General features: G+C 68.0%; 41 protein-coding genes and 1 pseudogene (1 of these 42 running past the window's edge). 23 read left to right on the top strand and 19 right to left on the bottom strand.

The features are described 5' to 3' along the window. Window positions 1-128 precede the first annotated feature (128 nt). The 5 genes from AB0E07_RS27540 (at window position 129) to AB0E07_RS27560 (ending at window position 7252) form a co-directional block, all read left to right on the top strand. The gene (locus tag AB0E07_RS27540; protein ID WP_362257672.1) at window positions 129-2168 is read left to right on the top strand and encodes a lantibiotic dehydratase family protein; all 2040 of its coding nucleotides are present in this window, start codon (window positions 129-131) and stop codon (window positions 2166-2168) included. 11 nt (window positions 2169-2179) lie between these two features. Next, the gene (locus AB0E07_RS27545; protein WP_362257675.1) at window positions 2180-3235 is read left to right on the top strand and encodes a lanthionine synthetase C family protein; all 1056 of its coding nucleotides are present in this window, start codon (window positions 2180-2182) and stop codon (window positions 3233-3235) included. 35 nt (window positions 3236-3270) lie between these two features. After that, window positions 3271-5313 (top strand): methyltransferase, FxLD system, encoded by a 2043-nt coding sequence (gene fxlM / locus AB0E07_RS27550; RefSeq protein WP_362257678.1) that lies wholly within the window; start codon window positions 3271-3273, stop codon window positions 5311-5313. Window positions 5314-5317: 4 nt separating this feature from the next. Continuing rightward, the gene (locus AB0E07_RS27555) at window positions 5318-6430 is read left to right on the top strand and encodes a hypothetical protein (RefSeq protein WP_362257680.1); all 1113 of its coding nucleotides are present in this window, start codon (window positions 5318-5320) and stop codon (window positions 6428-6430) included. A 498-nt stretch (window positions 6431-6928) separates the two neighbouring features. Then, window positions 6929-7252: a hypothetical protein gene (locus AB0E07_RS27560; RefSeq protein WP_362257683.1), complete on the top strand. Its 324-nt coding sequence runs from the start codon at window positions 6929-6931 to the stop codon at window positions 7250-7252. Here AB0E07_RS27560 and AB0E07_RS27565 read toward each other — a convergent pair. After that, window positions 7244-8443: an IS110 family transposase gene (locus tag AB0E07_RS27565; protein WP_362257891.1), complete on the bottom strand. Its 1200-nt coding sequence runs from the start codon at window positions 8441-8443 to the stop codon at window positions 7244-7246. The two genes, AB0E07_RS27560 and AB0E07_RS27565, sit on opposite strands and share 9 nt — an antisense overlap. 253 nt (window positions 8444-8696) lie before the next feature. Here AB0E07_RS27565 and AB0E07_RS27570 point away from each other — a divergent pair, with 253 nt between their 5' ends. The 3 genes and pseudogenes from AB0E07_RS27570 to AB0E07_RS27580 all read left to right on the top strand — a co-directional run bounded on the left by AB0E07_RS27570 (window position 8697) and on the right by AB0E07_RS27580 (window position 12663). Beyond that, on the top strand, window positions 8697-9881 hold the full coding sequence (locus AB0E07_RS27570; RefSeq protein ID WP_362257686.1) for an IS4 family transposase: 1185 nt from the start codon (window positions 8697-8699) through the stop codon (window positions 9879-9881). 220 nt (window positions 9882-10101) lie between these two features. Further along, window positions 10102-11814, top strand: a pseudogene (locus AB0E07_RS27575) (ABC transporter ATP-binding protein); the annotation flags it as partial. 243 nt (window positions 11815-12057) lie between these two features. Then, a complete protein-coding gene (locus AB0E07_RS27580; RefSeq protein ID WP_362257690.1) occupies window positions 12058-12663 on the top strand; it encodes an SMI1/KNR4 family protein in 606 nt (201 codons plus the stop codon). A gap of 66 nt (window positions 12664-12729) precedes the next feature. Here the strand turns inward: AB0E07_RS27580 and AB0E07_RS27585 are convergent, their stop codons facing one another. From AB0E07_RS27585 to AB0E07_RS27610, 6 genes are all read right to left on the bottom strand, one after another. Beyond that, entirely contained in the window at window positions 12730-17130 is a 4401-nt protein-coding gene (locus AB0E07_RS27585; RefSeq protein ID WP_362257693.1) for a hypothetical protein, read from the bottom strand. A 46-nt stretch (window positions 17131-17176) separates the two neighbouring features. Further along, a complete protein-coding gene (locus AB0E07_RS27590; protein ID WP_362257696.1) occupies window positions 17177-17533 on the bottom strand; it encodes a hypothetical protein in 357 nt (118 codons plus the stop codon). 137 nt (window positions 17534-17670) lie between these two features. Then, window positions 17671-18684 (bottom strand): hypothetical protein, encoded by a 1014-nt coding sequence (locus AB0E07_RS27595; RefSeq protein ID WP_362257699.1) that lies wholly within the window; start codon window positions 18682-18684, stop codon window positions 17671-17673. Between the two features lie 12 nt (window positions 18685-18696). Beyond that, window positions 18697-19209: a hypothetical protein gene (locus tag AB0E07_RS27600; RefSeq protein WP_362257702.1), complete on the bottom strand. Its 513-nt coding sequence runs from the start codon at window positions 19207-19209 to the stop codon at window positions 18697-18699. A 717-nt stretch (window positions 19210-19926) separates the two neighbouring features. Continuing rightward, window positions 19927-20649: a transposase gene (locus AB0E07_RS27605; protein WP_362257705.1), complete on the bottom strand. Its 723-nt coding sequence runs from the start codon at window positions 20647-20649 to the stop codon at window positions 19927-19929. A 412-nt stretch (window positions 20650-21061) separates the two neighbouring features. Next, the gene (locus AB0E07_RS27610) at window positions 21062-22030 is read right to left on the bottom strand and encodes a hypothetical protein (RefSeq protein WP_362257708.1); all 969 of its coding nucleotides are present in this window, start codon (window positions 22028-22030) and stop codon (window positions 21062-21064) included. A 1391-nt stretch (window positions 22031-23421) separates the two neighbouring features. Here AB0E07_RS27610 and AB0E07_RS27615 point away from each other — a divergent pair. The 9 genes from AB0E07_RS27615 (at window position 23422) to AB0E07_RS27655 (ending at window position 30542) form a co-directional block, all read left to right on the top strand. Beyond that, window positions 23422-24318: a helix-turn-helix domain-containing protein gene (locus AB0E07_RS27615; protein ID WP_362257711.1), complete on the top strand. Its 897-nt coding sequence runs from the start codon at window positions 23422-23424 to the stop codon at window positions 24316-24318. A 2-nt stretch (window positions 24319-24320) separates the two neighbouring features. Further along, on the top strand, window positions 24321-25031 hold the full coding sequence (locus AB0E07_RS27620) for a hypothetical protein (RefSeq protein WP_362257714.1): 711 nt from the start codon (window positions 24321-24323) through the stop codon (window positions 25029-25031). Between the two features lie 152 nt (window positions 25032-25183). Continuing rightward, entirely contained in the window at window positions 25184-25822 is a 639-nt protein-coding gene (locus AB0E07_RS27625; protein WP_362257717.1) for a WhiB family transcriptional regulator, read from the top strand. Then, a complete protein-coding gene (locus tag AB0E07_RS27630; RefSeq protein ID WP_362257720.1) occupies window positions 25819-27159 on the top strand; it encodes a DUF2637 domain-containing protein in 1341 nt (446 codons plus the stop codon). Before AB0E07_RS27625 ends, AB0E07_RS27630 begins: the two co-directional genes overlap by 4 nt. Continuing rightward, window positions 27159-27350, top strand: a complete 192-nt coding sequence (locus AB0E07_RS27635; protein ID WP_362257723.1) for a hypothetical protein — start codon at window positions 27159-27161, stop codon at window positions 27348-27350. The genes AB0E07_RS27630 and AB0E07_RS27635 overlap by 1 nt, the downstream gene beginning before the upstream one ends. Window positions 27351-27438: 88 nt before the next feature. Further along, complete coding sequence (locus tag AB0E07_RS27640; RefSeq protein WP_362257726.1) at window positions 27439-27675, top strand: hypothetical protein; 237 nt, start codon at window positions 27439-27441, stop codon at window positions 27673-27675. Continuing rightward, window positions 27672-28298, top strand: coding sequence for a hypothetical protein (locus AB0E07_RS27645; RefSeq protein WP_362257729.1), 627 nt, complete (start codon window positions 27672-27674; stop codon window positions 28296-28298). The genes AB0E07_RS27640 and AB0E07_RS27645 overlap by 4 nt, the downstream gene beginning before the upstream one ends. Continuing rightward, window positions 28295-30013 carry a relaxase/mobilization nuclease domain-containing protein gene (locus AB0E07_RS27650; protein WP_362257732.1) on the top strand — a complete coding sequence of 573 codons (1719 nt, stop codon included), beginning with the start codon at window positions 28295-28297 and terminating at the stop codon, window positions 30011-30013. Before AB0E07_RS27645 ends, AB0E07_RS27650 begins: the two co-directional genes overlap by 4 nt. Window positions 30014-30059: 46 nt before the next feature. Further along, window positions 30060-30542, top strand: a complete 483-nt coding sequence (locus AB0E07_RS27655) for a hypothetical protein (RefSeq protein WP_362257735.1) — start codon at window positions 30060-30062, stop codon at window positions 30540-30542. 548 nt (window positions 30543-31090) lie between these two features. On the opposite strand, the gene istB is transcribed toward AB0E07_RS27655, so the two are convergent. Both istB and AB0E07_RS27665 read right to left on the bottom strand, forming a co-directional pair. Further along, window positions 31091-31900, bottom strand: coding sequence for an IS21-like element helper ATPase IstB (istB, locus tag AB0E07_RS27660; protein WP_362257738.1), 810 nt, complete (start codon window positions 31898-31900; stop codon window positions 31091-31093). Beyond that, on the bottom strand, window positions 31897-33234 hold the full coding sequence (locus tag AB0E07_RS27665; protein WP_362257741.1) for an IS21 family transposase: 1338 nt from the start codon (window positions 33232-33234) through the stop codon (window positions 31897-31899). The genes istB and AB0E07_RS27665 overlap by 4 nt, the downstream gene beginning before the upstream one ends. A 13-nt stretch (window positions 33235-33247) precedes the next feature. Here AB0E07_RS27665 and AB0E07_RS27670 point away from each other — a divergent pair, with 13 nt between their 5' ends. Beyond that, complete coding sequence (locus tag AB0E07_RS27670) at window positions 33248-33799, top strand: NUDIX domain-containing protein (RefSeq protein ID WP_362257744.1); 552 nt, start codon at window positions 33248-33250, stop codon at window positions 33797-33799. Between the two features lie 165 nt (window positions 33800-33964). Continuing rightward, a complete protein-coding gene (locus AB0E07_RS27675) occupies window positions 33965-34270 on the top strand; it encodes a hypothetical protein (RefSeq protein WP_362257747.1) in 306 nt (101 codons plus the stop codon). On the opposite strand, the gene AB0E07_RS27680 is transcribed toward AB0E07_RS27675, so the two are convergent. Then, a protein-coding gene (locus AB0E07_RS27680) for an IS5 family transposase (RefSeq protein ID WP_362257749.1) occupies window positions 34267-35072 on the bottom strand; the annotation gives its coding sequence in 2 pieces (ribosomal slippage) (window positions 34267-34721 and window positions 34721-35072; 807 coding nt in all). The genes AB0E07_RS27675 and AB0E07_RS27680 overlap by 4 nt on opposite strands. A gap of 185 nt (window positions 35073-35257) precedes the next feature. Here AB0E07_RS27680 and AB0E07_RS27685 point away from each other — a divergent pair. Next, window positions 35258-36325: a TIGR02391 family protein gene (locus AB0E07_RS27685; protein WP_362257752.1), complete on the top strand. Its 1068-nt coding sequence runs from the start codon at window positions 35258-35260 to the stop codon at window positions 36323-36325. Between the two features lie 164 nt (window positions 36326-36489). Here the strand turns inward: AB0E07_RS27685 and AB0E07_RS27690 are convergent, their stop codons facing one another. From AB0E07_RS27690 to AB0E07_RS27700, 3 genes are all read right to left on the bottom strand, one after another. Then, window positions 36490-36903, bottom strand: a complete 414-nt coding sequence (locus AB0E07_RS27690) for a hypothetical protein (RefSeq protein ID WP_362257755.1) — start codon at window positions 36901-36903, stop codon at window positions 36490-36492. After that, on the bottom strand, window positions 36900-38114 hold the full coding sequence (locus AB0E07_RS27695) for a recombinase family protein (RefSeq protein ID WP_362257758.1): 1215 nt from the start codon (window positions 38112-38114) through the stop codon (window positions 36900-36902). Before AB0E07_RS27695 ends, AB0E07_RS27690 begins: the two co-directional genes overlap by 4 nt. A gap of 106 nt (window positions 38115-38220) precedes the next feature. Then, a complete protein-coding gene (locus AB0E07_RS27700; RefSeq protein WP_362257761.1) occupies window positions 38221-38694 on the bottom strand; it encodes a DUF6884 domain-containing protein in 474 nt (157 codons plus the stop codon). 188 nt (window positions 38695-38882) lie between these two features. On the opposite strand from AB0E07_RS27700, the gene AB0E07_RS27705 reads away from it, so the two are divergent. From AB0E07_RS27705 to AB0E07_RS27715, 3 genes are all read left to right on the top strand, one after another. Then, window positions 38883-40046 carry a hypothetical protein gene (locus AB0E07_RS27705; RefSeq protein ID WP_362257764.1) on the top strand — a complete coding sequence of 388 codons (1164 nt, stop codon included), beginning with the start codon at window positions 38883-38885 and terminating at the stop codon, window positions 40044-40046. After that, window positions 40043-42337: a caspase family protein gene (locus tag AB0E07_RS27710; protein ID WP_362257767.1), complete on the top strand. Its 2295-nt coding sequence runs from the start codon at window positions 40043-40045 to the stop codon at window positions 42335-42337. Before AB0E07_RS27705 ends, AB0E07_RS27710 begins: the two co-directional genes overlap by 4 nt. Before the next feature lie 135 nt (window positions 42338-42472). After that, window positions 42473-51955, top strand: a complete 9483-nt coding sequence (locus AB0E07_RS27715) for a hypothetical protein (protein WP_362257770.1) — start codon at window positions 42473-42475, stop codon at window positions 51953-51955. Between the two features lie 108 nt (window positions 51956-52063). Here AB0E07_RS27715 and AB0E07_RS27720 read toward each other — a convergent pair whose 3' ends face one another. From AB0E07_RS27720 to AB0E07_RS27745, 6 genes are all read right to left on the bottom strand, one after another. Beyond that, the gene (locus tag AB0E07_RS27720; protein ID WP_362257773.1) at window positions 52064-54157 is read right to left on the bottom strand and encodes a hypothetical protein; all 2094 of its coding nucleotides are present in this window, start codon (window positions 54155-54157) and stop codon (window positions 52064-52066) included. A gap of 255 nt (window positions 54158-54412) precedes the next feature. Continuing rightward, window positions 54413-54751 carry a helix-turn-helix transcriptional regulator gene (locus tag AB0E07_RS27725; protein WP_362257776.1) on the bottom strand — a complete coding sequence of 113 codons (339 nt, stop codon included), beginning with the start codon at window positions 54749-54751 and terminating at the stop codon, window positions 54413-54415. Then, window positions 54748-55800 carry a site-specific integrase gene (locus AB0E07_RS27730; RefSeq protein WP_362257894.1) on the bottom strand — a complete coding sequence of 351 codons (1053 nt, stop codon included), beginning with the start codon at window positions 55798-55800 and terminating at the stop codon, window positions 54748-54750. Before AB0E07_RS27730 ends, AB0E07_RS27725 begins: the two co-directional genes overlap by 4 nt. Window positions 55801-56069: 269 nt before the next feature. After that, window positions 56070-56600 (bottom strand): hypothetical protein, encoded by a 531-nt coding sequence (locus AB0E07_RS27735; protein ID WP_362257779.1) that lies wholly within the window; start codon window positions 56598-56600, stop codon window positions 56070-56072. Window positions 56601-56605: 5 nt separating this feature from the next. Next, window positions 56606-57427 (bottom strand): DUF317 domain-containing protein, encoded by an 822-nt coding sequence (locus AB0E07_RS27740; protein ID WP_362257782.1) that lies wholly within the window; start codon window positions 57425-57427, stop codon window positions 56606-56608. A gap of 15 nt (window positions 57428-57442) precedes the next feature. Then, window positions 57443-57671, bottom strand: the 3' portion of a protein-coding gene (locus tag AB0E07_RS27745; protein WP_362257785.1) for a hypothetical protein. The gene runs 62 nt beyond the window's last position; only the last 229 of its 291 coding nucleotides appear in the window; the start codon falls outside the window, past its right edge; its stop codon occupies window positions 57443-57445.

Consider the following 57671-nt stretch of genomic DNA (forward strand, 5'->3'; position numbering starts at 1 on the left):
ATGGCCGACAACGTCGGCAACGAGAAGATGATCGAGCAGGCGGAGAAGTTCGGCTACAACAACCCCGAGCTGGACACCCCGGTCCGCGCCGCAGAGCCCGCCACGCCCAGAAGATAAGGAAAGCGCTGATGACACGGCAACGGCGAAGCCTGTACGAGGCCGCGGGGCAAGCCATGCTGCGCGCCGCGGTCCACACGACCGAGCCCACGATGCGGCCTTGGCCGACGCGCACCGCGCCCACGGAGGAATGGCGCGCGTGGCTGACCACGGTGTGGTCCGACACCGCCTTCCGACGTGCCGTGTCGCAGGCCAGCCCCCATCTGGCGGACCAGGTGCAGGCCATCATCAACGGCCGAACGCCGAAGGCACGCCGGATGCGCCGGGCGGCTCTGGCTACCGCCCGCTACGCGATCCGCTACGCCCGCCGCTCCACCCCCTACGGCCTCTTCGCCGGCGTCGCCCCGCTCGACTTCGCCGAGACCACGTCCGTCCGCGTCGGCGACGAGCACCAGGTGGTGGCCCGGCCCGAGCCGACGGGACTAGAGGAGATGCTCAGCGACTGGGAGAGCGACGCGGCGCGCATGGCCGACGTCAAGGTTTGCGTCAACAACCTGTTCCAACAGCGTGACCAGCACATCCACGTGCCCTCCGAGGGCGACGCGGTGTTCCGCCTCGCCCTGAGCCCTGCACTGCGCCTCGTCCTCGATCTGGCGCGATCGCCGATCGTGTACGGCCAGTTGTCCGCGAAGCTGGCTGCGGAGTTCCCCACCGTGAGTGACACGGCGCGAGAGCGGCTGCTCGGTGAACTGCTGCGGGTCCGGCTGCTGCGCTCGTCGCTGCGCGCGCCTTCCACCATCGCCGACCCCACCGACGTCCTGCCACCTGCCGCGCGCGCTCGGGCAGCGGGCCTGCGGACCGCGTGCGACCTGCGGCTGGACGCCGACGTACGACTGCCCGAACCGGTGCTGACCGAAGTGGAGACCGCGGCGAGCGTCTTGACCCGCGCGGCCACCCACCCGACCGGAACACCGACCTGGCAGCAGTGGATCGAGCGGTTCAGCGAGCGCTACGGCGAGAACCACCTGGTGCCGGTGGACGTGGCCACGGATCCCGAACGGGGTGTGGGCTTCCCGGACGGATTCCTCACGCCGAGCGAACCGCCCCGGCCGATGTCCCGACGCGACCGGATGCTGCTGGACCTGGCCGGAACCGCCGCCGCCGAAGGCATCCGAACCGTCTCACTGACCGGGGCAATGATCGAGGAACTGGAAACAGCGGCTGGCGGCAAGGGCCATGGCCTGGCTCCCCACCTCGAACTTGCCACGCAGGTCCACGCCTCCTCCGTCCCGGCGCTCGACCGGGGCGACTTCCGGTTGCGCGTGCTGGCCGTCTCCCGCTCGGCCGGATCGATGACCGGCCGGTTCTGGCACCTGATGCCGGGTTCGGAGACTGCGTACGCGAACCTGCCCACCGTCGATCCGGGAGCGGAGCTCGTCCAGCTTTCCTTCCACGCCGGGCGGGCACCAGCGGACCTGCTCACCCGCGCGCCTCAGGCCCTGCCCTGCGTCGTCAGCGTCGGCGAGTTCCGGCACCCCGCCCCGCACGTCCTCTTCCCACGCGACCTGTCGGTCACCGTCGCCGACGGCCGCCCTCATCTGGTCGAGGCCGCGACGGGCAAGCCGCTGGAGCTGCTCGCCCCCACCGCCATCAACTTCCTGTGGAACAACTACACCCCGCCGATGGCGCGCTTCCTCGGCGAGATCAGCCGCGCCGTGTCCCCGCAGGTGACCTGGTTCGACTGGGGGGCTGCCTGGGCTCTGCCCTTCACTCCGGCCCTCACCTACCGGCGCACCATCCTCACCGCCGCCCGCTGGAAGATTCGCCGCAGCATCCTGCCTGACCGCACCGCGCCACTGGAGCAGTGGGCTGACCAACTCCACGCGTGGCGGGCTCGGTTGGGGGTGCCGGAACAAGTCCTGCTCGCGGAGGACGACCAGCAGCTTCCCCTTGATCTCACCCGCGACGTCGAACTGGACCTGCTGCGCGCGCACTTGGATGCCAGCCGCATCGGCGTCGCAACCCTGCACGACGCGCCCCCGCCGGACGCCGACGGGTGGATCGGCGGTCGGTCCCACAGCATCGTGATTCCTCTGGCCAGGCGCTCATGAGGACGCCGACCGTGCCCCGTACGCAGGACCTGTCCGAGGGCGCCCTGGGCATGGCCCTGCTCGGCATCGAGCGCCGAGACCTGATCACAGCGCGCCGCCACCTCGCCCGGGCCACCGTTCAAGGGGTGAGCACCGGCAGCAACGCCAGCCTCTTTCACGGCGCGCCCGCCCTGGAGTTCGTCCTGGCCCGTGCCCATGGGGCCGGAGACGACGTCCGCGCGGCCGTCGACCGCGTCGTGGACGCCCGGCTCGCCGCCGCCCACAGCCGTCAGGCCGCTGGCATGCTGCCGAACCTCGCCGAATGGGACCTCATCCGCGGCCTGACCGGGCTCGCAGCGCTGCTGCTCACCCGGCGCCCCGTCGCGCCCCGACTGCCCGATGTGCTCGCCTGCCTGGTCGTGCTCGCCCGCCCCGCCCGCGGCGGGGACCGGATGCTTCCGGGGTGGTGGTCGGCGGTCGGCCCGGACGGCAAGGAGATGGCCGGCGGGCACGGCAACAACGGCATGGCCCACGGCATCGCCGGGCCGCTGGCCGTTCTCTCCCTCGCCCTACGCGAAGACGTCCGCGTCCCTGGCCAGGAAGAGGCTGTCGACGCGTTCACAACCTGGCTGGAGCAGCACGGCGCCCACTACTGGTCCACCGCAGCCCACCTGAACGCCGACCAGCCACCCGAAGCGGAACCCGCCCGCCAGTCCTGGTGCTACGGCCAGCCCGGCATCGCCCGCGCGCAACAGCTCGCCGCGCTCGCCCTCGGCAACTCCGCCCGCCGCCGAGCGGCCGAGAACAGCGTCGAGACCATCCTCACCGACCCCCAGCAGCTCGCCCGGATCACCGACTCGACGCTCTGCCACGGCTGGGCCGGCCTGCTGACACTCACCCGCGCGGTCGCCGCCGACAGCTCCGAACCCGCACGCTTCACCCCCATCATCCAGGACCTGCACAAACGGCTGACCGCCGACTGGGAGCACCTGACCAAACCAGGCTTCCTGGAAGGCCGGGCCGGCGCCCAACTCGCCTTGCACGACCCGGGCATCGCCGACTGGAGCCGTGCCCTCCTGCTCACCTGACCCCGTCTTGCAGTCCCTCAAGGAGTTCCCTGCCCATGGCCTTCGACGACGAGAACCTGCCCCTCCCACCGGACACCCGCTGGTGGCACGCCTCCGTAGCCTTTCCCGAACCGCCCCACAACGCCGCAAGGGCCTTGGCCACCGCGCTGTCCGGACGCCGATTCCACTTCCTGCGCAAGGACGCCGGCCTGCGCCTGCGCACCGAACCGCCCGCCACCAGCCTGCTGGACCAGCTCGTCTCCGACGGTGTGATCAGCGGCTGGACGGGCGGGATCTACGAGCCGGAGACCCACGCGTTCGGCGGCCCCGAGGGCATGAAGATCGCGCACGACGTGTTCTGCGCCGACAGCCCGGCCGCGCTCGCCGAGACCGGTGCCCCTCGCGCCCGCGAGCGCGCTGTGATGCTGCTGTCCGCCATGATCCGCGCAGCGGGACTGGACCCGTTCGAAGCCGGAGACGTCTACGACCAGTGGGCCGCCCTGCGCCACCCCGTCACCCCTCCCCGAGGGCCCGCCCTGGACAAGGCCGTCTCCGCGATGCGGCGGCTGATGCACGCGGACGCCGCATCACGTCCCGATGCGGAAGCGGGCTGGGCCGAGCGCGTCGCCGCGTTCGAGGACGCCGGCTCCCAGCTGCGCCGGCTCGCCGCCGACGGCCGGCTGATACGTGGAATCAGGGGCGTCCTCGCCCACCACGCGATCTTCGCGTTCAACCGCGCGGGCGTGCCTGTCGAAGCGCAGGCCGCGACCGCGTGGCTCGGCCGTCTCGTCTCCTTCTCCAGCGGAGAAGGAGACGTGTCCACCCGCAAGTCCGCCCCGGCGGACCCTAGCCTCCCTCGAATGGAGACCACCGTGACACCCGTAACCGACCCCCACCAGCTCCGCGAAAGCCTCGCCCAACGGCTCATCGACAGCGGCCACCTGCGCAGCCAGGCCGCCGTCGATGCCTTCCGCTCCACCGACCGGCACGCGTTCCTGCCCGGCGTCGAACTGGAGCGCGCCTACAAGGAGGACGCCGTACCGATCAAGCACGACGAGTACGGGGAGATGATCTCCTGTATCTCCGCACCGTCCGTCGTCGCCACTCAGCTCGAACAGCTCGGCGCCCAGCCCGGCCACAAAGTCCTGGAGGCCGGAGCCGCCACCGGTTACAACGCCGCTCTCCTCAGCAAGATCGTCTCCCCCGGCGGGCAGGTGTGGACCCTAGACGTCGACAAGGACCTCGTCGACGGCGCGAACAAGAACCTCGCCGAGGCCGGCATCGACAACGCCACCGCGGTCATGGCCGACGGTGCGGCCGGGCTGCCCGAGCACGCCCCGTACGACCGAATCCAGTTCACGGTCGGCGCGGGAGACGTCCCGGTCAAGATCCTCGACCAGCTCGCCCCCGGCGGGCGCCTGGTCCTGCCGATGCGGATCCGCGGCAGCATCTCCCGCTCCTTCGCCTTCGAACGCGACGCGGACACGTGGAAGACCGTCTCCTGCGAGATGGCCACCTTCGTCCCGCTGCGCAAGGGCGTCTGCGACGACGTGTACACCCTCGTGCCGATGGCCGGCGAGGGCAACGTGCGCCTGGAGACGTTCAGCGAGCAGGACGTCGACCGCGAGGCGCTGCGTACCGTCCTCGACGAGCAGCAGACCAAGCTGTACACCGGGGTGAAGTTCCGGCAGGGCTCGGCGTGGGAGTGGCTGTACCTGTACCTGGCCTGCGTGCTGCCCAACGGTCTGTCACGCCTGCCGGGCCAGCGTCCGGGATTTACTCCGCACTTCGGCTGGGGCTCCATGGCCGCCGTCGACGGAGGCTCGCTCGCGTACCTGACTGTCCGCGAGGGCGAGGACGAGGAGGGCCGGTATTGGGAGGTCGGGGCTATCGGCCACGGGGAGCGCGGAGGCGACCTCGCCGAGCGCGTCGTAAGCGAGATCCGCGCCTGGGACGCCAGCGGCGGCAACGACGCCCCCGAACCGGGCTTCCGGATGGCCACCGCCGACTCCCGCGACCGGCTGACGGCCAGCGACCCGCGCTTCGTCGTCGACAAGCCCTACAGCCGACTGGTCATCGACTGGGCGGGCAAGGGCTGAGCCGATGATCCCCGCGATAGCCAGCCGCATCCCCCTGGTCCGCCGCACCAAGGCGCCCGCGCTCCCGCTTTCGGAGCGCATCAACCACCTCACCGGGCTGACCGTCGCGCCCGCAGGTGCGGGCCACCACGACCTGGTGGCCCGCACCTGCGGGATCCTCAACTACGCCGCCCTGATCGCCTCCGACGTCGGGTTACCCGGACTGGCCGAGGATCTGTGCTGGCGCCAGCACCAGGTCTTCGCCGACGCAGGGCGCCTCAGCGGCCGGATCGCCGTCATGTCGCTGATGCCGCTGGTCAACCTCTCCCGACTGCAGACCCGCGCCGGCCACGGCGAGTCCGCCTACAGGTTGTTGCACTGCCTCAACGACGCGGCCCGACAACGGACCAAGACCGACATCGACGGCCGCACCGTCGACCTCTCGGCCCTGACCGGCACCGACGAGGACCACCGCACGGTGTGCCATGAGCTCTACATCGCCCTGCTCGTGGACGGCGCCCGCGCCCTCGCCCAGACCGGGCGATGGACCGAGGCCACCGACGCCATGGCCCAGCACCGCGGCATCGGCAACCGACTCCTCGACGGCCGCCAGATCCAGACCATGGCCCTTATGGAGCAGGACCGGGACCAGCAGGCACGCGACCTGATCGACGCCACCCAGCCCACCGAGCCCTGGGAGAACGCCGTCGCCGACCTCCTGCGCGCCCACTGCCGCACCGGCGCGACACCGCTTCCGCCCGCCGACCTCGACCGGGCCCAGCGTGCAGCCGCCTCGCTGCTGGCCGACCCCGAACCCTCGTACACCGCTTTCCAGACCCGGGCGGGCCTCGCCGCCCTGGACCTCGGCGGCAGCGGGCCGCACGCGGACTCGCTCGCCCCCGCTCTTGCCGCTGCGGCACGCCTCGACGCCTACGCCGCACGAGAGGTCCTGCGCCACCCCGTTGCCGCCACGGTCTTGGACGATGAGGCGAAAGACGTGCTGTACGCCGTGACCGCGGCAGCCGGACTGGGATCCGGTGAACTGTCCGCCGACCACCGTGATGCTCTGACGTGCGCGGTCCGTGACGCGGAAACCCAGCTGGAACGGCTGCTACAGCCAGAACCGGCACTCGGATAGGGGGCGAAGTCGCGGCTGACCCGCTGGCCGAGACCTGCGATCTGGCGGTGTCGGCGTCTCGGCCACTTCCTGCCCGCAGCTGCTCCGAGCCAGACCAGGGATCTCACGCCTGCAGGGCCAGCCGACGCAGGAAACAGCAGGCTTCCCAGCACGACCGAATGACGTGTGTTCGATAGCCCGATCGCGTCGTTAGACCTCACGACTCAGCCGCAGCGACCGTCCTAAGGCAAACGATGACCTCTACCGATACGCAGGACCAGCCGCCGCAACCGGAATAGGCGACCGCGCCGGACGACGAAGTCCAGCGGGCCGGTGTTCGAGAGGAGTGCCTCTATCGTGACGAATCGCGGCTCCAGGCCGGCTCCCCGCTGACCTCCCGCACCATGGCGCGACGTCACCCCTCGCTCGCGCGGCGCTCGGTCCAGATGGCGTGGCGCGTGGATCGCGGGGGGGGGTGCCCCTATCTCTTTGGTCAAGGTCCTGGGCCAGGATGGCGGCATGACGATGTGGTTCCGCATCTACTACGAGGACGAAGATCTGTGGCTGTATTTCGAGGCCAGTGACGAAGGCTGGGCAGCACGACAGGTCGAGGTCCGCAGGCAGGACTCGCGCCCGGTGACGGCGGCCTCTCTGGAAGAGGTACTGCACTTGCGTGATCATGCCGATCTCGCCGCCATGTTCCGCTATGAACGGCAGTTCGGGGTCCTTGCCGAGGGTCCGATGGATGGCTGGCGGGACGAGCCCGAGGCAGTCGAGATCTCCGCGGATGAGTTCGAGCGGGTGTGGACTGGGGCCCGCCGGGTTCTCGGCGATTCAGGCTGACCTGGCGGGTTTGGGTTCGTAGAAGGTTCCGTCGCGGAGCATCGCGAACCGGACGTCGGCCCGGCGTCTGGCGAGGCAGAGCAGGGCCTGCGTGTGGTGCTTTCCCTGGGCGATCTTCTTGTCGTAGTAGGCCCGCGACGCCGGGTCGCCGAGCGCGGCGAACGCGGAGAGGAAGAAGGCCCGTTTGAGCTGCTTGTTCCCCCTCCGGGACGGCTGTTCACCGCGGATCGAGGACCCCGAACTGCGGGTCGCCGGGGCGAGCCCTGCGTATGCGGCGAGGTGGCCGGCGGTCGGGAAGGTGCTGCCGTCGCCGACCTCGATCAGGATGCGGGCTCCGGTCCTGACGCCGACTCCCGGCATCGAGGTCAGGACCTTGGAAAGAGGGTGGTCCTCCAGGAGTTCTTCGATCCGCCCGGCCAGCAGTTTCCGCTGGTCAAGGACAGCGGTCAGGGATCCAGCCAGGCTCGGGACGATCAACGCGGCTGCCTCGGTGCCAGGAACGGTAACGGTCTGCTCGTCCAGGGCGGCGAAGATCTCCCCGACCAGCCGCCCGGCCATCCTGGGCGCCTTCGGCCGCAGCAGGGTGACCAGGCGTCGTCGTCCGGCCTTGCGGATCTGGGCCGGTGATCCGAACCGTTCCAGCAGGGCGAGGACTGCCGGGTGCTGCAATCGCGGCCCCAGCACCCGTTCCAGCGAGGGGTGGATCTGCGTCAGCAGGCCGTGCAGTCGGTTGGCGACTCTGGTGGCCTCGCCGGCGAGGTCGTCGTCGAAGCCGACGATCATCTCCAGCTCGGCGATCGTCTCGTCCTGGCCGTCGATGGCCCGCAGCGTGTGGGGCATCGCGCGGGCGGCGTCGGCGATGATGAACGCGTCCTTCGCGTCGGTCTTGGCCTCGCCGGGGTAGAGGTCGGCGATCCGCCGCATCGTCAGTCCGGGCAGGTAGGCGACGAGGCAGCCCATGTCCCGGGCGACCGCCAGCGGCAGGGCTCCGATCGAGGCCGGCTGATCGACCACGACGAGCACCGTTCCGTGCTTGGCCTTCAGCTTGGCGAAAAGTTCGCGGAGCTTGGGTTCGGTGTTGGGCAGCCGCTTGTCGAAGGCCTTTTTGCCGGCCGGGGTGACGGCGGTGGCGTGGTGTTCGCCCTTGCCGACGTCCAGGCCGAGGAAGACGTCGATGTCGCCGGTGTCGATCACGTGCAGGCCCCTCCATCACGCTTTCGTCCGGCCTTGCCAGGGCACCGAGCTGCCACATCCACGTTACGGAGAGCTCTTCCGGCCTTGGGTGAAGCCGGTGCTCAAGCCCCTCATCAGCGGTCCGTCGATGCCTCCGGGCCCGGTGACACCACCCCCCGGATCATGAACAACAATGCCGTTGCTTTTGAGGCTGTCGGCCGGTTGAGTCGGTGTGCTGATATCCCGTCTGGAACGGCTGGGGCTGGGAGTCTTGACCCGGTCGTGCCCGCCGGAGCTGGTGGACCGGGTGGTCGGTGAGGCCGGTCGTTCGGAGAAGCGCCGGCGTCTGTTGTCCGCCCGGTTCACGGTGTACTTCGTGCTGGCGATGTGCCTGTTCCCGCAGGCCGACTACCTGGAGGTTCTGCGCCTGGTGAAGGCCGGAGACCCAGGACTGCGGTCCTGGACCGGGGTCAACAAGTCCTCGCTGACCAGGGCACGGCAACGGCCGGGATGGACCGTGATGCGGGAACTGTTCCGGGCCGTGGCCCGGCCACTGGGCAGGGAAGACGATCTCTTTCACGGGCTGCGGGTGCTGGCCCTGGACGGGACACTGCTGGCCGTGCCGGACTCCGCGGTGAACAACGACGCCTTCGGCAAGTCGGGATCAGCGCGTAGTCCGATGGGATATCCGCAGGCCCGGGTGGTCGCGGTGGCCGAGTGTTCCTCCCATGCCGTGCTCGACGCCGTGGTCGGCGGGTTCAAGGAGTCCGAGCGGATCGTCTCCGACGCCCTGGACGCCCATGGCGGGACCGGCACGCTGTTACTGGCCGACCGCGGTCTGTGGGGTCTGGCCCGTTGGCACAGGCTGCGGGACCAGGGCACGCACCTGCTGTGGCGGATCGAGAGACGCAAGGCCCGCCGGGTGATGGACGTGCTGCCCGACGGCAGCTACCTCGCCCGGATCGAGGCGAACAAGCACAGCAAGGCGGCCGGAACCGTCAAGGCCCCACCGGCCCTGGTCCGTGTGATCAAGTACCGCGTCGACGGCCAGGCCGACATCGTCCGGCTGATCACCAGTCTCACGGACCACGGAAAGTACCCGGCCGCCGAGCTGGCCGCGCTCTACGCCCGGCGCTGGGAGATCGAGCTGGTCTTCGACGAGATCAAGACCCACCAGCGCGGCAGACCGGTCTTGAGGTCGCAGACGCCGGACGGGGTGCGGCAGGAGATCTACGCGCACCTGATCGTTCACCATGCCACCCGGGACCTGCTGAACGAGGCCGCCAGGGTTCACCGGAGCACCGCCGAGCGAACCTCGTTCACTCGGGCCCTGCACGTCGTCCGCCGCATGGTGACCTCACCGAGCGGCTTTTCCCCCCTCAGCCCGCAGACGGGACCGGCACCTTGGGCTCGCCGAGATCGGCCGGAGTCTGTTACCCCGCCGTCGGTCCCGTGACTGCCCCCGCAAGATCCGCTCCTGCATCACCCCGTACGGCAGCAAGGCCCCTGGAGAGCCCGCAAGCCACCGCCGCTCCCCGGTCGTCATCACCCTGAACCACAGGTGGCACGACCACTAAAGCAACGGCATTGTCATGAACTACAAGGGGGGGGGAAGTCATGCCGGACCCGAAGGCCGGTAGCCCCATTGCGGAGCCACGAAGAAGGTAACGGGGGGGACCACCGGCCTGCTGGTGTACCAGACCGCGACCGGCGTCCTCGCGCCCCTCGACCTCCTGGCCGTCACGGGCACGATCAACCCGCTGATCTCGTCGGGCGACATCACCGAGCGGTTATGTGAGGCCGCCCCGCAGCTGACTGTGATCGCCGTCGCCACCGGCCTGCGCGCCCTGCTAGACATCACCATAGTCTGGCTCACCGGCCGGCCGCGCCAGGCGCTCGGGCGGGCAACGGAGCTGACGATGATCGAGCCTGCGCTCGGCGCCGAACTGGCCGCCGGCAACAAGCACGGCTACAACGACGCCTACGACATCGCCGACCGCGGAGCCCAGGTCACCCCGACCTCGTCGAAGAAGCACAGGACGTCCTCGCGGCGACCGCCACATCGCCGCAGGCACAACTGTCCTGACCGTCCTGCACCCCCTGCTCCTGCCCATTCTCACACTCGTCTGCCTGCCGCAGGCCGCCGGGTACGTGCGTTCCGCCCGCGTGATCTACCTCTCGGAGACCTCCGGACGGCGCAGGATGCTGGGCAAGCTGCGCTGGCACATGGCCTATCAGGAGTCCAGCGAGGAGAGGCGCGCCTGTCTGGCCGGCCCCTTCCTGATCGGCCAGCACCGTGGCTCGCCGCCTCGGCCAACGCCGCCGAACACACCGCCGCCAACAACGGTGCCTGGATGGGACTGGCCGGAGCCGTCGCCGGTGGGATCGCCTCGACCGCGGTGTGGGCGGCCCTGCTGTGGCTCCTGGCCTCCGGGCGGATGACCCTCGCGGCCGGAGACAGCGCCGTCTTCGCCCTCCAGACCGCCACCGGCTCTGTACACGGCATCATCGACAGAGGAGCCCGCATGGTGGGCACCGGCTGGTACATACAGGATTGGCAGAACTTCCTCGACAACGCGCGCGGCCAGGCCATGACCCCACGCGGCACCACATGCGTGACCGAAGCCCCCGAACGCTTCGAAGTATGAGACGTCACCTACCGCTACAACGGCGCCCCCAAGAACAGCCTGAGCAACGTGTCCCGCATGCGGCGAGGCGAGATCGTGGCGCTGGTCGGGGAAAACGGCTCCGGCGAGACGCCCCTCTCGCGACTGCTGTGCGGGCTGCTCCTGCCCACCGAGGGCAAGGTGGCTGGCCTGGGACCACACCTCCGCCGCTGACCTGGACCCATGGGCGTCGCGGGACCACGTCGCCTTGGTGCCGCAGCCATTCACGTAGCTGCTGTTGACGATGCGCGACAACATCACCTTCGGGCAGGGTGACACCATCGACGCGGCCCTTCTCGCCGCTTGCGAGGCGCCGGCACCGGCGCCGCGGAGATACTTCCCGGTCTCCGCTCCGGCCTCAGCACCCTCCTGACCAGCGAGTGGTTCGGCGGACAGCAGTGTCCGGCGGGCAGTGGCAGCGTCTCGTCCGCTCACCCGCGCGTTCGACAGGCATGCGGCGCTGCTGGTATTCGACGAATCTACGCTGCCCTCGATGCCCGCGCCGAGCACCGGATTTTCGCCTGCCTGCGCGAGCTGGCCAAGGACCGCGCCATCCTGCTGATCACGCACCGCCTCACCAACGTGGCCGTCGTCGACCGGATCGTGGTGTTGAACGAAGGGCGGATCGTCGCGGAAGGCATCTACGCCCAGCTCACCCAGCAGCCATGGCTGTTCCGGACCCTGTGGGAGCTGCAACTCTGGATAGGCTGCGACACCCTATGATCACCCCGTCCGCGCGAGGCCGCCTTCTGCCAGTCAGCGACACCAGTCCTCCGATGCTCCCTCCCGCAGTCCTGTAAGCCACCTGCTAGGGAGAATCCGGGAGTTGGGTTACACCGGCAGCGTCAACCTGCTGGTCCGCCGAGAAGCCGCATCGCACGTTCGTGACGGTGGTGTTCGAAGGCCACGGCGGTAGGAGTGTCGGGACTGCGATAGCGTGCCGATCTGAGCCGAGAGGGAGATCCCATGTCTCATGCGGATGCTGTCAGGTTGTCGTGGGCCAGGATTGTCCGGTGGTTGGAGGAGAACACCCCCGCCAGTGCGCAGGCCCTCAATCCCCCGGCCACCGAGTCCGATATCCGAGAACTGCGCGGTTCACTAGGATGCCCGCTCCCCGAGGTTCTGGAAACGTGGCTGCGGCTCAACAACGGCAGCACCGCGAAGGATTCCAGAATTTCGACTCCCGGAGGGTTCCGAGTCACCCCCCACCTTGATTCCAAGATCTTCCCTGGCGGTGAGGTGTTTCTCGACTGTCGGCGCATCGTCGACCGATACCAGAATAACCTCCGTGTCGCCGAGGAGATTGGCGATGAGGACTGGTGGGAGCCTTCATGGATTCCGGTCCTGGCCGAGGCGGATGCCCACTACGGGCTGATCCTGGACGCGGGGCAGAGGGACGGAAGCGTCCCGGTGCTGGCCTACCGCGAGACCGACTACCCGAAGAGGTATGCCTCGTCCCTGGAAGAGCTGCTGTCCGGCGTTGCCGACATGCTGGAACACGACTGTGGGGACGGTGTGCTCACGCGGGGGCGCCGGGCGTCCGTCCGCGAGGGACGGGTGGTCTGGGACTGAGCCCGTACATGTCGGTGGGGGCCGGGCGGTAATCCGCCCGGCCCCCACCGACATGCGATATCCGCGTTATGGCTTCTGTGCGTCAAGCCAGTAGTTGTCGCCCTCGAGGACGCGGTTGTTCCTGCGGAACGTCGGGAAGAGGCTCATGGACTGTGTGTTCTGATTGTTGGACATGCTGGACCGGCCACACGGCTCCGTCCAGGTTGGCACGTCGTAGCGCGGGTCGGGTATCAGCCGCCACAGCCCGTCGCTGCCCTCGACGGCGATGGTGTTCACGCATTCGTCGCCTGAGCCAACGGCCTTGAGGTTCTGGCCGCCCCATGTCTTGGGGATAGCGGCGCTCTGCCAGCTGGCCGCGAAGGGGAACTCGTCGCAACTGGGCACGTCATTTGATCCCAGGTTGTACGACATTGTGGCCAAGTCGCTGCGCTGCCACTCCGTCGGGCAGATGGTGTCGCGGTTGTGGTCGACCAGGCTCTTGGTGCTGGTCGGAGGGTCGGGGACCAGAACGTCGTCGGCCAGGAAGGTCAGCGGGTTGTTGCCCCGCAGGCCGTAGTGGCCGGGGAGTTTGTTCTGGATCAGCCACGCGTGCGCGGCGGCTGCCGGGAACTTCTTGGAGTTCATGACGTACGTCGGCTTGTAGCGGCTGAATACACAGCCGGGCGTGGTCCCTACTTCGACGTCGCAGCGGACGTCCAGTTCCTCCTTCTCGACGTCGACGGAATTGACCGTGGTCGCTCCATTGGCCGCGCCCTTGACAGTCCAGAGTGGAGAGATCGCGCTGCGGTCCGTCCCCTTCGTCCACTTGATCTTGGAGATGGCGGTCACCGTGTGGAACTCGCCCTTGACCCAGGTCTTGCTGCCGGTCCAGACCGGAGTGTCCGTCTGGCAGTAGCCGCGGCAGTTGAAGTCAACGTCGATCCGGGCGCTGGCAACGGCCGGGTCCATAGACTTCAGGGTGATGTTAACCGTCTGGGTGAAGGTGTCGCTCTTGACGTCGAGATCGATCTGCTGCTGGTAGTCGAAGATGGCGTTGCCAGCCGGAGTGCCGTTCTGGAAATACGTGATGCCGATTTCGTCCCTGATGCACGCCTGGGTCCGGGTGTACGTCACCGATTTCGTGGCCACGGAGCAGGTAGCGGTGGCGTCCGCGGTGACCTGCGCGCCACTCACGGAGGCGCTGGTCGCCCCGGTCGACTCGAGTGAGGTTCCGACGATCGGGAAGAAGCCGCCCGTGATGGTCTCGGGTGGCTCAATCGCGGCGGGTTCCGGCGCGTTCGGGTCGGCGTCCCCAAAGGTCAGATCAGCCGGGATGCCGGAGTAGTCGCCAGGGACGAACGCGATGGCGTCGAAGGCGATGTCCTTGGAGCCGTCACCGCCGTTGAAGTTGTCCAGGCTGACCTCGGGAACGGCGTCGTTGAACTGGTAAGCGCCCAGGTCGACCCACTTGTTGGACTGGTTGGCGTCCTGGGAGATCGCCTTGACGGTGGTGCCATGCCCGTGCTTGATGCGGTATTCGGCCTTGGAGGTCTGCGCTCCGTGGTCGGGGATGTGCACGTACACCTTGGCCTGGCCGCTGTGCTCGGTGATCTTCTGGCCGAGCTTCCAGGTGCCGGTGACCTTCATCCGGTCGCCGGGCTCCGGGAAGGTTTCGGGGGAACGAGTGTGGGTGAACCAGAAGTGATTGCCGTACCCCGCGCCGATCTGGTGCGTATCGATCTTGCCAGGGTAGGTGGTGACCGCCTGCCCGGTGTCGGAATCGATGACGTCGGAGGGCTGATAGGTCAAGGTGAACGTACCGTCCGACTGCACTTCCCCGCAGCCTCGTGAACCGGAGCCTGCAGGGGTAGTGCCGTTGGACACATCGTCCACGATCAATGCGTTCGAGGGCAGGCCGCTACTACAGTGCGGCGGATAGGAGTTGGCGTCCGCCTGTTCCGGATACGACGTGTTGAAGCGGTGCACCTGGTGGCCGCATTCGGCCAACCGGTCGCATTCCTTCCACTGGGCTGACTTGTCCCACCAGCAGTGCAGCCAGTGCGGGTTAGTGTCGGAGTCACCCGCATCAAGCTGGCAGGCACCCAAGCCGGGATCGTTGGAGTCGTTATCGCCGATCTTGGATGCATCGCAGTTGTTGGAGGCGTCGCAGAACAAGTCGATCGGCGGTTTAACGGCACTGCGCGACGCGTTGGTATTCCACCAGGCAGCCAGGTATCCGGGCTTGAAGTCGCCGGGAGCGAACATCGCCGAGATCGGGCGAGCAGCCCAGCCCAGGACTTTCTCCTCATAGGGCCAGTCCTGCGGGTGCGCGGCATGGCTGTAGTCGTCCCTGGACGGGTCTGTGGCGTGTTGCAGGAAGGGGATCCGGTTGGCTTTCCACAACGGGTTGGCCGGGTTGTTGGTCCATCCCAATCCCTTGTGCCCGCCGGAGTCAGCCGTCTCGTAGAAGCCTGAGTTGTACGCCCACAGGGCGAAGAACCAGTTCTCGATCCACTGCGGGTGGCCGTTGTTGACCTTCATGCCGGCCCGATAGGTTTGGTTCCACTTGTCGGAGAGGATCTGCACGCCGTAGGCGATGTTGGCGGTGTAGTCCAACGCGACTGCCTCCTGGGTGAGCGGGGAGAGAGCCGTCTCACCGTCCTTCTCCTTGCCAGCCAGCCGCATGCCGTCAGTGGCCTGGGTGATGCCGTAACCGCAGTCGGCCTCGGAGAAGTTGATGCGCCACGGGTCGGCCTGCGTACCGTCGGAGGTGTACTGGGTGCCGTAGTAGTTGCCGATGAGGCTATTGGCCGTGACACCGGGGACAGCGAACCGGGTGGCCTGCCACATGTTGGATTCCTGCGCGGTGACGCCGAGCATCACCTGCGAGGGTATGTGCCATCGGTCGGTGACGTCGGGGTCCTCGTTGTCGAGAGTACCGTTGGGGTCGCCGGCCAAGACGATCGGTGGGAACAGGCCCTGGGGCTGGTAGCCGCCCGTGCCTGTGTTCTTCCAGTTGGGCGAGCGGTAGAAGTCCAGCTCACCGACAACGGCCTGGTCCACTGCCCATTCGACCTGCCGGGGGGTGGGCTGGAACGCCTGCTTCTTCACATCGTTGCGGGCCACGGCGCAGTAGCGTTCGTCGGTGCCCTCACTCGGACCGGTCGCCGACGCCGACAGAGCTTGGGTGCGCATCGTCTGGGTGGATGGCTCCTCGCTGTCGCTGCTGACCGATGGCTCCGCGGACGACTCCGTCCCTGTAGGGATACCCAGCGCCGGGGAGAGGCGGCTTCCGGCCTCGGCCCGCGCAGCGGAGAGTTGAGGTGTGACGTCCAGTTCGGTGTGCTTTCCGGTGGCGACCACGTCCAGAGTAATCCGCGCGTCCCGGACCTGCTTGGTTTCCTCGGGTGTGATCAGGCTGGACTTGCCGTCCGCCCATGAGGTGGACACGCCCACGTGGCCCAGACTCGACATGCGGGCACCCTTGGCGAGATGCCCCGGGTTCTTCACCGGTCCTGGCAGAGTCCCTGTGTTGTTGGCCTTACCCGTGAGAAATACTGTGCCGCCAGGGGTGGCAGACAGGTCCCAGTCGGCGAGGTCTCCTTCAGCCACCGTCTTCGGGGTGGTCTTCTTCTTCCCCTCGACCTGCGCGGCGTTGAGGTGCTTGGCCCAGGACTTCGCCTTGGTCGTCTTTGTGTCGGCTTCACGGTCGATGAAGGTCACGCCGTCGCCGCTGTCAGCCGCGATCTGGAACGGCACGTGCTTCGTTACGGCGAGGACGGTCTCCTTTTGCCCGTTGATACGGACGAGCTTGTTGCCGTGGCCGGCCACAATGCCGTGCCGGGTCGGGACAGCCGAGGTGACCTGACCGGGAAAGGCGACCGGATGGGAGTGTTTGCCTGTGGCCGCGTCCACGGTGACCAGACGGGTCTTCTGCTCCTCGTCCCCGTCGTGGGTCAGCTGGGTGAACACGACATCGTCGCTTGTGCCGCAGCCTGGAGAGAAGTAAGCCAGCGATGCGGTGAAGGGCAGCTTGGTGACCTTGCCACTACCCAGGTCGACGACGGCGGTGAACGCGCCGCGCACCATCAGTTCGGGGTTGTTGGTGAACGTCCGGGGTGCGTAGGCGATGGCCGCGTACTTCCCGGACCCGGTCACGCACGCGTTGCCGATCCAGGAGTCCGCATCGAATCCGTCTTCGCGCAGGGTGGCTACGGTGGTGAACTTGTAGCCGTCCTTCTCCTTGCCGGTTAGGACATGAAAGCCGGTGCCGTCACCGGAAGTGGACAGGGCCACATCCTTGGAAGAAGAGTGGCTCATGCCCAGGACGGCGGCGCGGTCCTTGTCTTCGACCGCGCGAGGCTTGCTCGTAGCTTTCGGCAGGCTCTTGCCGCCCTGAACCGCATTGTCGGGGACCTCGGGTCCCTGAGCCTGCGCGGAGATGGACAGTAAGGAGGCTAGAAGCGCAGTCGCTGCCGCTATCACCACCGCGCACTGCCTCTGTCTTATACGCACAGTAAAGTCGCTCCCTTTTCTATTCTTGGTCGACGATGGGAGTGAACTCATCGACGTAGATCTTTGGAACCTGCGGAACCGGACCCATGTCCTCAGAGCCGATCACCGCTTCATCTCCGCGAGTTTTGCCCGGAGGAACATCCTGAAGCCAGAACCGGTTGTAGGCGGTCCAGCCCTCACCGTCAGCGATACTGATCTGGACCGAGTAGGTCGCATCCCGCTCGTAGGTATTGGCGACCTCGATCTCGGTATGCACACCGCTGCTTACCGGCGTGGCACGCACGATCAGGTCTCCGTACTCCAAGACCCGCGTACGCCCTTCAGAATGCACCGAAGCCACAGGCGATGGCTGCACTTGCGGACTGGTCTGCTCCACGCTCGGAGTCGTCGGCTGCTGCGACGCGGGGGCCCTGTCAGCGGGCCCACCGTCCGTACACCCGCCGGCCAGCACGCACGCGGCTATCAGGCACAGTGCCCGAACCATGCTCGACCCGGGCACTATTGCACCAGCCCTCACTGGGCGGAATCCGCCAACTTCTCGCGCGCAGCAGCAATTTCCTTGCCGTGCTGTTCCCTGATTCCGGTCAACTGGCTCTTGTTGTCGGCGATCTGCTTGTTCTGGATCACGGTCTCCACGTCAGACCAGATCTTCACCAGATCCGTCTGCTTCTTGCAGTCGATGTCGTCGACAGCCAGCGCGATAGATTCCTGCGACGGCTGTCCATCGTTGGTGACTCCCTGGTCCATCGCCTTGTACGGATCGGCAAGCCCCGCGTGTCCCTTGCCGTCCATGCACGAAGACCACTCGGCAATGGCCTTGATGACCTTGTCGTCCTTCATCGACTGCACCAGGCTGTCCCCGGCCAGCTGAGCCACGATGGTCGGGTTGGCTTCCTGCACACCGAGTTGATCCTTGGACCAGCCGATGCAGCCGCCCGTCTTCAACTTCTTTCCGTTGTACTCCGCCCGAGCGGGCTTCGTCTGGCCAGGGCCGGTGAACGCCGATCCGGTCTCGACTCCCTCAGGGGCCTCGGGCAGTTCAGGCTTGGTGTGCCCGGTCAGAACCTCGACCTCTACACCGGACAAGTCACGCATGGTCTGCTCGGTGTGCTCCTGCAGCGCCGGGGGGAGTTCGTAGCCATACTTCTCGGCTTCGGCCCGGTCGGTGATGCCGTAACGGCGTTCGATGTTGACGTCGTTGTCACTGGGAGGCGGGTTGGCACCCGCCTGCGGCAACGTCAAGTCGATGCCGTAGTCCTTCATGCAGGACTGCTGAAGATCGTTGGTGGCCTGTTCGACGGTGACCTGCTCCTCGTAGGAGGCCATGTACGCCTCTAGCGGAAGGGTCAGATCCTTGACCAGGCCACTCGCAGGAATCTCCTCGGGCCAGTTTTCCTTATTCACGATCGGGTTGCCGTCAGCCGCGTTCTGCGTGGTGTCTGACGTCGTGCCGGAGGAGCAGGCACTGACCAAGAGCGCTAAAGCGGTCAGGGCTACTGTGGTGGCGGTCTGCTTGATGTGCTTCACGGGCGTTCCTTCTCAAGCGAAGTGGGACGATGCGTTGTTGTTCTTCAAGGCGGAGATCAGGTTGGTGATGTTGCAGTCTCCATAGGGCCCGTTCTTCGCGAAGTACTGAGAGGTACCGCCGTATCCGGAGTTGTAGTACACGCGATAGTTGTCGTCTCGGGCACAATTTTCTACGGACGCCGCATTGTTCTTCATGTACTGACCGTTACCATTGCCGCTGTTGCCGAAGACGTACCGGTAGGTCGTCAGTGACGATCCCTGATACTGGCTCACACCCCAATGGTCGGACACGTTGCTGTAGAACCGCGTGAACGCCGACTGGTAGTAGCCGTTCTGGATCGCAATCTCCTTCGAGTTGTAGAACAGTCGCAAATCACCGTACGAGCAGTTGATCCACGCAACGTCGCAGTTGTCACTGACGTTGTAGGTGGCAGCGTGGACGGGTGTCGCGGTGGCGAGCAGAGCCGCCGCGGTGACGACGAATGCCCCTGCGGCAGTCTTCACGCGTAGCGAGATGAGCTTCATAGTGTCCCTCCCCTGCCCGGCGAACGGAGGGTCCGCCGGGGACCCGATCAGGCGACTGGGCAACCCAGTTGCCCGGACTCGCGCTCTCTGTGCTGGCCGGCTTCTGAGAGTTCCATGTGAAGATCGCGGACCGCCGGAACGCTACCACGGCATGCCCATGACGTTCGATCATCTTTGCGATTTCGTTGAGCAGAGAGGGCAGCCTGTCTTCCTCCTGTTCACGCGCCCGTCACCGAGTGCCTGCCGCGTCCCTCGTTCCGGCGCCGGTGGACGTCGCAGACGCCGAGTTGCTCTGCGTATGTCGAGGCAACGGCCAGGACCTTCTCGCCGACGTCGGTGCGCCGCATCCGATGCCCGTGCTGGCCATGGATCAGCAGCTGCCCCTGTAGGTCTAGTTCCAGGTGCTGGAGCTGCTGGGTGGATGCCTGCCACGCGGCTTAAACACTGCCAGGGTGGGGTAGGTCGCGGACCAGATGAGACGGCGCAGACGCCGTTGCTCGGCGTGGATGCGTACAGCGGGCTGCAGAAGTGCGGGGGAAGTGGTCCGCGTCCCAGGCGTCGCCCATGCGCCGCGGCCCGCCTTTCGGCCTGTTCGCGTGGCGGGTGAAGGCGGTGTCGACGGTCACTCAATTCCGGGTCTCGGCGATCTCCTGGGTTAGCCCTTCCTTGTGGGGGATCAAGGTCATTGAGAGTGGTCTTGTGTGCGGGTTCGTCAGGTCACTCTGAGGGCGGTGAGGGGCCGCTGGTGGTCGCAACCGGTGTGGCGGAGGGCGGCGGCGATGTTGGTGTGGCCGTCCTGGCGGTGCACGTCGATGGCGAGGTTGCGCAGGCCAGCCATGACGCGGGGCAGGTGGCGGGGACGGCTTTGGAAGGCGTCCCCACGGAAGGTGCAGTCCCGGACGTGGTGGAGCTGATTTTCGATGTACGGTGGCCGCGCATCCAGGTGGCGAGTTCGCTGCCGGTGGCCGCGCCGGGCGGCAGGCTGACGACCAGGTAGATCGGCTCGATGGTCAGCTTGCCGTTGGCCAGATCCCGTCTCCAGCACACGACTTGGAGGGCCTGGCAAACGTGGGGACAGTCGATGTGGGCGAACGCGGCGGTCGTCAGCCGGCGGATCTCGTCGCAATGGTGAGCCCGTCCGCGTTCGTAGTGGTCCAGGCAGATGTCGGACCAGGGCAGGCCGCGGGCCTTCCTGCAGAGACCGGGGTGATTGCGCTTGACCACGGCGAGATTGTGGGCACCGCGTCTGTGCAGGTAGGCGGCGTGGTCGTGCTGAGTATGCAGGGCGTCAGCCGTGATCACCGCGCCGGTCAGGTCGACGCCGTCCAGGAGCGCGGCGAAGGCCGGTATCTCGTTGCCCTTCCCGTAAGCCTGTCGTTGGGCGAGGACCTGGCCGCTGTGGGTCATAGCGGCGATCAGGGCGGTGGCCGGCTGTCTCACGATGCAGGAGCCGCAGAGTGTCTTAGCAGTCGGCGGCAATGGCCCTACCGGCCCGGCGCTGGGGCCTTGCGTTCCTGGAGAAAGTGGCCGGGTTCGAGGCGGAAGCCGAGCAGGGCCAGGACGCGCTGCGAGGCGTCGGCGACCCACATACCAATCGCCGCGATCGAGACGGCGGCGGCCGCTGCGCCAAGCAGAGCCGTCCACGGATACCGGATACCACGACAGCTGGGCTCGCAGGCATGGACTCGCTCGGTGCTCATACGGACTCGACACCCACATATTCACCAGCGGGCATGCCTTTTCTGCGCCAAGGGCCTGCGGACAGGTGCCGACAAGCCGTCATGTACCGTGCGTAGCGAGTGAACCGCCCACCGTGAGACTTCCAAGGATCCTGCTACCGAAGTGGGGCTCGTTACGGGAGCCTGCGTTCCTCTGACATCGCCCACCAGGCCCCCAGGCCAAAGTGACTGTTCGTCCCGGTCGAGTCGTACAGCGCTTTGATTTCCTTATTGATCGTCCCGCGCGACAGCCCAAGAAGCCTGGCTATCTGGTCGATAGTGCGCCCCGCCTCCATTTTTCGAAGAATCTCACGCCCCCTAGCGGTCGTGATGGTGTCATGGTGCTGCCGCACCCGCTCCCCCATCCACGGCTCCGCTCGATCCCACAGGAATTTGTAGAACGTGGCGCAAATTCGCACCATCCCCGGATGCGTGATGATGTATCCAGTTGGCGGCTGGACAGGTCCGGTGTCCTGATCGGAAATAATTGCGCACCGGTCATCAATGAGGAGCATCCTCACGAAATCTGGAGCCATGGTTCTCACCTCAGCCCCATGCGCGCTCGCGGCTTGGGCCCATTCACGTTCCGGTACCCGCGCCCTTGCTCTATCCGCGTAGATTGTGCGCATTTTCAAGCCTCGCTGGAGGAGGCGAGTTTCTCTGACTATGGACGCTTTAAGTTGCCCAGCAGGCCGCGCATCCGGGTGTGCCGTATAGATGTGGCTTCGCATAGTCTCCATGTACTTCGCGATCACCCCGTTCGCCACGGCAATATCTTCGAAGTGGACTACTCCCCCGCTGGTTTCGGCAGCCATGCGGTCGAGCCCGGCAAACAGGCCGGCAATCGAAGTGATACGGGCCTGGTGGTGGGACATACTTGCCTGCTCAGCCTGGATGAGGTTCCGCTGAGCCTCCTGGAGGTCCGCCAGGACGTACTGCCCGGTGAGAGGCTCCAGAACGGCCAGACCCAGGGCACGCAACTCCTCGTGACCTGGGACATCCGGTGTCCATTCGCCCCCATCGAGCCCGCGACGTACGAGCCCTCTAGCCGGCTCCGAGAGGGCGATGGCTCCGTACTGGTGCACTACGTCCTTTTCGATCACGTTCACACCTTCAACTTTTGATCACTGGGCACATGTGCACCCGTCACTCGCTTGCCCCACGCAACCATCACATGGCCTGATCTAGGTCACCCAGTGCAAGTTTCCCAGCCCCTCCGTGACAGCCACCGTGGACGCGTTCCTCGCGGCACAGGCTACGTCGCAGGTGGCTGAGGGTACTGTGCGGGGCGGTGCGGGCACAGGGGTGACTCCCCCTCACTCGCAGTCACATAGGACAGAGGTCAGCGGAGAGGTTGGTGGGCATGAATCAGTCACATCGCTACTGGATTGCCGTTCTGGGAATCACCGCGGCAGTCGTTCTCGGCCTGGGGGGCAGCCCGTCGCCAATCTCGACGAGCACCAACACCACGGACGATTCAAACTGGAGTTCGACTGTCATCCGCAGTGAATACAGTTCAGCCACCGACAAGTCCGACGCACACGGAGGCTAGGACTCCTGGCGAGTTCTGGAAGCGGAAGCGTTCCGTCACCCAAGACCGAGAGGAGCCCTCTCATTGGATCACGGGCGTGGGGGCTCAGTTCCTGCACGTCGGTGCGATAGCACTTTTCCGCAGCCTCGGGTCTGGGAAGATGCTCGCGTATTCCCTGCGCTTGACGTCGCGCCCCGCGCGAGCGGCGCGGATACGAGGCACTGCAAATCCATGTGGACTCCCAGAGGGCGCGGGAAGATACTCCGTCGTGGGGCAAAATGCGCGCCACAGAACTGAGACCGTGAGGCCCTCCCGGCGTTCCGCCAAAAAAGAACCCCCTGCCGCGAAAGCACCAGACCGTCGTTGAGCACCGCCATCCGGCGCTCACCCCTGAGAACCACAAAACCGAGGATCCCCGCAACGCGGCGTTCCGCGCTGAGGGCGGAAACGCAGCCTGATATTCGGCATCGTCTGTGTCCTCGCCCCCGAGGACCACGGGCGTTGGACTGCCTGATTTCCACACCCGCCGACACAACTTCTACAGCGTTTAAGAACCAACTCTGGACCTTGACGCGAAGCCGTGCGTATGTTCGTCGTCGCCCGGGCAGCCCAGTCCGGCCCATCAAGCATGAGGAGGGGCGGCGTTCCCACGACAAGGGTCTCGTAGGCCCCTGAACACAGCGACGGCGCCCGGGAGCGGTAACTCCCGGACGCCGACTTAGACGGCCCAACCCGCCCCTGCAAGGGCGGAGAGTGCCTCCATCACCACGCTGATCCCTTGCACGGGGCACTTCAGCGTGGCAACTCCGAAAGGGATTCTTGCATGCGCTCTGCCCTGCGCAAAAGGCCCGCGGCCCCGGCCGGCGCAGCAGCCGCCCACTCTCCCTCATCGTTGCAACCTCCCCGCGGCCGCGATTCGTCCGCCGTCATGGACCAGCCCGACCGGGTTCTCGGGAGCGGCCGATGAGCAGCGAAGCCCGCGACTGGGTGTGGGAGTACAGCTCCAGCCGAGGGGCCGCACGTCTGGTCCTGCTGTCGATCGCGGACCGGGTGGCCGACGACCAGTGCATCTCCTGGGCCTCGCTGTCCAGCCTGGCCAAGCGCACGCGCGCCTCGGTCTCCACGGTGCGCGAATCCATCGAACGCCTGCTCCTGTCCGGCGAGCTGGAGCAGCTCGACGACCTGATGGGCCCGCAGCGCAGCACGGTCTATCGCCTGCCGCTCGCCGCCGAGGCGGTCGCACAGGCCCGGCGAGAGCGGCGAGAGAAAGCAGGCGACACGGCGGTGTCGGACGAGCCCGCCGGCCCTGCGAAGCTCCGGCTGTCGGCCCTGCGGACGTACGGAATCCGCCCGCGTGAGGTGCCGGAATCCCCCGCGAGGGTCCGGAAATCGGCAGTACCGGAAACCGGTAGGTCGCGACGGAAACCGGCACACCGGCGTACCGGTAACCGGCACAGCGATGTACCGGCCACCGGCACACAGAACCGTAGTGAACCTGATTTGAACCGGAGGTACAGCAGTGGTGGTGCTGCGGTCACCTCGGCTGCCGAATGGCAGGTCGACCCCGCCACCCACACCTGGGCCCGCCAGCAGGGACACCTCGACCGCCTCGGCGAGCAGGGCCTCAAGGCCGCCGACGCGAAGTGGCGCGCCCACCGCGCCGACTTCAAGCCCAGGCCGGCGGAAGCCTGGGCTGCCGACTGGCGCTCCTGGATCGCCCGGGAGCACGCCCCCCACCGCCCGACCCGCTCCGCAGGGCCCCACAAAAGCCCCACCGCGCCGAGCGGTATGACGCTGGCCGAGGCCCACACCGCTGCCCTGCTCGCCGCCCTCGACGAGCCGACCGGAACGGAGGGCTGACCGTGGAACGCCGCGAAACCGCCGCCCTGCTGGCCATCATCGGCCGACTCGACCCCCGCACCATCCGCACCGACCAGGGTGAAGCCCGCGACCAGATCGCCCAGTGGCACGAGCTGCTCGGCGACGTGCCGATGGCCACCCCGCACGGCTGGGATGCTCGCATCGCCGCCCGCCAGCACATCCGCTCCTCGCCGTACCAGATCCTGCCCGCGGACGTGGTCCGGCCCTGGGAGAGCTACCGGCGCGACCGCCTGGCCCGGCACTCCGACCCGACACCGTCCGCCGATCCGGACGACCAGGCAGCCTGGATCGCCGAGCTGGCCGGCATGCGCCGCGCCGTCGCCACCGGCATCGCGGAGCCCGCCCAGGCACGGGCGATCACCAGCGGTCGCGACGACGACCCGAGGCGGGAGGCAATGCTGGAGCGGGTCGGCTCCTGCATCCCGCCCGCTGCCCGAGCCGCCCTCGCGCCCTACCGGCCCGCCCGGGCAGCGCGCGAGGCGGCCATTGCCCAGGGGCAGCCCGACGCCCTGAGCGTGCGCTGCGAGTGGTGCAAGGCCCAGCCCGGCGAGCCCTGTCGCCGCCGCCGGATCGGCCCCGACGACGGGGTACACGCAACCGCCCCGCGCACCACCCCGCACCCCGGCCGACTCGACCTCGCCGCCGTCCAGGCCCCGCGCACCGAGCAGGCCCGGCAGCCCGCCCTCGCCTGACCGGCACACCCTGCACGTGCACCAGCCCCGTGCACGCCGCCCGACATCACCGTCCCGCACCGGCTGCGGCGCACGCCCGCGCGCCGCTGCCGACGCCGCGCCCGCCGACCCCGCCCCGGCAGGCCAGCCCGGCCGCCCATCGGAGACCCGCCTTGCGCCACATCACCACCCACGACGCGCCGACCACCGGCCTGCGCGGCATCGGAGACACCAGCTGGCACACCCGCGGAGCGTGCTACGGCATGGACGTCGAGGACGCCGACGCGGTGTTCTTCCCCGGCCCCCGGGACCACGAAGAGATCGCCGAGGCCAAGGAGCTGTGCGGCTGGTGCCCCGTACGCCGCTCCTGCCTCGACTTCGCCCTGGAGAACGTCCTCAAGGAGGGCATCTGGGGCGGCCTCACCGAAGCCGAGCGGCGCCCGCTGCACGACAACCTGCACCAGCGCCTCGACTACCGGCGCGTGATCGCCTTCTTCCAGGGACGCGACGTGCACCTGACCGAGGCCGAGCGACAGGTCGTCATCGACCACGCCTACGTAAGGGGCTGGCGGCCCTACCAGCTCGCCGCCGCCCTGCAGATCAGCCACAAGCACGCCCGCGACCTGCTGCGGCAGGCCGCCAACAAGGTCTTCGACCGCGACCGCTCCTACGGCGTCCCCCGCCCCAAGAAAAAGCGCAAGAAGACCTCCCCGACCACCGACAGCCCCCCGCCCGCCAGGCCCGGCACACAGCAGCCCGCAACCCCGGCAACGTCGACTCCGGCGCCCGCCCCTCTCGGAAAGGCCGCATGACCCCCACCGCTGCACCCCCCGCCGTCACTCCCGTCGGGCTCTGGGACCGCCTCGCCATCGTGGTCCTCGGCCTCGCCGGATGCGCCCTCAGCTACGACGCCCTGCAGCAGATGGCCGTCGCCATCCACATCCGCGGACTGCTCACCTACCTCTTCCCCCTCGTGATCGACGGCTTCATCGCCTACGGGGTACGCGCCCTGCTGGTCCTCTCCCAGGCCCCGCTGCGGGCCCGGCTCTACGTCTGGGTGCTCTTCGGTACCGCCACCGCCGCGAGCATCTGGGCCAACGCCCTTCATGCGGTCCGCCTCAACCAGCAGACCACGCACTCCGGTCTGCGCCTGGGCGACACGGTCGTCGCCATCCTCTCCACCCTGGCCCCTCTCGCCCTGGCCGGCGCGGTCCACCTCTACATCCTCATCACCCGCCACCACCCGGGTGCCGGATACACGGCGGACCAGACGGAGGCGACGTCCATGCAGTGGGCCACGGACCACGCTCCCGCTGCCACCCGTCCACCGGAGCGGACCGGCCCAGCGGACCGTCCGGGAGACCCTTCGGGCCGCAGGCACGGACCAGCATCGCCAGCGGGTCCAGAGAGCCCGGACCACCGCGGCGCGACGAGCCAGGGCCACCTGCGAACCACGGACCAGGCCACCGAGACCGTCCTGGCGGACCACGATGCCCCGGCCACGGACCAACGGACCAACGGACAAGCCCCGGACCAGGCTGCGGGCCACAACACGGCTGCTGCGGACCAGCAGACCAGCGGTGGTCCACAGGGCGCCGAAAGCGGCGGGCGGACCGGCAAGACCACAGGTCGGGGCGCCCAGGACTCCCATGGTCCGGCGGAGCACGACCGAGCGGACCAGGGGCGCGGACCGACCCATGATCTTGGTCCGGCTGGTGCGGAACACGGCGCCCCGGCAAACGAGATGCCGGACCACGAGCACGCTCGGACCACGGACCGATCCACCGAGTCCGCCACGGCGGACCACGACGCCCCGCACCACACGGACCAGCCTGCGGACCGTCCGGCGGACCGCACCGAGGACAGGTCACCGGGCGGACCGCGAGGGGCGCGGACCACGGACCGCGGAACCCAGCACGCGCCGCGGGCCAAGTCTGCAGACCAGAGCGACGACGTCCCGTGGGAGACGAAGGTCGAGGTCGCCCGCCAAGCCGCCCTCGAATCGGGTCGTATGACCCGCCGGGTCATACGACCCCACCTGCGGCGCAACAACATCACCATCAGCAACGAGGGCTTCCGCAAGCTCCAGGCTCAGCTCTACGCAGACCCGAAGCTTGCGCATCTGCCCCGCACGACGAGGAAGCCGTGATGAAGACCTGCCACCAATTCGACACCGTCCGCGCGGGTTACGAGCGGGAGATCGGCTTCCTGCTCGCCCACGCCCAGCGGCACGAGGGCAGGCCGTCGGCGAAGTCCAGCGCAACGCAGGCTGTCTCGACGAAGAAGCGGATGGCCCGGGCACTCTCCAGCCACGTCGGGCGCTGCCCCGAGTGCGGCTGACCCGGCAAAACCCCAGTTCAAAGCGCCTATCCGCAAAGCGTGGCCCGGCCTCGTGCCGGGCCACCACCCCCGCTTACGGAGATACACCGTGATTCCGCCTCCCCCTCGTTCATCCGAGCCCACCGTCGCCGAGGCAGGCGCCTGGGCGGACGTTTTGGTCCGCCGGCGACTTCTGCACGCCGCCGTACTCACGCCCACCAGCCAGTGGCTCGTCCAGGAATACCCCGACGGGCCCGTCCGCGTCCTCGCGGGACCGGCCGATCTCCTCGCGCTGACCGCGACCATCCAGCACCGCACCCGCTCCACGAGGCCCGAATCCCGATGACGAACCCCGCCCAGAACGGCACCACCATGGAACCTGCTCCCGACTCCAACTCGGTCTCAGGAGGAGCAAGTTGGGGCGGAAGCGTAGCTTCCGCCAACCCCGCCCCCGAGGGGAACGGGGAGGACCTGCACCGGGGGGCGCAGGTCCATCAGGCTTCGACCGAGGGCGGATCGAAGCCGGGACGGGAGGAGAAGCCGACCGCACGTCGCGACCGCCGTGAGCGCGCTGCCCGCGCTCGTCAGCGTCCGCGTCAGCCGCGCGCCACGAAGCGCCTGCACCAGCCCAATACCCGTTTCAACGACGAAGAGTTCGCGCTGATCAAGTCCGCCGCCGCCCGGTGCAACCTGTCCGTCGCCGGGTTCCTCGCCCGCGCCGCGCTCGCCGCAGCCCGTGACCTCGACCGTACGAGCGCCGAGATCGCCGACGAACGCGAAGTGATCACCGCGCTGTTCGACAGCCGTCGCAAGCTCGGCTGGGCCGGCAGCAACCTCAACCAGGCCGTGAAGGCCCTCAACTCCGGTGCCGAGGCACCTCAGTTGGAAGCGGCGATCGCAGCGGTCCACCTCGCGGCCGAGAGTGTCCGCGACGCCTCCGCCCGCCTGATCGAGCTGCGTGCCGCGTGATCCCCAGCGTCAACAACGCCGGATCGAAGACCTTCGGTCTCCTCAAATACCTCTACGACACCGGCAAGTACGAGGACCACACCGACCCCCACCTCGTCGCCTCCTTCGACGGCATGGCCCCCGACCCCGGCCGCTCGAACGCCACCCTCGAAGACCTCCAGCAGCTCCTGGACCAGCCCGTGATGGCCCTGCCCAAGCACGCCCGCCCGGCCAAGCACGTCTGGCACACCTCCGTCCGCGCGACGACGGACGACCGGATCCTGTCCGACGAGGAATGGGGTGAGATCGCCCGGCGGGTCGTCGCCGCCACGGGCATCGACCCGGGCGGCGGGCAGCCCGGCTGCCGCTGGGCCGCCGTACGCCACGCGGATGACCACATCCACATCGTCGCCACCCTGGTCTGCGAGGACGGCTCCCGCCCCGACGACTTCCGCTCCGGCAAACGCGCCCAGGCCGAGTGCCGCCTCATCGAGAAGGAACTCGGCCTCCACCAGGTCGCGCCCGGCGACGGCACCGCCGCCCAGCGGCCCACCAGCGCCGAACGCCACAAGGCCGAGCGCCAGGGCCGCGAGCGCACCGCGCGAGAAGAACTGCGCGAGAGCGTACGGCGCGCGGTGGCCGGCGCGACGGGCGAGGAGGAGTTCTTCGACCGGCTGGCCGCCGCCGGCCTGCTGATCCGCAAGCGGTCCGCGCCCTCCGGGGACCTGCTCGGCTACAAGGTCGCGCTGCCCGACGACCGCAACAAGGACGGCGAGCCCGTCTACTACCCCGGCGCGCGCCTCGCACCGGACCTGTCCTGGCCCCGGATTCGGGAACGCTGGTCCGCCGACCGCCACGACCAGGACGCCGTACCCGCCGGTCCGAAGGACCGTACGATGCCGGGCGGACCGTCTGCGGCCCGCCGTCGTACGGCCTCCGCGGCGTGGCAGGCCGTGCTCGTCATCGAGTACGGCGACGACGCGGTCGCCGCCGCCCACATCGCCTCCGCCGGCGAGGTCCTGGACGCCCTGGCCAAGACGTCCGCCGCCCACACCCGAGCCGAACTGCGCGAGGCCGCCTTCATCTTCGAGCGGGCCTCCCGTTCCCACGTCCAGGCCGAGCGCGGGCACGACCGGGCACTGCGCGAGGCCGCCCGCGACCTTGTCCGCAGCGGCCCCGCCCTCGGCCGGGGCGAGGACGGGGCCACGACCGCGATGGCGATCGACATGCTGTTCTTCGTCATCACCGCCGCCGCGCACTGGCACGCGAAGAAGGGGCATGCCCAGCAGGCCGCCGCCGCCCACCGGGCCGCTGAACATCTGCGCGCCGCCTACCAGTTGGCCGCCGCCCAGCCGCTCGGAGCCCTCTACCAGCGCGGCCGGCACCTCGGGCGACCCCTCCTCCAGCGGCAGACGGCGGTCCTGCGCGAGGCACTGCCCCTTCTGGCGGAGCAGATCCTCGCCGAGCCCGGCTGGTACGCGCTCGCCGCCACCCTCACCGACGCCGAGACCGCCGGCCACGATCCCGCCACCCTCCTGGCCGACGCCGCCGGACGGCGGGAACTGGGCACGGCCGAGTCCGTCAGCGACGTCTTGGTCTGGCGCCTGCGCCGGGCCGCGGGCCTGCCCGCCGACACCAGCACCATGGGCAGCGGCGTCACCCAGGCGGAGGGGTCCGCCCGCCGTACGGGGCGGCAGGCATCAGGGAGGTCCGGGTCCCGGCGCGGTCGGAGGTGACTGTGGGATTTGTGAATTGAAGCAGGCCGGGAGGTGGGGCACGATCATGACGGTGCTGGACGAGACGAAGGAGAACACCGGATTGTTTGAGCGGATACGCCGCCGTCGCGGAGCGGACACCGAAGAGATGCGCCGCGTCCGTGAGCGGATGTGGGCGGGGCTGGAGAGCTGGGTGCCGCCCGAGGCGGAACGGCTCCGGGCCGCGACCGCAGCGGAGGAGACGGCCGCGGTGGTGGACGACTTCCTTCCCCCCGATCTGCGGGTGGCGAGCCACGATCAGCTGGACGGGCGGATGATGCCGTGGCTCCAGCCGCTCGTCATCGACGGCGAGATGGCCGTGTGCGCGACCTGCGGGGCCTACCGGGACTGGCTCGTCCTCTCGACCCGCGACGAGATCTGGCTGCGCTGCCGGGCCGGCCACCAGCAGCACGAGACGCGCCTCGACACCGCCTGGTACAACCGGCACGCCGCGCCGGCGGACGCGACGCACGCCACGTTCGAGGACTGCCTGCGCCACCTCGGGCACTGACCCCCACCCCTACGACCCCCACCGGGCCCGCGGGCCCGTACTGACCACCCGTCGCCCAGCACCAAGGGGTCAGTTCCGCATGCGCGTTCGCGTCACCACCACCGCCCTCGGCCTGTACGCCTGCTCCACCGACACCGGTGAGCCGAAGCCCAGCGCCCCGTCCTCCGCCCGCACCGGGACACCGGCGGACAACAGCGCGGCGACCGACACCCCGCTGTCGTCGGCCGCGCTGGCCGCACGCCTGCTGAGCGAGCAGGACCTCGGCAGCGGCTACACCCCCAAGCCGGAGAGCGCCTCCGCCCAGCACGACGACGTGACCGTCCTGGGCTGCCCCACCCTCAGCGACCTGGGCGGCGACGCGGTCACCGGAGGATCGCTCGACTTCCCCCACCGCGCGAAGGCCGCCTTCGTCTACGCCGGCAGCAGCAACTCGGAGGTCGTCGAGGAGCTGTACAGCGACACCGCTGCGAAGCTGTCCACCGGCACGGACCGGATCTTCGACGCGATGGGGTCCTGCCCGAACTACGAGGTATTGGCGGGCAGCACGCTCATCGACGTGCAGGTCCAGGAAATCCCCGCACCCCGCCTCGGGGACGAGCAGTGGAGCCAGCTGGGTAGGAGGGTCCGTCGATGCCGGCGACCGCGGCCCGGTGCAGGAGCCGGTCGAGCATCGCCGCGGCGACGGTGGCGTCGCCGAAGGCGCCGGCCCAGTCGGCGATACCGACATTGGTGGTCAGGATCGTGCTCGACTTCAGATACCTCTGGTTGATCACCTGGAACAGGGCCGAGGCCCCGTCCTCGGGCAGCGGGAGATAGCCGAGCTCGTCGATGATCAAAAGCTTCGGACCTGCGAAGAACCGCATGCAGGTCTTCCAGCGGCCTTCGAGGGCAGCCTTGTGACACTTGGCCGCGAGCTCAGCGGCGGTGGTGAAGTAGACGCGGTGCCCGGCGTCGACCGCGGCCCGGCCGAGCGCGACGGACAGCATGGTCTTGCCGACCCCGGGCGGCCCGACGAACAGCACGTTGGAGGCGTCGTCGAGGAACCGCAAGGTGGCCAGGTCGCGGATGAGTTTCTCGTCGACGCCCGGCTGGGCGGCGAAGTCGAAGTCGTTCAACGTCCAGGGTTCGGGCAGACAGGCGAACCGCAGCCGGGCCGCGAGCCGACGGGCCTCGGTCGCCTCGACCTCGATCTCCAGCAGCCTCTCCAGCGCGGCCGTCAGCGACATCCGTTCGGCGCGGGCCTGGTCCAGGACCCGGTTGAGTGCCTCGGCGGCATCGTTGAGTTTGAGGTAGGACAGGTGACCCCGCAGCTGCTGGAAGCGTCGTGCTTCGCTCATCTGCATCGGCGACGTACTCACTCCGTGTTCTCCTCCTTCGGTGAGGGAACAGACCGCAGCCGGTCGGCCACGGCGGCATAGTGGGACAGGTCGATCACGACCCGTTCGGCCGGATCACCGGCTGCGTGCTGTCCGCGCAGCCGCTCGGCCTCGGCGAGCGCGGCCTCGGACGGCGGGCGGCGGACCTTGTTCTTGCACGGGGCCCGGTCCGAGAAGGCCGCCAGCACCTCGCGTTCCAGCGCGATGACGTGCCCGGCGTCCCGCACCGTCTGGCCGGCGCCGCGAGGCGCCCGCCGGTGGCGGGCGATCACAGCCCGTCCGGTGGTGGCGATGTCGAGATAGTCCTCGCCGAGCCGGTGCCGGACCCTGACCTGGGCACCGGCCAGTCCCGGCGGGACGGAGTACAGATTGCCGTCGAAGGACACCAGGCACTGGGGGCTGACCGTCCGCTCGACCTCCAGCTCGGCCGGGAACGGCCGGACGGGGATGTCCAACAGCGGTTCCGCTGCCGCGAGTTCACCGACGGTGACCTTGAGTCCGTCCAGGCTCCGGCGGCGGTCGTCCATCCGGACGGCGAGTTTGTCGATGCCGGACTGGGCCTGAAGAACACTCAGCGCGTCGGGGACCGTGCGCCACCAGCGCTGAGCGGCCGAGTGGTTGGCCTTCTCCACGACGCCCTTGCGGTTGCCGCGACGCGGCGGGCAGATGTCCACGCCGACGCCGTAGTACTTCGCGACCGCGGCGAAGGCGGCGGTGACCTGCCCGCTGGAGGGGTAGCAGACCGTCGCCATCCGGTCGAACCGCCACCGTCTGGCCGTCCCGCCGAGCCTGCGGACCACCTGATCGAGGGCCTGGACCAGGTGCGGGAAGTCCTCGGACTCCGCCAGCACCGCCCGCCACCTGCCCGAATGCGCGAGCGCCCCGACCAGCAGGTGAGCGTGCTCGCCCACTCCCCAGCCTTCCGGCGGGTCGGGCAGCTCCAGCCAGTCGAACTGGATCTCCTCACCCGGAGGATGCGCGATCACCGCGACGTTCCGGCCGGTCGCGGCATGACACGGCTCGCAGTGGGGGCGGACCTGATAGCGGCGAAGCGCACGGGTGAACGTCGAGTACCCGCCTTCATAACCCAGGCCCTTGACCTCGTCGAACAAGGTCGAGGCCCACAGATGAGGATCGTCTGCCAGCCGCTGCCGGCAGTACTCCAAGAACGGCATGAAGGCGTCTGGACTCTGACGGCGCTGCCCCGGGACGTGCTCGCCGTTCAGATAGGCGCGGATGGTCTTGCGGTCCCGGCCCAGATGCCGCGCGATCGCCGAGATCGTCCAACCCTGACGACGCAGTGCATGAGCGTCCACGTCTTCCTCCCGCGTGAGCATCCAGGCCCCCGACCAGGCCGAACTCGAAGCTCACGCAGGCTCTCCACAACACACAGCCGACAGTGCGACACGCCGATCAACATCACGCGAAGAGACCCGCCAAGGTCACACGAAGGGTGGGGAGATCAATAGAGCAGGTTTGGTCCACCTCAGAGCACCGGGTGGCCGCTTTCAGAGAGCGTCATCACTGCTCCAGCTTCGGGATGACGAGCCCGGCATCGCATGGCCTGGGCACTGGTCGATGCCCGGCGGCGGAGCTGAGGCCGGAGAGACTCCGCGCGAGACGATCCTGCGCGAACTGCGGGAGGAGACCCACATCGTCCCCGACGTGATCGAGGAGGTCGTGGTTACGGCGTACGAGAAGGGCAAGACCCCACCCCACGTGTTCGTCACGCTCTGGGACGGGGCCGAGCACGAGCTGGTCCTCGGCGAAGGCCAGGACCTGCGCCTGTTCCCGCTCAACGCTCTTCCAGAGCCGATGCCGCCGCACGTCCGTCACTACATCGAACAGCTCGCCCAACACCTCATCCCGCCAAGTCCTTAGGCCGGCTACCTCGAACGAGCTGCGCCAGGCGGTGCGGGACTGGAAGTGCGCTCAGAACAGCGGTGCCCTGCGTGGCCGGAGTGGGTGCACGGCAGCGTCGACGCCCCGAATAAGACGATGTCTCAGTTGGCGTGATTGCTCGCTTCCCAGGCAAGATGCACCGGCATGGCAGATCCGAAGCTTGAGCGTGTTAACGACATTGCCCTCACGGCGGTGCAGGCCCTGCTGGGGCTGATCTCCTCCGACGTGGTCGCGGTAGCGGTTGGGGTCGAGGAGGACAGAGTGCTGCTCTCTTTCTGGGTGCATCGCCATACCACCGAGATCGACGAAGACATCGCCGATGCGATCGCCGACCTGGACGCCTATCTCCAACCAGGCGGCCCGCTGATGGAAGGGCGCGTTGTGGTGGGTGCTCCGGAGGCGGCCGTCATGAGACCGCACGAGCGCATGATCTATTGGGCCAAGTCCTAGACCTGCACTGCTCTGCGGTAGCAGATGAGGGCGCAGGCGATGCCGACGAAGGCGAGGAAGTGGTCAGCGGTGCGTTCGTAGCGGCGATGCAGGCGGCGGCAGCCGTTGAGCCACGACATGGTGCGTTCGATCACCCAGCGGTGCCGGCCCAGGCGGCCGGATGACTCGATGCCGCGGCGGGCGATGCGCGGGACGATCTGTCGTCGCCGCAACCAGTTGCGCAGGTGGTCGAAGTCGTAGCCCTTGTCCGCGTGGAGCTTGGCCGGTCGGCGTCGTCTGGGCCCGTAGCGGGAGCGGATGGGTGGGATGCCTCGCATGAGCGGGATGAGGGCCCGGCTGTCGTGCAGGTTGGCGCCGGAGATGCCCACTGAGATCGGCAGGCCGTTGCGGTCAGAGATGACGTGGATCTTCGATCCGAGTTTGCCGCGATCGGTCGGATTCGGTCCGGTCAAGGGCCCCCTTTGACCGCCCGGACACTGACCGAATCGATTGCGCACCGGGACCAGTCCAACTCGCCGTTCGCGCCGAGCCGGTCAAGCACGACGCGGTGCAGTTTGGCCCATACCCGGGCTTTGGACCAGTAGGTGAAGCGGCGGTGCACCGTCTGCCAGGACGCACCGAAGACGGGCGGCAACTGCCGCCAGGTACAGCCCGACGTGGCCACGAAGATGACTGCAGCGAGCACCGCACGGTCGTCGCACCGCCGACGGCCCCCACCTTGTGCGCGAGCCGGTGGTTCCGGCGCCACGTCCAGGAAGATCTCCCATAACCCATCCGGTACGAGCCGTGCAACTATCCCCATGCAAGGGGAACGAGCCAACGCCAACTGAGACATCGTCTAAGTGGCTGATGTGCAGAGCTGTTCCGGTAGTAGCCTGCCGACATTACTCAGGCTCGGACGCTGGGGGCAGCACGTTGATCGCTCGGAGCATCGCGCCGGAAGGAATGCCGCGCCCTACGGGGGAAGATGGCCACGTCCTCCTTGACATGATCTGGGCGCACTTCGCCGAGCGCCATCGCTGGCCGAGTTTCGACGCCGTCGACCGGAAGCTCTACGCGAAGGGTCTGAAGTACGAGGAAGCCGTACGACAACTGTGCCCTGCGCTGCTGCGGGGACTTGACCCAGATATCTCGCGCGTACCGCAGGGTACTCAGGAACTGTCGCTGACCGTTGCCGGCGCCGCGAACTGCACCGGGTCCGGGCCCGTCCTCCGCGTTTTTCTCAGCATGGTACGAACGGCGGCCACCATCGAGCCCCACTTCCAGCCCGAGGAGCCCGGTCAGCAGCCGATGCTGAGGCCCACGGACCTGGAGAGCGAGCCGGGGACCGACCCGAAGCTGTTGACCAAGGAAGTCATGTTCACCGCAGCCGCACTCGGGGTGCACGAGCCGTGCTTCCGCGGTGGCGGCTCCAACGGGGAGGAGCTGAACTGGTCACTGGGGTACGACCGCAGCATTCGGCCGTTCGCCAACGCGCAGCGGCTGGAGGACTATTGGCAGGTCCGGGAGGAAATGGTAGGGCCCGCGCGGGCAGAGACCGAAACTCGACCCTTCTCAAATCGCCTGCCGGAATTCATCGTCGCCCCCAATCCGACACCACCTTCGGCTGCCCCGATTCCCGTCGCGGAGTCGCCGGAGACGATGTCCGTCACCTGCGTCCTGCATCCGCTCATCGCGGAGGTGGCGGCAGAGCGGTTCAGCAGCGGATTCCACTATGACGCGGTGAGGAGCGCGTTCCAGGCAGTGGAGCACCGTGTGCAGACCCTCGTGGGTGTCCGTGAGGTCGGTGAGAAGCTGATGGGCATCGCGCTGGGCAAGCCGACGCCGAAGATCACCGTGACCCGGTCCGCCGGAACCTCGCTGGAGAGCGAGCAGACCGGCATGCAGTTCCTGTTCAAGGGCGCCATGCTCGCGCTACGTAACCCTCGTATGCACGGGCCGGATGAGAAGGACGCCCGCGACGAGGCCGAGGAGATGCTGGTGATCGCCAGCTTCCTGATGCGGAGCCTCGATATCGAGGACGAGAAGCGCAGGGCCGCCGCCTCCAGCCCGTGATCGCACGCTCCTCCAAGCCGGCGGTCGGCGCGGAACTATGTGTTTTCCGTCAGTGGTACGGCTCGTGGGCCCTGCCTCCCGTCTTCGGGAGGCAGGGCCGTCTACGACAGCAGGGCCCCGGAGCACGCTGTGCTCCGGGGCCCTGCTGTCGTAGACGGCGAAGATCAGGTGTCGCGCCGCGTGGGTCCGGCACGCTCACTCGACTGCGGGTCCTGCTCGTTGTCGCGAGCGGTCGTGGGAGGGGTCCCGCCCGCAGCGAGGAGCAGCTTCACCCGCGTGGTTGGCACCCGCACGGCCACGGAGATGTCACGCAACGTTGTCCGCCGCAGGGCCAGGGCGGCGACCGTCTCGCTCAAGGCCGCCTCGTAGGCGTCTTCATCGGATCGCAGCCTCTCCAACTCCGGCGTCACCGGGGTGATCGCGACCTCCGCCGTCACCCCGACAAGTCGGAGTCCGGCTGCGGTGTTCTCGCCCGCCGCCCTGAGCGTCCGCCCGTGTCCGTAGACCTCGTGCTCCGGGATGTGCACCACCCAGGTCCGACCGCGTCGGGTGGCCTTGCCTTCGATGACCTCGCTCACGCCGCGTTCTCCTTGTCGTCGATGACCTGCTGGACGATCGTGTCCGGGACGGGAGTGGGCAGAACCATCTGCCGGTTGCCGATCCGGTACAGGGTGTGCGATGCGCTGCTGCGGACCGTCGTGACGGTGAGCCCCAGCCGGCCGGCCGCCGCGCGGATCCGCAGCAGCGCTCCGCCCTCGGCGCCGGCGCGCAGTCCGGCGGTGACCTGCTGGGCCTGCTTCCACTCCTCCAAGGTGATCACCGGCTTGTGCACGATCTTCGGCGACCACACCCACTTCGAGACCGGGTTGCGTCTGGAGAACCCGTCTCGGCCGGTCCGGGACGCCTTCCGGTTGTAGACCTGGTATCCGGTCAGCTTGGGGTTGGCGATCAGCCCCTCGATGAGGCTGTGCGTCCACCGCCCGTCGATCGGATACCGGTCGGGCTCCGCAGACAGGACCGTGATGATGTCCGCGGCCTTCAGGTGCTCCTCCCGGCGCAGCCGGCACAGCTCCCGGGCGGCGTCGAACCTGCGGGAGTCGGGGTGGGGAACGAGTCTCCGCTTCGGCCGCTCCGCACCGAACCGTCCCTTCTCGCGTACCGGAGCGTCCGGGTCGATCACCGCAGTGTAGGGGTAGGGCGGGTAGCCGTGGTTCCAGCCGTTGATGGCGTGCTGGACCTGCCCGCCCATCGACATCTCGATCATCGTCGTCCGGTAGATCTCCGCGTCGACCTGGCTGTATCGCCGCGTGCGCAGCCTTCCCGACTCGGTGCCGCCGACCGGTTCGTTGGCGTACACCACCTCGACCCCGACCCTCTCCAGCTCGTGTTCCACAGTGAGGCTGGTCAGCATGGCGCGGGCCACGCGGTCGGAGCGCTCGGCAAGGACGTGGGTGACGCCCAGTTGCTCGGCCCGGTCCACCAGGTCCTGCAGTCCGCCGTTGCGGGGGGTCGGAACGGCGAGGGCGTCGTACATCTCCTGGGGCCCGAGCCCTCGTAGCTCCGGAGGAAGCATCCCGGACTCGACGTCCCAGAAGTAGGCGACGAACTCCTCGCCGGACTCCAGGCGGTCGGAGGCGAGGACCACTTGCCGCGGGATGGACGAGGCCGGGTTCTGGTTGTCCTTGGTGGAGACGCGGCCGACAAACACCGGTCGACGCGGGCGCAGGTCTACCTGCTGAAAGTGCGGCAGGTCGGAAAGGTCGATGGGCGCTCCGAAGTGCGAGGGCATGGCATTCCTACGTTCTCTTGGCCCAACTGGGCAATCTGAAAGGCAAGTTGGTGCGCGACAGGGGGCCGCCTGCTTCCTACGACCCGGGCGGCCCCCGGGCGCGAGGTCAGCAGGCGAGGCGCTTATCGTGGAGAGCCGAGGCTTGTTTCCACCACGCCTCGCGAAGAGCCGAGTCCTGTCTGGCCTGCCTGCACTGCCCTCGGTGTTCGCCCATTCCACCGGCGAGCGGGGCCAGGAGATGAGGCACTGAGGGGGCGAGCATCGCGGCGTAGTCGCGTCCGCCGAGAAAAATGACGTCCGCGTCGAACAGGCCGAGCCCCGCAGCGTGGCCGCTCATCCTCTCCACGGTGATCGCCTTCTCGTCCCCCAGGGTCACGTCGTACGGGTGCAACGGGCGATCGAGCGGTACGAGCCCATGGAGGGCGGACGCGACGAATATGAGCGACTGGTCGGTCAGGGCGTCGGCCGCCCGGCGCAGGGACTGGTGGTACTGGCCCGTGTACAGCTCCCCGGCGGGCCAGCCGTTGCGCCGCTCCTGTGGCACCGGCCGCTTCTCGGCCCCGCACGCGAAGGCGTACAAGTTCCAGGAATCTCGGACGTGTTCAGCGAGGAACTTGTGCGTCGATGGCGACACTCTGCCACGCCAACAACGAGTTCCCTGCTTTTCTCCCAGATGCCCTCGCGAGCGCAAAGTAGCCGCTTAAATGAACTAGGGATGACAAATGGGGGGGTGCCGTGACCACTGTGATCTTTGTGCATGGAACAGGTGTGCGCGAGAGTCGCTATCTGGAGCAGCTGGAGTTGCTTACGTCCAGGACAGCGGAACTGGGCCGGCCTGATGTCCGGGTGCTGCCCTGCCTGTGGGGAGACGGTCTGGGATCCACCCTGGGTGCCGGAGGCGCCAGTGTGCCGGACGCACCGCCGAGCGAGGTGGGCGCGGAAGCACAGTGGCCAGTAACACGCTGGGCACTTCTGACTGCCGACCCCACGCACGAACTACGCCTGCTCGCGGTGCAGTACGCGAGCCGGAAGGACCGCACGGCCATCGTGCCAGGCACCCTTCCGTACGGGGAGCGTCTGCGGCGGACCGCGCAAGCCCTCGCGGGGCACTCCGACCTCGAGCCGCCGCTTCAGCGGGCCGGGCTGCGGCGCCACTTCACGCCCTCCGTCGCGGACGTGCTGGAGTCGGAGGACGCACGTCTGGCAATGGCCCGCGCCGACGAACGGGTGGACTCCGCCGAGCTGTGTGCCACTCTCGCCCGCGCGTTCGTGGCGCGGGCGAGTCTGCGCTACGAGGCGGCAGGAGGATGGCCGCCCTTGATGTCGGGCCGGACCCGCGATGCCCTGGTGACGGAGGTCACCATGCGTCTTGGCACCCTGGAACTGGGTGTGTCCGACCGACTCGTGAAGTTTGGCATGCAGTTGGGCCTGCGGTTCGGCGCTTCGACCATGATGGAGCGGCGGCACGACATCGTCCTGGAGCGGCATGCTCTCGCCGGTGACGTTCTGCACTACCTCACCCGAGGACAGAGGATCAGGGATTTCATCAAGGCGACAATCACCCGGGCCTCCGACGATGTCGTTCTGGTGGCACACAGTCTCGGGGGGATCGCCAGCCTCGACCTGCTTGTCGGGGAACACATCCCGTCGGTGGGCACCTTGCTCACCGTGGGCTCCCAGGGCCCGCTCCTCTACGAGATCGGCTCTCTTCCCTCGCTTCCCTTCGGTGAGGCGCTGCCGGACTGGATGCCGCGCTGGGTGAACGTCTACGACCCTCGGGACCCCTTGGCCTACGTCGGCTCCTCCCCGAAGTTGTTCGGCGACCGGATCGAGGATGTTCGGATCGACAACGGAGTTCCGATCCAGGACGCCCACTCGGCCTACTTCGACAGCGATGAGTTCTACGACGTACTGGACAGCTGCCTGTCGTGACGGACTGGGCCGGCGTCGCAGCGGACCTGCCGAACCCCGCTCGTACCTACGCCGTCGTGATCGCGGTCAGCCAGTATGCCTACGGAAACCCCGACTGGGACCGGCCCGCCCTTGACGAGGACGCGGCACGGTTCACAGCGTGGCTGCGTGGCCGTGGCGTGCCGCCCGAGCACATCATCGAACTCAAAGGCGCGGAAGCCACGGTGGAGCGGGTCCGCAGTGTACTGGCTAACCAGGTGCCGGGTTGGGACGGCGAGTTCCTCTGGGTCTACTGGGCCGGTCACGGTGTGATCGACAAGGAGGACAGGCTGCGGTTGCTGCTCGCCGGTCAGCCCGCGAATGACCGGCGCAATCTTGCGCTGCAGGACGTCCTCACGCTTTACCAGACGTCGTTCCTGCCGGGATTCACCCGGCAGACCTTCATCGTCGACGCCTGCCAGCAGGATGCCGAGGAATTGAGGATCACTCTGAGTGCTCCCCTGGACCTTCCCCCAAGCCAAGAGAAGAAGCTCGAAGCAGACCAACAGGTCTGGGTGGCGGCACAGCTGAACAAAGGTGCCGCGTACGGGCCACAGGGCGGACTCTTCAGCGCCGCCGTACTGTCGCTTCTCCAGCAGGGGCGGGGCCTCGACGGGAGGCTCGCCGAGGCCGAGCTGCGCAGGGCGATCCAGGCCGAAGCAAACCGATCAGGTGTCGGCGGCGCCCGGGGTGACCTGCAGAAGCCCATCCGCCTCCTTTACCAGAACAGCGGCGGTTCATGGGACCGATACGACGTGCTGCTGGCGCGGCCGGCTCCGGACGGACACCGCCTGACCGGTCAGGTCTCCTCCCCCCTGGTCGCTCACCGCATCCCTCTGCCGCAACCCGGCGCCACCACCCACGCCGTACCGGACGAGCGCTTCCGAGTCCGGCTGGAGACCCTTTGGTGTCTCACCTCTGGCCATTGCACAGACGTACTGGCCGATCCGTCAGGAGACCACCTCTCTGAGGTGCTCTCGCGGACGGAACGGCTCCTCCACCGCGTCCTCTCCTCGCACGATCCGCGCTATGCCTCGTCCGCAGCCCGCCCCTGGTATGTCCACGAGGTGGACACCTTGCGCGAACCCGCTTCCAAAGATGAGCTGTTCACCGCGCCGCCCGGCTCCGGGAAGCCGGGGCAGGACCTCGCAGAGCGAGGCAGCGGCCTGATCGTGCGCCTGCGGGCCGCCGACCGTCCACCGCCCGACTGGTCCGGCTACCTCAGTCATCTGCGTCGTCTCGCACCCGAGTTACGCGCCGTGGTGGTGCAGATCCACGGCGCGGACGAAAACGCCGTGCGCGAGACAGCCGTACAAGCGGCGCGGGACTTGCGATGTGGCGAGTATCTGTTCCGCCGGGCTCTGCCACCAGGGCGTCCGCCAGTGACGGCCGTCTCCGGTCCCGTGAGGACGCTGAAACATGCCGAAGACGTCCAGTCCACACTGGCAGACACGGAAGCGACGGTTGTACGACTGGACGCTCATGCAATCGTCGCCGACTTGAACACCCGGGACAATGAGGCCAAGCGCAACGACCGCACCGGCTCCGAAAGCCCGGTAGACCCGCCCAGCCAGGACGTACACCCAGCGGCCCACCGGGGAGAACTGCCGAGCCGGGGAGACTGGCAGGCGGAGCGGGACTTGTTGGCGAAGGTGGCGGCCCGGTGGCCGTCGGAGTACCCCGCGCTGGCAGAGGCCCACGCCGCCGATCGTCATGGGGCAGGGCGCTATGCATCACTGCTACTCGCGGCGACCGACGACGCCGAACTGGGCCGATGGCTCGGCTCCGCCGGACAACAGCCCCCAGGGCCGGAGGACTTCCCTGGCGTACGCATTCCACGGGCTGTCGCCGACGCGGTAGTGCTCAGACTGCTGCGAGACCAGGAGTCAAGGAAGCCACCGGAACTGTACGGCTGGCAGTATGCGCCCCTGTCCTCAGCGGTACGGGCCGCGTGGGAGGTGGCCCTACGTGGAACACCCCCGACGTTGGCCGATATAGACCGGTCCGAGGAGGCAGTCGCCCTCGACCGAGCCGGACTGCTGGCAGGGACCGACTTGTGGACGCTCGATCCGAAGGGCCTGTGCAGAGGCACATGGAGTGTGCTGATTCGACGGCCGCTCACCGAGGATGCGGCCACTTGGCTTGCCGGAGTCCCGGAAGCCAGACGGCGCCTGGTGGGGCTGGCGTTGGAGCCAACAGTGCTCGACGCCTCGCTCGAATGGGACGAGCCGGACTACCGGGAAGCGCTCCGACCGCCCTTGCCGTCCGGATGACAGCCATCGCCGATCCGAGGGCTCGTTATGAGCCCCAATCAAAGCAGGAACTCCGCCCGGAACGGACCGAACCGGACTGCGGACTAGAAAGACCGGTTGACGGGGCGCCGTTACACCGGGACAGGAAGGATGCGTGTGCTCGAGAACTGGTACTTCTGCGCTGCTGTCGGTCTGCCGCCCGGTGACGCGGCTGACCATCTGGACACCATCGCCGCGCTGCGGGAGCCCGTAGATGCTGACCGCGCCGAGGAACTGATCTGCGCCGCTCTCGATTTTTTGCGCCAGTCAGAGAGCGGGATGCGTTTGCATGCCCTGCCGTATGTCCTAGCGGCGCATCGCTCGTTGGCCGGCCGACGCGAAGTGTCGGCACGCGCCACCGCCTTTTACCGGCTTCTCGCCGGGAGCAGCCCAGAAGGCACGCAGACCTCGTTCGAAGCACTGCTCCGCGAGGCGGGTGGCAGAAACCAGAACAAAGCAGTCGACCTGCTGCAGCAGGTTCTGGAACAGGTCCAGAGTAGGGACTACACCGCAGATCCGACCATCTCGCCCTACCTGGACCTGATGGAGCAGTTCGCACCCAGCCTGTTGCTGATCGTCGGCCGCTTCCTTGCTCGCCACCGCGGGGAGCGCATGCGAGAGCAGCTCCGCGACCGTCCGGTGATGCTCCTCGCGGCACTGCGCGGTGAACACGGCCGCCTCGCTCTGATCCAGGCTGCGGAGTGGAGTGCGACGGTGTGGCCGGAGACCGCCGACGAGGTACGTCGCGCGCTGGCTCTGCTCTCGGGCGGGGCCTTCGACATGGAACCCGACCTGCTCATGAGCGCTGTTCGGGTGACGTTCGGTGACCTGCCTGGCGACGCGGACGATACGGCCGTGACAGCCATGCTCGACCAACTGGAGCAGGAGGCGATGTCGGGTGTCCGGCTGCTGGGCTGGGTCGAGCAGTACGGCACGGAGGGCGACTGGCGCAGTCCTGCCGCCGTTGCCCGGCGGCAGGCCGCTTACGTCCGGCTGGGGGGTGTCGCGGCACACCGTGACTCCGTCCTGCCCGCGGTGCTGTGGCAGCACACCCTGACCGCGTTTGCCGTGGAACTCGCTCCGCAGGAGACAGCTAGGCGCCTGGAGCCCTGGTGGCAACCGCCAGTGGCGTTTCCGCCCGCGGACAAGACGCCGAAAGTGAGCGTATCGGTCCCCTTCCACCCCGAGGATTATGGCCATGCGACGAAGCATGTGGGGAGGCTGCTCCGCCTGCGCACACCGCCGCCGGTCCGCAAGCCCCAGCCGTCCCACCCACAGCCCGTGCTTAGGAGCGGGCCGGCCGCCGAAACCGAGCCGGGCACCGCGGCACGCGTCTGGTCTCCTTGGATGCTGGAGCCGGAGTCACGGTCCAACGGCAAAGAGGAGAACTCAGGGTCGCCGGGGCTAACCGACGACGAGCCCGAGCAACTCATTCGCCTGCTGGGTGCCGGTCTACTGAGCGAGCGCCTGCTTACATCGGGGCGACGCCGTGAGGGGCAGCCGGACTTCCTGCTGCTGCTGACCATTCACATCAAGGACGTACTGGGCCGCCGCTATCACAAGTTGAGGAAGGCGATCGATGAGCACACCGGCCGGTCGCTCGTCCCAGGAGGTCACCTGGCGGGCCTTATCACCCATGTGGCCAGCGTGACGGACCGGGTCGGCAAGGGCCTGCGGTCCGCCGTCCACCCGTCCGAGTTCCTGCGGGTTTTGCAGGGTCTCCACGAGAACGGGCCGGACCTGCGCAATGGGCAGGCGCTGTGGGGTCTCGTGAGGTTCGAGAACGGCCTGGTGGCGGCTCTGGACTGGGCGAAGGAGTCGGTCGCCGGTGGTGTCGGTCCCCACCGGACGGAGGCAGGCGGCCGGTGGTTCGTGGGTGATCCGTCCGCCGCAGACGCCCTCTGCGATCTGGTGGCCAGGCAGGGCAAGCACCCGGCCCGAAGAGCAGCGGAGCGCGCGGCCCTGCTGCGAAGGGAGATCCACGGAGCGGGCACCGCAGCCCCGCTGCGCTGGGACTGGAAGATCGGATACGGGCCGGTGCCGCCATTCCGGAGAGGCCCGAAGAAGGAGAAAGTACTCCCCGACCATCAGCTTCTCCTGCTCAGTGGCCCCAAGGACGCCGGCCGCCACGGCTTCTCGTGCGCGGACTGGGTGAAGATGGGGCAGGACATGGAGGAACTGAGCCATCAGGCCGCCGAGGAACAGCGCCAGAAAGGAAAGACGGGAGAGGACAGGTGGCGCTTCGTGCCGCTTGCTGCCCGCACCCTACGGCTGGCGACGCTGCTCGAACAGTCACCGTTGGGCGATGAAAGCGCCGTCGAGGACGGGGTGGCCGAGGAATGGGTAGCCTCCTGGGCGGAGTTGATCACATCGCTGAACTCGCCGCAGATGCTGCCGCGGGGTATCCGGAGCCGCCTGCTGGACCTGTTCCACGTCAGTCCCGCCGGGCTCGCCGAGCAGAGGCGACTGATCGCCATCCTGGAACGCGTCATCGACGTGATCATCGATCTGAGTCCGCGTGCCCCTCTCTACTACGACCGGCTGTTCGCCGAAGTTGCAGGCCCGATGACCCTCCCGGCGGAGAGCGCCAACCTGCTCCGGCACCGCGTACTTCGGTCCTTCTACCACCGATGGAGCAACTCCGCGCCGGCGAAGTCCCGCCCGCACCCCTTCGACACACACGGCACCAGGATTAGCGCCAGAGGCACCGAGGCCGCGCTGATCAGCCTGCTGCGGGCCACCGCGCACCTTGAGTTCCCTTCGCGCGGTGTGCCTCTGGCCGCGGTGATGACCGAGGCATGGGAGCTTGCGCAGCGGCCCCAGTTCCTGGTTCCCGTGCGCCAGGACATGGACATGACCACTCTGGACCCGCGGCTCGTGGCAGCCGCAACCGTTGATCGGCGCACCGCCGAAGTCGTGCTCTACCAGCGCACGGAGGCACTGGACGTCGCGATCAGCCGTAAAGACGAACGACGCCCGGTTCGTGATCTGTTCACTACAGGGCCGGACGGCCCGGTCGCGTCCGGATACGTCCTCGGGGTGGTCTCGGCTGTCATTGACAACGGCCGGAGTGCCAAGCTGGTGATCAACTGCGGCTTGCCTCAACTGGTCAATTATCCCCTCCAGTTCCGACACGAGCGGGAGTACTGCAAAGTCGGCCGCAACCTCGCAGTTCACATTGAGGCCGGGAAGATCTCTGAGATCGCGCCGCTGGCCGTGCCGCAGCCCCGTCATGGAGACGTCCGCGGCGCTGTCCTTGACACCTCGGATACGTTTCCCTGGCTCTCTTTGAAGGTCGACGGCATCGGTGCAGACTGCTACGCCCATGGTGATTCCGCGGCGGATATCGCCGCCCGTCGGCTCTGGGACCCCGACCTCTCCCGGCGGTTCGCACCCCGGAGCGGTGCATGGCCGGTACGCACGCTTGCCATGTGGCACGGCAAGGACAAGAGGTGGGTTCCGCTCGACTCCGGACTGGCCGAACTATGCGTGGCGCAGGGCGCGATGACCGTGCCCGAGGAGACAGCCGTACTGCGTCTGGTGCTCTGCGACAGGGCGACGGACCGTGGCGGCCACGGGCCGGCCCTGCGCTTCGCTCTGTCCCCTGGACGTACCTATGTACTCGGGCCGTCGGACTGGTATCCGGAGGACTGGCGGTTGCTCGAACGTGCCTGCGCGGGGGCCGCGGAGGGGCTCATCGTCTACGCGGCATTCGCGCCAGGCGAGAACCGGCTCCGGCTGGCCCCGCCGGCTCACGACGGCAAGGTGTTCGACCGGCGCAATATCGACTGGCTGGCTGTCTTCACCCACTCGAGCACGGCTCAGGATGATGCCGACGGATCGACCGGGCCCTCGGGCGACGACGACCTGTACGAGAAGGTGTTCGTCGAGACCGGCCCTGGCGGAACGGAACGCTGGTGCATCGAAGTGCCGCCTGTCGAGGGCTTTCCGAGCACAGTGACCGCCGTCCCACAGAAAGGGGGCGCGTTCCGGGGCCGTAGTGTCCTGTGCACCGTCACCCGGTGGGGTGAGCGGGAGGCCCGGCGGGCTGAGGTTGGCGTCCTGCTGGCCAAGGAGACCGGCTTCTCGTTGGCCTGCAGCACTGAGCACTACGAGTTGCTCCGGCAGTACGAGTCGAACGAGTTCGTCGAAGTGGACATCATGACCCGCGATCCTGAGGACGCTGCCAGCAGGGTCCGCACCGTTGACGGAATCAGCGGCCTGGCCGACACCGAATCCCTCACCCTCACCGGCGAGTTCCCGGTCGGCAGGACGAGGCGGTGGGCGATCGTGACGCGGGACAAGACGTATCAGCGGTCCTCCGAGCAGCGTCCCGAGCCGTTCGCGCACGAGCTCCTGGTGGAGAACTGCCGGGGGCTGTCTGATCCGGCGCTGCTCACAGGTCCCACGCTGACGGGCATCGTCGCCGGTCGGATACTTAACACCGACCACAGACTCACGCATCTCAGGATCTGGCTACACCTGGGCAAGTCTGTCGTCGAGGTAGTCGACGTCCCTGCTTCGGCCTTCGACCAGGGCAAGAAGGTGTACGTCGGCAACCAGCTGACCGCCTCGCGGGCCGGTGACGGCTGGTCCTTCTTCGTCCACGGGCGCGACCTGAGGCTAAGAGGGCTGTGGACGGAGCAGCCCGCGCCCGGTGGCGACTGGAAGTCCGTCGGCACCATGGTCACGCCGGACAACGAACTGAAGGAGGTGTTCCAGCATCCCGACCTCCCCAGCATCGCCGTCGCCGAGCCCGGCGACGCCCCGGCGGCGGTCCTAGGGCTGGCCAGGGCGAAGAGTGCCCGCGGGCGCGCCCACCCGCCTCGTGGGGTGGTGCAGTTCGACCGACGGACGCTGGTGGGAACAGTCTCCGGCGAGGCACTGACGGACGCGTACCAGGACGTGCACGTGGACAGCACAGAACTGGAGATCTTCGAATTCGATGAGGAGCAGGCCGAGGACGGCACGGTGCCGCTGCGACTGTTCGACGTCAGTCGCACATTCGTACTGTCACCTGCCGTTCCGTCGCAGACCGTCAAGCCGGCGCCAGCGGCGCCCGGCGTCAAGCCGGAGATCGCTTGGGAAGAGATCCGGGCGGGCATCATCGAGGGCCAACTGACCGATGACAAGAAGCAGATGCTCCTGCCGACGCACTATGCGCCAGACGACCAGGGGATCTACCGACGATGGTTGGCGGTCGTCGACGGACCACAGACGATGGTCGGGGGACGAAAATATCTGACGGATCGGGTCCGCTGCGTCGCGGTCGACAGCGGACGAGGGGCACGCGGCTCCCATCTGCTCGTGCCGCCGGTACAGCTACTCGAATTCCTGGCGGAGGCCCTCCCCCACGGCCGCCCCAACGGAAGGCGCTACGAAATTAAGGGGTCCCGCAACGCCCCTTCGAAGCGCCCCTACTACGTCGGGGCCGTGGACACCGAAGAGGGAAGCGTCCACCGCTTCGAGTTCGGCTACGGCTGGTTCGTGGACATCCCGGCACCGGCGCTGACGATCGGTGGGAAGACTGTCGGCCCCGCTTCCCTCGCACTCTTCCACGGAGATCAGGTCCGGGCGTTGTCCTTCAGCCACGACAGCACGGTGCCCGGCGGCATCGCTGTGAAGATCGCGCCTGGTGACGTTTCTAAGAACATCGAGAGTCAGGTCTACGACGAAGCCACCAAACGCGTCCTCCACCTGCTGGACGTCTCCTTCGACCACGCTCGCGGTCTGGTCCTTGTCGAACGGGTGCATACCGGCAACCGGCCTCTGCGCCTCGGAAAGGAGGACGTCCACGTCAAGGACGAGCCGGTCAGCGCATACCTCGATCCCGATGACGCGCGAGCGCTGCTGGCCAAGTACGGTCCGGAGAAACGCACGGGCAAGTTCCTCGCACGACTCGAACGCAAGAAGACCGACCCTGCCCGTAAGGCGCTGCTCTTCGCCCTGGTGCCACTACGTCCTGCCGACGGAGGAAAAGGAAAGGGCCTGCGCCAGGGTGACAGGATCTATCTCACTGCCGGCAAGATCACCCGAACCACCAACGACTACCGCCTCCGCTTCGGCCTGCCTCAGGGCGCCGACCTGCCCGAGGACGCTGAGAATCCGACACGACCCCTGACTGTCAAGGTGCTCCGCCGCGACTTCGCCCATCGCGAGAACTGCCTGCGACGGGCCATGGAGACACACAAGGACAAGGAGGCCGTGTACAAGGACCAGGTGACCATGCTCGTGCGGCTGGACAGTCTGCACGACGGCCCGCGCAACGACTGGACCGGCTCCACCAAGTTCCCTCTGGCCAGGCCGCTGCATCTGCTGCACTCCTACCTCGACGAGACGCGTACCGACTGCTTCGGCACGGTGGCCGACGGGGGCTCTGACAAGCAGGGAAGGGTGCGGAAGTACATAGAGATCCGGCCCGGAATCCTGTTCCCCGCCGAGAACGTGCTGGGCGCTGCTGATATCGCCCACGGTTCCGTCGTACGGCTGCGACGCCATCACGACACGGTGAGCGCCCATGTGGCTATCCCCGCGGACGGCACCTTCCTGGGGAACCGCCCCCGTCCTGTCGTGGTCTTTCCCAAGGACCGGCTGACGCTCGACACTGCTCACCGTCCGCGCAGCTTCACGCTGGCCGGACTGCCCGGTATCGGTGCGCAGGCCGGCCGGGCGACGGATGTCCGCAGGACGCCCGGCGTCGACCTGCTGCGCACCCCGCATCCGAAGATCACCGGCGTGGTCGAGGAGAGCGGATCCCGCCGCGACACCGCCAGGCTGGTTCCGCTGCGAGGAGCGCTTGCCGGGCGGATCGTGCCGGCTGAGGAGTGCACCGCCGGGGCCCGAGTCGAGGTCCTGCCTGTGGTGGAGGGTGCCCCCACGGACCGGAACGGCAGCCTGACCCTGGACATGGACTGGTCTCAGCTGTCCTTCATGGACGGCACCGCGCAGCAGATCGCAGATGCCTGCGCGGAGCACTATTGGCGCTACCACGACCGTGTGACCTGCTACTGGCCCGAGGGAGAAGACACCGCCCTCCCGCAGGCGCTGCCCGATAAAGCCCGGTCGATCAAAGAACCAATCTTCTTCTCGCCAGTCCTGACAACCTGGACCCTGCGTCACACCCCCGCCGAGCTACGACGCTTCGGATTCCCCGCCACCGATCTAGTGGAAAACCTGCGCACCACTCAGACCACCTGCCGCACGGCATGGGCGGTGGCATGGGCCGACACACACACTCTGTGGCTGGAGCTGGCACCCGGGCGAGTAGTGGAGATCTGCGCCGAACTGGTCCGCTTCTCTGATGGAGGTTCACTGGGCGACCTGGACTGGTCGTTCTTCGCCCCGGGGGACCTGGTCTACGGCCAGGTCGAGGGTGACGTGAACGAATGCGGCCACCTGACATTGGACACGTGGCATCCCGGAGTCCGCGGTGCGCTCGGATCGTCCTTCGCGCAGCGCATGCTGCTCCCCGTTACTCATGTCAACGAGGCGGAAGGAGCGCTGCTGCTCGGAGACAAGGCTTCTACCTTCCCCTACCCCGCTGACCAGAGGGTGCTTGACGCCTACTCCACTGCCGGTGCTGTTTGGCTGAACAGGCACAACGAACTGACGGCGCTGGCGGATTCACCGCCAACCGCTGGTGACGTGGTTTTCCTGTCCTCGGCCGACGACGCTTTGTGCGTCCAAGGTCTGCCGCGGGCACGCGTGCTCATCGCCGCCCCTTCAGAGGACCACTGGCCTGACTGTGACTGGCTGCGGGAAGCGCTGGTCGCTGCCAACCGTGGCGGCGTTCTCGACTCCGAACTGTCCGGAATTGCGGTAACCGTCGAGCACAGCACGGCAGACGCGGCGCCCGTCCTGACGGTGAGCCGACGAGCTCAGCCCGGGGGACCCGCCGCGACAGGGTCGGTGCTCGTACAGCCGCTGGCCGATCTGGGGCAGGGGTATGTAGCGGTGCGGTCGGGTAGCGCTCTGTTCAGGGTCCACATGCGCGACGTACTGCCGGCCTTGCCCGCAACTGCGGCGGTAGCTGCTGCCTCTGCTCTCACCGCCTGCGGGAAACCCACTCTGCGGTTGTACTGGGACGCGCAGACGAGGAAACTCACCGGCAGGCCGTCCGAGGAAAACGCGGCCCCGGGCACCGGGTCCGGCGAGCGCGGTGAGACCACCGTCCGCCCCTGGCTCTCGGTGAACGACGCTGAAGACCGTTGCCTGGGCCTGATCTGCCATGACGAGCGGGACCACCTCCTGACCTGGCTGGACGCCTCGGACGCGGCCTGGACCGCAGACCTGATGGGCGACACCCTCCTCAAGCACCTGCAAGCTCTGCGCCGGGTTGTAGTGCTGCGCACTGTCCCCGGAGCGGTCACCCTGACCGGGCACTCGATCAACGTGCGGGAATACGACAACCTGACCCCCGGCCAGCGACGGCGCGTGACGGTCATCGACCCGGCACCGCCAGTCGGCGAAGGAACCGGGCTGCCCCGCCGTTGCCTGGTGGCAGTCGAACCTCTCGCCATACTCGCCGAATACACCTTGACCGAGGGCACGGCCCTCCCGACTGTCGGCGAAACCCTGTCCCTGGAGGTCTCCCGAGCCGGCCGAGGCTCAGGACCGCGTCTACTCGCGCTTGTCGAGCACGGCAGCCGCCTCACAGTGACGGACCTGCCGGGGTGGACGATCCGCGCACTCGACTCCCTGTACGATGCGCGCCCGTACACGTCCGCCGCCGCCGTGGACGGACTGATCGACCCGCGCTTCGACATCTACCGATCGAGCTATGCGGACGACCTGGGCGGAACGCGGACGAAGGACCCCTCCATCGGTCCCGCCGTTGAGGTCCTGCGCGTTCTGGGGGCACTGGATCGCGGGCAGGAGATCACTGAAACCGTCAGGGCGGACGCTTCCTCAGCCGTGCGGTCATGGCTTTCCTCCCCGGAAGGCCGGGCCACTGTCCTGCAGGAATCCGGCGAAGTGGATCTGGCCCCCTTGCTCGCCGTCTGCTGGCTGGGCATCCGCGTCGCTGGCCACTCGATCCACCTGCCGCAAGGCTGGGTCACCTATCTGCTGGCCCGGCTCGGTGATCGCGCCGTCAGTTCCCTGCACACCGAGGCCCTGGTGACCAAGTGGATCACCCAGCCGAAGCGCCACAAAAGCCAAGGCGGAGACTGGCGTCGCCTCAGGACTGTCGAGATCGCTTCCAAACTCACCGAGAAGCAGGTAAGCGCCATCCTGGGCTTCGGCGAGGCCATCACGGCCCGCCCAATGTGGGGACTCAAGGAGAGCGAGGCGGCGCCGGTCGCTCGGAGTTTGCTCGCGGCAATCGGCGCGCTTCCCACCGCCCAGGCCCTACGAGATGACGCGTTCGTCCTGTGCCCACTCGCCGACCTTGCCGCTGGACTACGTCCTCCCGGCGGCAAGCCTGTCCCAGACTGGAACCTTCTGCACCAGCAGCAGATGACCGTACGGACCGCCCTTGACCAAGTGGTCGGTGACGACGCGATCCCGTTGACCTTGCTTCCGGCATGCCTGCCGCTGATGAGAGAGGCAGAGGCATACGGGAAGAAGCTGCTAAGGGAAGCAGGGCAGGAGCAGCCGTAGGGCTATTTAGCCTCGGCGATTTCAGAAGTGGGCTGTCCAGCAGGCGATCAGGAATGCAGGAAGGGCATCTGAACAGTAAGGATGAGGAGTCTGCGGCAGTTTCTGGCCCTATCGGGGCAGCTTTGCGGTGCGTTCAGGGTGCGCCGCTGTGATGTATCGCATGGCGGTATGGGAGGCGATGCCGAACAGGCGCATGAGGTGGAGCGGGTCGTCGACCTCGAATGCCTCGTCGCGGATCCGGTCCTGCCGGAGGGTCGGCATCGTGAGTCCGGTGGGGCGGAAGACGGTGCTGAACGTGGTGGTGCCGATGGGTGAGCGGGTGGTGTCCACGGCGGTCCATCGGTTGATCAGCAGGTGGGGGTTGGTCGTGACCGGCCAGCGCCGGTGGCGTTCGCGGAGCCATGCGGAGGCGTAGCGGTAGGTGAGTTTGTCGAGGTAGATGATGTGCCGTTTCCCGGGGCGTCGTACGGTCAGGCGTTCACGGGACAGGTCGAGGTCGGTGAGCAGCAGGTTGCGGATGTCGGTGCCGCTGAGCGCGTGGATGCAGACCAGGACCATCACGAGACGCTGGAAATCATCCTGCGCATGGCTGAGGACGCCGGCCAGTCGGTCCGACGGAATGGAGGGCGGGGTCTTGTTGATCCCTGCGAAGACGAGGCCGCGGGTGGGATCGCGGAAGATCACGCTTTCCTGCCGAAGGGCCCGGAAGACGTTCCGCAGGACAATGTGGATCGAGCGGGCCGGCGTCCCCTTGCGGGTGGCGATGGCCCGCTTGACGTCGTCCTGGGTGATCTCGCGCAGACTCTCGATGCCGTCCGCGATCCACCCCCTGAGGATCGGGTCCAGGACATGCCAGTAGCGGGCGATGCTCCGGTAGGTGCGGCCGGTGTGCTCCCACTTGCCCTCTCCGCGCACAGCCCTGATCCAGACCGACAGTTCCTGTGCGATCGTCACGGGCAGCGCGGCAAGCTCGGCCTCCAAGCGCTTCTGGTACGCGTCCCGGCGAAATTCCGCATCCGGGATCAGCAGCCCTCGGGCTTCCAGGAACTGCGTGACCCGCCGCCCGCTGAAATTCAGGGAGCGATTGTCGACGAGCGACCGGATGTCGGACTCCAATAGCGGTGCATCAGCGCCGAGCCAGGCCACCAAGACGGTCAGCGTGTTCCGGGTCTTGCTGGCGGGGACCGTGGACCACATCTCCTGCTTCATCACGCTGTCGAGATCGGCCAGCAGCCTCACGGCCGAGTCCGTGAGCGTGGGCAGATCATGCCGCGCCAGCTCGACCACCGGGGTCCAGTCTCTCCGGAGCTCGAACAACCTCTCCTGCCCAGGGGCCATCACGTGCTCGGAGACAGGCCGACGCGGAGTCGGCGGAGCCACACCCGAGCGACGAAGGCTTGTGGGCGCCGGAACCGGTGAACCGAGCCACAGCTGCGTTCCGAACCGTGCGATGTCCCCTGGACCGTGGTTGGCTACATGCCATCGGCATCCGCGGCAGTACCCGTCGGCGAGCGGCAGATCGACACGGAGGCAGCGAGCGCACGCTCCCGTGGAAGCGGCGCTGTTGCCTCTCGTCCGGGCGAAAGATGAGCAGGGCTCGCAGGTGACCTTCATCTTCGCTGCGAACCAAGAGCCGCACTGCTGGCAGGATCTCGGTGTCATCGCCCGGGGCGCCCAGACGCGGCGCGTGGTCCGTGACCGCTGGGGACGCTCGGGTTCCCGCGGCTCTGGCAGGAGCCTGAGCATCTCCGCCCGCAGCAGGATCGCCCGGACGGACCGGCCATAGTTGGGGATGTCGTCAAGGACCAGCTCGTCTACGAGGTCGTCGCCGTCTGCGTCGCGCACGGCGAGCGCGAGGCGCAGCATCTCGTGCAGCTTGCGCTGCATGGGTTTGCCGATGCCGGTGTCCGCCGCGAACGCCGCCGTGTGCTCGACGACCTTGCGATAGCCAGCGAGCGGCCTCTGCAGAATGCGCCGGCAGACATCGATGGACAGCTTCCGGCGGACCGGGAAGAGCGGCAGCTGTCCCGGGACGGCGGGTGGGAGGACCGCAGGGTCGTCCCGGGTCGGGGCCGCGGCCGCACGTATCTGTTCCACCCAGTGCAGCCGCTCGCGCTGATCGGTGCCGGTGCGGCCGGTGCGCCTGCCGTACTTCTTCAGGGGTTGGGCGTGGGTGGGGGCGAGACCCGAGTAGAGGAGCATCAGCTGGCGGCTTCGCGGGCCGGCACCGTCCGGGTCGGTGACCCAGGCTGCGTCGGCGTCGAGCCGGACAGCGTGCAGGCACGCCCGGCACAGACGGTCGGAGTTAAGGTACCCCGTGTGACGGCAGCGCAGACATACACCCTGCTGAGGATGGTTCTTCCGCCACTCCATGCATCCCTGGCACGTGGCCAGCCCGAGAACCCCCCAGCCCTTGCAGTCCGGGCACTGAGCAGGACGAGATCGTGCCGCCATTCGTCAGTTCGGCGGCAGCGAGCGACGGCTGCCCTGCCGACGGGGCGTCGGCCGCACGGGACCCCCGCCCGAGCCTTCAGCTCCCACGGCCTTGGGCAGTGCTTCGCTCTCTCCGGCAGCGGCCTCCAAAGGCTCGGCCTGGAGCAGATCGCCAACGGTGCAGTTCAGCACCGCGCACATCTTGTCCAGGTCGTCGAGCCGCACCGTGACCGGTGTGCCGCTCCACATCGCGGCGACCTTGCTCAGCGACGGCGTGAATCCGACCGTCTTGAACGCCTCCAGCAACTCGGTGGGACGCCACAGGTCCCGCTGAGCGGCCACCATCCTCAGATTCCACTTCACCGAAGGTTCCCCTTGTCCATCACCAAGCGCTGGGCCGCCCGCGAGCTCGCTGCCACATTGGCATGCTCGGGGTCGGCCTGTGCAGTCGCCATGTACCGAAGAGTCGTGGTGGCCCAGTGGTGACCCAAAACGCGCTGGACCTCCCACAGCGTCATGCCGCGCTCGTAGTTGTGGGTCGCGCAGGCATGCCGGAGAAGGTGCGGGAAGAGGTCGGTAACCGGACCGGTCAGATAGCTCGCGGCCGCCGCGTGGAGCTGACGGCGGAACGTCGAGGGCGTGATCGCCGGCGCGATCGGCAGGTTCAGCGCCGCGACCGCCTTGGGCTTGCGCTCAGACGGCCACAGGGGCGCCGAGGGGTGATCGGCGTCGTCGCCGAACTCCGCCCGCACCTCCTCGATGTACCACCAGAGCAGCTCGCGCCCCTCGCGAAACATGTACGCCTCGCGAGGCCGCGGTCCTGAGCCACGAGCGCCCTTGCCCTGGACGACGAACCGGCCCCACTGGCCGTGCTCCCAGTGGACGTCGCCGATCGTCACCGGGCACAGCTCTGCAGCCCGCACACCTGAGACGTAAGCGATTTTCGTCATGACGTAGTCGCGGCAGGCCACGGCATACTTCCGGGCGTACGGCAACTGCTCCCGCCAGCGGGCGAAGAACTCTTTCATCGCCGTCTGCGAGGGCGGGATTCGCAACCCGAAGTCCCCCCGGTGGACCGGCCTGTTGAACGGGTCGACCGGTGACTCCACCGTAGCCCCGAACCGCATCATGATCTCGTGGGCGTAGCGCTGTTCGAGGAAGGCGAAGAACGCGTCGATGTGGTTGAGCTTCTGCCGGTGCGTGTTGTGTGCGCGCTTCCCGGGGCCGGCGAAGTACTTGTCGACGTCACGCGGGGTGAGATGCCACGGCACGGTGCCGTAGAAGTCGCAGACCTCGATGACCGGCTTGATCAGCTGGTCGATCGTCGACGGGGCCAGTCCGGCTGAGTCCCGTGCCCACTGGTACTCGGTCAGCGCGTCGACGAAGAAGCTCTCCTCGTCCTGGGCGGACATCCGTGCCTGGCGGCGCCGCTGGAGGGTGACGACATCTGCCAAACCGGTCTCGATCGGACCTGAGCCCTCATCCGCAGCACGTGGCGGCGGCACCAGAGTAAGGGTGCAACCTTCGGAATCTGACACAAGCACAGAGATTACTGGAGTCGCAGCGAACTTCTACCAGTTATTTGCAAATTCCTGGAGATCGCGAAGCAGGGGTCACGTACACCGCTGACCTGCTGACGAGCACCTTCTCCGCTCTCAGAAGCCCTCGGGGAACCTGCACGTCATCCACTAATGATCACCACCTTGCGGCGGTGAACGTCGATGTCGCCGCGCAGCCGGGCGTACTCTCGACCGGCCGCGGTGAGATACAGGGATCCGCCCGTCTGCTCCCAGGTGCAGGGCTCCCTGTGCCAGGGCTGGGGGTGGCTGTCGGCGTAGCCGGCGCGGTGGACCGCGGCCAGGGTGCGCCCGTTGAACCAGGGCTCTCCTTTCCAGTACGCCCTGTCGTCGCGCCCGGCGACGAGCTGGTCAGGACGCGCCGCGGCGGTCAGCACCGCCTCGTGCTGCTTGGCGGGCAGTTTCGGCGGGACGCCCGCAAGGACGAGCGGAGCCGTCCGGCCGGGGTTCTGGCGGCGCCACTCGTCCAGGGCGGCCCAGCCGGCCCCGGTCATCCGGTGCGTACCGCCGTCGCGGTCGTGCCGCACGACCAGGCCGTCGGCCTCCAATCGGACCATCGCGGCAGCATGACCGGAGACGACGCCGTTGTCGTTGCCGTTGAGGATGTGCGCGCCGGTGGGGCTGAGCAGGAACATGGCGCTCAGCCGGCCGGCGCGCGGAGAAGCCGGTCCCGGGTGCTCTCGGGCAGCACGCGGCGCAGGACCGGGGCCGTGGAGCTGAGGGAGGCGGCGAACGTGGCGACGAGGTCGTGCGGCACGCTGCCGCTGAACGACGCCGCCCACAGGCACGGAGCACCGAGCACCGGTTCGGCCCACGCCTGCCATCCGGCCGGGCCCGCCTCGTCTCCTACGGTATCCAGAACGCGCGGGTCGGCGTCCTGGATGAGCGGCGGTACCTCGCCGAGGGTGAGGTGCGAGGTGAACGTCGGGTCCATCGCACCGGCATCAGGCTGGTCGATGTCGCGGAGCCAGCCCTGTGCCGTGACGGCGTCGAGGACGAGCCCGGGCGCGGCGAACGGCTCGGCGGGCTGCTCGCGGGCGTCGAGGGCGAAGAGGAAGTCGACGATGACCTCCCCTGGGACGTCGGGGGTGAAGTAGGCGGACCACTGGGCGAGCGGGCTGACGGTGTCCGCGCGGGCGGACACGTGCCAGGCGATCGGCAGCTCCCCGAGGTAGAACGGCTCGTCCGCGAGGACCCACTGGGCCCAACGCAGGGTGTCGGGGCTGAGGTGCAGGACGGTGGAGCGCAGGACCTGCCGGTCCTCCGGCGCCTCGTCCGGCTCCCGTCGTCCGCGCAGGATCGTCAGGCTGCTCCAGCCGAGGCCGGCGAGCGTATCGGCGACGGCGTCGTAGAGCCGTGCATCGTCACCCGCCAGGTGACGGGGACCGACCCAGTACGCGCCCTGGGCCTTGTTCGGGGTGGACGGGTCGAGCGGGAAGTCGGGGTTCAGGGGCGCCTCCAACGGCTGGTGGGGAATCTACTTGCCGCCGGCGGTGCGGCGGGGACGGCGCGGGGGCGCCTGGACCGGGCCCTGCCAGGCCAGCAGGACGGCGACCTCGGGCGGCAGATGGCCGAGCTGGGTGTCCGCGTCCCGGCCCTCCGCCAGATAGACGACCGCTCGTCCCGACGCGTCCGTGGCCGGGACCACTTGTTCCAGGCGGTGCGCCATCGGGACGAAGGGATTCATCGCCAGCTGTACCGGAGTG

The organism is Streptomyces sp. NPDC048002 (assembly GCF_040653275.1).
Taxonomy (GTDB): domain Bacteria; phylum Actinomycetota; class Actinomycetes; order Streptomycetales; family Streptomycetaceae; genus Streptomyces.

Coding starts and splice junctions, on each gene's coding strand:
- AB0E07_RS27540 (WP_362257672.1), top strand. CDS start 129: ATGACACGGCAACGGCGAAGCCTGTACGAGGCCGCGGGGCAAGCCATG.
- fxlM (WP_362257678.1), top strand. CDS start 3,271: ATGGCCTTCGACGACGAGAACCTGCCCCTCCCACCGGACACCCGCTGG.
- AB0E07_RS27555 (WP_362257680.1), top strand. CDS start 5,318: ATGATCCCCGCGATAGCCAGCCGCATCCCCCTGGTCCGCCGCACCAAG.
- AB0E07_RS27560 (WP_362257683.1), top strand. CDS start 6,929: ATGACGATGTGGTTCCGCATCTACTACGAGGACGAAGATCTGTGGCTG.
- AB0E07_RS27580 (WP_362257690.1), top strand. CDS start 12,058: ATGTCTCATGCGGATGCTGTCAGGTTGTCGTGGGCCAGGATTGTCCGG.
- AB0E07_RS27600 (WP_362257702.1), bottom strand. CDS start 19,209: ATGAAGCTCATCTCGCTACGCGTGAAGACTGCCGCAGGGGCATTCGTC.
- AB0E07_RS27615 (WP_362257711.1), top strand. CDS start 23,422: ATGAGCAGCGAAGCCCGCGACTGGGTGTGGGAGTACAGCTCCAGCCGA.
- AB0E07_RS27630 (WP_362257720.1), top strand. CDS start 25,819: ATGACCCCCACCGCTGCACCCCCCGCCGTCACTCCCGTCGGGCTCTGG.
- AB0E07_RS27635 (WP_362257723.1), top strand. CDS start 27,159: ATGAAGACCTGCCACCAATTCGACACCGTCCGCGCGGGTTACGAGCGG.
- AB0E07_RS27645 (WP_362257729.1), top strand. CDS start 27,672: ATGACGAACCCCGCCCAGAACGGCACCACCATGGAACCTGCTCCCGAC.
- AB0E07_RS27655 (WP_362257735.1), top strand. CDS start 30,060: ATGACGGTGCTGGACGAGACGAAGGAGAACACCGGATTGTTTGAGCGG.
- AB0E07_RS27675 (WP_362257747.1), top strand. CDS start 33,965: ATGGCAGATCCGAAGCTTGAGCGTGTTAACGACATTGCCCTCACGGCG.
- AB0E07_RS27685 (WP_362257752.1), top strand. CDS start 35,258: ATGATCTGGGCGCACTTCGCCGAGCGCCATCGCTGGCCGAGTTTCGAC.
- AB0E07_RS27695 (WP_362257758.1), bottom strand. CDS start 38,114: ATGCCCTCGCACTTCGGAGCGCCCATCGACCTTTCCGACCTGCCGCAC.
- AB0E07_RS27720 (WP_362257773.1), bottom strand. CDS start 54,157: ATGCTCCTCTACTCGGGTCTCGCCCCCACCCACGCCCAACCCCTGAAG.
- AB0E07_RS27730 (WP_362257894.1), bottom strand. CDS start 55,800: ATGTCCGCCCAGGACGAGGAGAGCTTCTTCGTCGACGCGCTGACCGAG.
- AB0E07_RS27735 (WP_362257779.1), bottom strand. CDS start 56,600: ATGTTCCTGCTCAGCCCCACCGGCGCGCACATCCTCAACGGCAACGAC.